This is a genomic window from Mesorhizobium sp. M0048 (assembly GCF_040323405.1).
GTDB lineage: Bacteria > Pseudomonadota > Alphaproteobacteria > Rhizobiales > Rhizobiaceae > Mesorhizobium.
In genome coordinates this window covers 1-54,120 of record NZ_JAMYUV010000038.1, presented here as the reverse complement: position 1 = coordinate 54,120, position 54,120 = coordinate 1, and the positions used below count along the sequence as shown (strand labels likewise).

Annotated in this window: 50 protein-coding genes and 1 pseudogene; 24 read left to right on the top strand and 27 right to left on the bottom strand. The window is 63.0% G+C overall.

From position 1 onward, the window contains the following. Nucleotides 1-603: 603 nt before the first annotated feature. Nucleotides 604-2,601, bottom strand: coding sequence for a transcriptional regulator (locus tag NKJ84_RS24690; protein ID WP_352508627.1), 1,998 nt, complete (start codon nucleotides 2,599-2,601; stop codon nucleotides 604-606). Between the two features lie 247 nt (nucleotides 2,602-2,848). On the opposite strand from NKJ84_RS24690, the gene NKJ84_RS24685 reads away from it, so the two are divergent. Both NKJ84_RS24685 and NKJ84_RS24680 read left to right on the top strand, forming a co-directional pair. Further along, nucleotides 2,849-3,934 carry a PLP-dependent cysteine synthase family protein gene (locus tag NKJ84_RS24685; RefSeq protein ID WP_352508625.1) on the top strand — a complete coding sequence of 362 codons (1,086 nt, stop codon included), beginning with the start codon at nucleotides 2,849-2,851 and terminating at the stop codon, nucleotides 3,932-3,934. Nucleotides 3,935-3,959: 25 nt separating this feature from the next. Then, nucleotides 3,960-5,447: a pyridoxal phosphate-dependent decarboxylase family protein gene (locus NKJ84_RS24680; protein WP_352508624.1), complete on the top strand. Its 1,488-nt coding sequence runs from the start codon at nucleotides 3,960-3,962 to the stop codon at nucleotides 5,445-5,447. A gap of 49 nt (nucleotides 5,448-5,496) precedes the next feature. On the opposite strand, the gene NKJ84_RS24675 is transcribed toward NKJ84_RS24680, so the two are convergent. The 4 genes from NKJ84_RS24675 to NKJ84_RS24660 all read right to left on the bottom strand — a co-directional run bounded on the left by NKJ84_RS24675 (nucleotide 5,497) and on the right by NKJ84_RS24660 (nucleotide 10,370). Next, complete coding sequence (locus tag NKJ84_RS24675; protein WP_352508623.1) at nucleotides 5,497-7,137, bottom strand: ABC transporter substrate-binding protein; 1,641 nt, start codon at nucleotides 7,135-7,137, stop codon at nucleotides 5,497-5,499. Between the two features lie 212 nt (nucleotides 7,138-7,349). Next, nucleotides 7,350-8,351, bottom strand: a complete 1,002-nt coding sequence (locus NKJ84_RS24670) for an alpha/beta hydrolase (RefSeq protein WP_352508622.1) — start codon at nucleotides 8,349-8,351, stop codon at nucleotides 7,350-7,352. Between the two features lie 16 nt (nucleotides 8,352-8,367). Further along, the gene (locus NKJ84_RS24665; RefSeq protein ID WP_352508621.1) at nucleotides 8,368-9,045 is read right to left on the bottom strand and encodes an isochorismatase family protein; all 678 of its coding nucleotides are present in this window, start codon (nucleotides 9,043-9,045) and stop codon (nucleotides 8,368-8,370) included. Between the two features lie 20 nt (nucleotides 9,046-9,065). Continuing rightward, nucleotides 9,066-10,370, bottom strand: a complete 1,305-nt coding sequence (locus NKJ84_RS24660; protein WP_352508620.1) for a M24 family metallopeptidase — start codon at nucleotides 10,368-10,370, stop codon at nucleotides 9,066-9,068. Nucleotides 10,371-10,637: 267 nt separating this feature from the next. Here NKJ84_RS24660 and NKJ84_RS24655 point away from each other — a divergent pair. Then, nucleotides 10,638-10,925 (top strand): annotated as a pseudogene (locus NKJ84_RS24655) (GIY-YIG nuclease family protein). Between the two features lie 151 nt (nucleotides 10,926-11,076). Here NKJ84_RS24655 and NKJ84_RS24650 read toward each other — a convergent pair. From NKJ84_RS24650 to NKJ84_RS24605, 10 genes are all read right to left on the bottom strand, one after another. Further along, complete coding sequence (locus NKJ84_RS24650; protein WP_352508619.1) at nucleotides 11,077-12,048, bottom strand: GlxA family transcriptional regulator; 972 nt, start codon at nucleotides 12,046-12,048, stop codon at nucleotides 11,077-11,079. Between the two features lie 535 nt (nucleotides 12,049-12,583). Continuing rightward, nucleotides 12,584-13,321, bottom strand: coding sequence for a hypothetical protein (locus tag NKJ84_RS24645; protein ID WP_352508618.1), 738 nt, complete (start codon nucleotides 13,319-13,321; stop codon nucleotides 12,584-12,586). Nucleotides 13,322-13,468: 147 nt separating this feature from the next. Next, complete coding sequence (locus tag NKJ84_RS24640; protein ID WP_352508617.1) at nucleotides 13,469-14,071, bottom strand: hypothetical protein; 603 nt, start codon at nucleotides 14,069-14,071, stop codon at nucleotides 13,469-13,471. 80 nt (nucleotides 14,072-14,151) lie between these two features. Then, nucleotides 14,152-14,964 (bottom strand): GmrSD restriction endonuclease domain-containing protein, encoded by an 813-nt coding sequence (locus tag NKJ84_RS24635; protein WP_352508616.1) that lies wholly within the window; start codon nucleotides 14,962-14,964, stop codon nucleotides 14,152-14,154. 312 nt (nucleotides 14,965-15,276) lie between these two features. Further along, nucleotides 15,277-16,458, bottom strand: coding sequence for a cystathionine gamma-synthase (locus NKJ84_RS24630; RefSeq protein ID WP_352508615.1), 1,182 nt, complete (start codon nucleotides 16,456-16,458; stop codon nucleotides 15,277-15,279). Beyond that, the gene (locus NKJ84_RS24625; protein WP_352508614.1) at nucleotides 16,455-17,879 is read right to left on the bottom strand and encodes a pyridoxal-phosphate dependent enzyme; all 1,425 of its coding nucleotides are present in this window, start codon (nucleotides 17,877-17,879) and stop codon (nucleotides 16,455-16,457) included. Before NKJ84_RS24625 ends, NKJ84_RS24630 begins: the two co-directional genes overlap by 4 nt. Nucleotides 17,880-18,198: 319 nt before the next feature. Then, nucleotides 18,199-18,405 (bottom strand): winged helix-turn-helix transcriptional regulator, encoded by a 207-nt coding sequence (locus NKJ84_RS24620; protein ID WP_352508613.1) that lies wholly within the window; start codon nucleotides 18,403-18,405, stop codon nucleotides 18,199-18,201. Between the two features lie 333 nt (nucleotides 18,406-18,738). Next, nucleotides 18,739-20,085, bottom strand: coding sequence for an FAD/NAD(P)-binding protein (locus NKJ84_RS24615; protein WP_352508612.1), 1,347 nt, complete (start codon nucleotides 20,083-20,085; stop codon nucleotides 18,739-18,741). 49 nt (nucleotides 20,086-20,134) lie between these two features. Then, entirely contained in the window at nucleotides 20,135-20,587 is a 453-nt protein-coding gene (locus tag NKJ84_RS24610; RefSeq protein ID WP_352476864.1) for an RrF2 family transcriptional regulator, read from the bottom strand. A gap of 147 nt (nucleotides 20,588-20,734) precedes the next feature. Next, nucleotides 20,735-21,094, bottom strand: a complete 360-nt coding sequence (locus NKJ84_RS24605; RefSeq protein ID WP_352508611.1) for a hypothetical protein — start codon at nucleotides 21,092-21,094, stop codon at nucleotides 20,735-20,737. A 177-nt stretch (nucleotides 21,095-21,271) separates the two neighbouring features. Between NKJ84_RS24605 and tauA the strand changes: the two genes are divergently transcribed. From tauA to NKJ84_RS24585, 4 genes are all read left to right on the top strand, one after another. After that, nucleotides 21,272-22,285: a taurine ABC transporter substrate-binding protein gene (gene tauA / locus NKJ84_RS24600; protein ID WP_352508610.1), complete on the top strand. Its 1,014-nt coding sequence runs from the start codon at nucleotides 21,272-21,274 to the stop codon at nucleotides 22,283-22,285. Between the two features lie 111 nt (nucleotides 22,286-22,396). Beyond that, nucleotides 22,397-23,170, top strand: coding sequence for a taurine ABC transporter ATP-binding protein (locus NKJ84_RS24595; RefSeq protein ID WP_352508609.1), 774 nt, complete (start codon nucleotides 22,397-22,399; stop codon nucleotides 23,168-23,170). Continuing rightward, the gene (locus NKJ84_RS24590; protein WP_352508608.1) at nucleotides 23,167-24,033 is read left to right on the top strand and encodes an ABC transporter permease subunit; all 867 of its coding nucleotides are present in this window, start codon (nucleotides 23,167-23,169) and stop codon (nucleotides 24,031-24,033) included. The genes NKJ84_RS24595 and NKJ84_RS24590 overlap by 4 nt, the downstream gene beginning before the upstream one ends. Nucleotides 24,034-24,039: 6 nt before the next feature. Continuing rightward, on the top strand, nucleotides 24,040-24,222 hold the full coding sequence (locus NKJ84_RS24585; protein WP_254817964.1) for a hypothetical protein: 183 nt from the start codon (nucleotides 24,040-24,042) through the stop codon (nucleotides 24,220-24,222). Nucleotides 24,223-24,280: 58 nt separating this feature from the next. On the opposite strand, the gene NKJ84_RS24580 is transcribed toward NKJ84_RS24585, so the two are convergent. Further along, a complete protein-coding gene (locus NKJ84_RS24580; protein ID WP_352476807.1) occupies nucleotides 24,281-24,466 on the bottom strand; it encodes a hypothetical protein in 186 nt (61 codons plus the stop codon). Nucleotides 24,467-24,769: 303 nt separating this feature from the next. Between NKJ84_RS24580 and NKJ84_RS24575 the strand changes: the two genes are divergently transcribed. The 3 genes from NKJ84_RS24575 to NKJ84_RS24565 all read left to right on the top strand — a co-directional run bounded on the left by NKJ84_RS24575 (nucleotide 24,770) and on the right by NKJ84_RS24565 (nucleotide 27,494). Then, nucleotides 24,770-25,129 (top strand): septal ring lytic transglycosylase RlpA family protein, encoded by a 360-nt coding sequence (locus tag NKJ84_RS24575; protein ID WP_254817962.1) that lies wholly within the window; start codon nucleotides 24,770-24,772, stop codon nucleotides 25,127-25,129. Between the two features lie 258 nt (nucleotides 25,130-25,387). Continuing rightward, nucleotides 25,388-26,665, top strand: coding sequence for a polyhydroxyalkanoate depolymerase (locus tag NKJ84_RS24570; RefSeq protein WP_352508607.1), 1,278 nt, complete (start codon nucleotides 25,388-25,390; stop codon nucleotides 26,663-26,665). A 211-nt stretch (nucleotides 26,666-26,876) separates the two neighbouring features. Then, nucleotides 26,877-27,494, top strand: coding sequence for a transglutaminase-like cysteine peptidase (locus tag NKJ84_RS24565; RefSeq protein ID WP_254817960.1), 618 nt, complete (start codon nucleotides 26,877-26,879; stop codon nucleotides 27,492-27,494). A 9-nt stretch (nucleotides 27,495-27,503) separates the two neighbouring features. Here NKJ84_RS24565 and NKJ84_RS24560 read toward each other — a convergent pair whose 3' ends face one another. Genes NKJ84_RS24560 through NKJ84_RS24545 form a run of 4 tightly spaced genes read right to left on the bottom strand, consistent with a single transcriptional unit; the run spans nucleotide 27,504 to nucleotide 30,297 of the window. After that, nucleotides 27,504-27,872: a helix-turn-helix domain-containing protein gene (locus tag NKJ84_RS24560; RefSeq protein ID WP_352508606.1), complete on the bottom strand. Its 369-nt coding sequence runs from the start codon at nucleotides 27,870-27,872 to the stop codon at nucleotides 27,504-27,506. A gap of 53 nt (nucleotides 27,873-27,925) precedes the next feature. Beyond that, complete coding sequence (locus NKJ84_RS24555; RefSeq protein ID WP_352508605.1) at nucleotides 27,926-28,462, bottom strand: Smr/MutS family protein; 537 nt, start codon at nucleotides 28,460-28,462, stop codon at nucleotides 27,926-27,928. A 12-nt stretch (nucleotides 28,463-28,474) separates the two neighbouring features. After that, nucleotides 28,475-29,566: a murein transglycosylase A gene (gene mltA, locus NKJ84_RS24550; protein ID WP_352508604.1), complete on the bottom strand. Its 1,092-nt coding sequence runs from the start codon at nucleotides 29,564-29,566 to the stop codon at nucleotides 28,475-28,477. A gap of 23 nt (nucleotides 29,567-29,589) precedes the next feature. Beyond that, nucleotides 29,590-30,297 (bottom strand): Tim44/TimA family putative adaptor protein, encoded by a 708-nt coding sequence (locus NKJ84_RS24545; RefSeq protein WP_254817956.1) that lies wholly within the window; start codon nucleotides 30,295-30,297, stop codon nucleotides 29,590-29,592. A gap of 198 nt (nucleotides 30,298-30,495) precedes the next feature. On the opposite strand from NKJ84_RS24545, the gene NKJ84_RS24540 reads away from it, so the two are divergent. Both NKJ84_RS24540 and secB read left to right on the top strand, forming a co-directional pair. Continuing rightward, nucleotides 30,496-30,987 (top strand): FxsA family protein, encoded by a 492-nt coding sequence (locus NKJ84_RS24540; protein ID WP_254817955.1) that lies wholly within the window; start codon nucleotides 30,496-30,498, stop codon nucleotides 30,985-30,987. A 113-nt stretch (nucleotides 30,988-31,100) separates the two neighbouring features. Continuing rightward, the gene (gene secB / locus NKJ84_RS24535; RefSeq protein ID WP_254817954.1) at nucleotides 31,101-31,601 is read left to right on the top strand and encodes a protein-export chaperone SecB; all 501 of its coding nucleotides are present in this window, start codon (nucleotides 31,101-31,103) and stop codon (nucleotides 31,599-31,601) included. A gap of 328 nt (nucleotides 31,602-31,929) precedes the next feature. Here secB and dnaQ read toward each other — a convergent pair whose 3' ends face one another. From dnaQ to NKJ84_RS24510, 5 genes are all read right to left on the bottom strand, one after another. Next, nucleotides 31,930-32,649 carry a DNA polymerase III subunit epsilon gene (gene dnaQ / locus NKJ84_RS24530; RefSeq protein WP_352508603.1) on the bottom strand — a complete coding sequence of 240 codons (720 nt, stop codon included), beginning with the start codon at nucleotides 32,647-32,649 and terminating at the stop codon, nucleotides 31,930-31,932. An 86-nt stretch (nucleotides 32,650-32,735) separates the two neighbouring features. Continuing rightward, complete coding sequence (coaE, locus tag NKJ84_RS24525; RefSeq protein ID WP_352508602.1) at nucleotides 32,736-33,338, bottom strand: dephospho-CoA kinase; 603 nt, start codon at nucleotides 33,336-33,338, stop codon at nucleotides 32,736-32,738. Beyond that, complete coding sequence (locus NKJ84_RS24520) at nucleotides 33,335-34,177, bottom strand: shikimate dehydrogenase (protein WP_352508601.1); 843 nt, start codon at nucleotides 34,175-34,177, stop codon at nucleotides 33,335-33,337. Before NKJ84_RS24520 ends, coaE begins: the two co-directional genes overlap by 4 nt. Beyond that, on the bottom strand, nucleotides 34,170-34,769 hold the full coding sequence (locus tag NKJ84_RS24515) for a Maf-like protein (RefSeq protein WP_352508600.1): 600 nt from the start codon (nucleotides 34,767-34,769) through the stop codon (nucleotides 34,170-34,172). The genes NKJ84_RS24520 and NKJ84_RS24515 overlap by 8 nt, the downstream gene beginning before the upstream one ends. 171 nt (nucleotides 34,770-34,940) lie before the next feature. Continuing rightward, the gene (locus NKJ84_RS24510; RefSeq protein WP_254817949.1) at nucleotides 34,941-35,759 is read right to left on the bottom strand and encodes a pyruvate, water dikinase regulatory protein; all 819 of its coding nucleotides are present in this window, start codon (nucleotides 35,757-35,759) and stop codon (nucleotides 34,941-34,943) included. A gap of 401 nt (nucleotides 35,760-36,160) precedes the next feature. Here NKJ84_RS24510 and hemE point away from each other — a divergent pair, with 401 nt between their 5' ends. The 3 genes from hemE to rho all read left to right on the top strand — a co-directional run bounded on the left by hemE (nucleotide 36,161) and on the right by rho (nucleotide 39,160). Further along, nucleotides 36,161-37,189 (top strand): uroporphyrinogen decarboxylase, encoded by a 1,029-nt coding sequence (gene hemE / locus NKJ84_RS24505; protein ID WP_352508599.1) that lies wholly within the window; start codon nucleotides 36,161-36,163, stop codon nucleotides 37,187-37,189. A 2-nt stretch (nucleotides 37,190-37,191) separates the two neighbouring features. Next, a complete protein-coding gene (gene hemJ / locus NKJ84_RS24500; RefSeq protein WP_352508626.1) occupies nucleotides 37,192-37,728 on the top strand; it encodes a protoporphyrinogen oxidase HemJ in 537 nt (178 codons plus the stop codon). A 166-nt stretch (nucleotides 37,729-37,894) separates the two neighbouring features. Next, nucleotides 37,895-39,160, top strand: coding sequence for a transcription termination factor Rho (gene rho, locus NKJ84_RS24495; protein WP_023675925.1), 1,266 nt, complete (start codon nucleotides 37,895-37,897; stop codon nucleotides 39,158-39,160). A 178-nt stretch (nucleotides 39,161-39,338) separates the two neighbouring features. Here rho and NKJ84_RS24490 read toward each other — a convergent pair whose 3' ends face one another. Beyond that, nucleotides 39,339-41,354, bottom strand: coding sequence for a thioredoxin domain-containing protein (locus NKJ84_RS24490; RefSeq protein WP_352508598.1), 2,016 nt, complete (start codon nucleotides 41,352-41,354; stop codon nucleotides 39,339-39,341). A 59-nt stretch (nucleotides 41,355-41,413) separates the two neighbouring features. On the opposite strand from NKJ84_RS24490, the gene mnmE reads away from it, so the two are divergent. From mnmE to NKJ84_RS24465, 5 genes are all read left to right on the top strand, one after another. Further along, nucleotides 41,414-42,742, top strand: coding sequence for a tRNA uridine-5-carboxymethylaminomethyl(34) synthesis GTPase MnmE (gene mnmE / locus NKJ84_RS24485; RefSeq protein ID WP_352508597.1), 1,329 nt, complete (start codon nucleotides 41,414-41,416; stop codon nucleotides 42,740-42,742). Nucleotides 42,743-42,960: 218 nt separating this feature from the next. Further along, nucleotides 42,961-44,835 (top strand): tRNA uridine-5-carboxymethylaminomethyl(34) synthesis enzyme MnmG, encoded by a 1,875-nt coding sequence (gene mnmG, locus NKJ84_RS24480; protein WP_352508596.1) that lies wholly within the window; start codon nucleotides 42,961-42,963, stop codon nucleotides 44,833-44,835. Continuing rightward, nucleotides 44,832-45,473, top strand: a complete 642-nt coding sequence (gene rsmG, locus NKJ84_RS24475; protein WP_352508595.1) for a 16S rRNA (guanine(527)-N(7))-methyltransferase RsmG — start codon at nucleotides 44,832-44,834, stop codon at nucleotides 45,471-45,473. The genes mnmG and rsmG overlap by 4 nt, the downstream gene beginning before the upstream one ends. A 47-nt stretch (nucleotides 45,474-45,520) precedes the next feature. Next, on the top strand, nucleotides 45,521-46,321 hold the full coding sequence (locus NKJ84_RS24470; protein WP_084642633.1) for a ParA family protein: 801 nt from the start codon (nucleotides 45,521-45,523) through the stop codon (nucleotides 46,319-46,321). A 40-nt stretch (nucleotides 46,322-46,361) separates the two neighbouring features. Continuing rightward, a complete protein-coding gene (locus NKJ84_RS24465) occupies nucleotides 46,362-47,243 on the top strand; it encodes a ParB/RepB/Spo0J family partition protein (protein WP_352508594.1) in 882 nt (293 codons plus the stop codon). Between the two features lie 153 nt (nucleotides 47,244-47,396). Here NKJ84_RS24465 and holA read toward each other — a convergent pair whose 3' ends face one another. Next, on the bottom strand, nucleotides 47,397-48,443 hold the full coding sequence (gene holA, locus NKJ84_RS24460; protein ID WP_352508593.1) for a DNA polymerase III subunit delta: 1,047 nt from the start codon (nucleotides 48,441-48,443) through the stop codon (nucleotides 47,397-47,399). A gap of 346 nt (nucleotides 48,444-48,789) precedes the next feature. Here holA and NKJ84_RS24455 point away from each other — a divergent pair, with 346 nt between their 5' ends. The 4 genes from NKJ84_RS24455 to lpdA all read left to right on the top strand — a co-directional run bounded on the left by NKJ84_RS24455 (nucleotide 48,790) and on the right by lpdA (nucleotide 53,993). After that, on the top strand, nucleotides 48,790-50,022 hold the full coding sequence (locus NKJ84_RS24455; protein ID WP_254817940.1) for a 3-methyl-2-oxobutanoate dehydrogenase (2-methylpropanoyl-transferring) subunit alpha: 1,233 nt from the start codon (nucleotides 48,790-48,792) through the stop codon (nucleotides 50,020-50,022). A gap of 2 nt (nucleotides 50,023-50,024) precedes the next feature. Continuing rightward, nucleotides 50,025-51,038 (top strand): alpha-ketoacid dehydrogenase subunit beta, encoded by a 1,014-nt coding sequence (locus tag NKJ84_RS24450; RefSeq protein ID WP_352508592.1) that lies wholly within the window; start codon nucleotides 50,025-50,027, stop codon nucleotides 51,036-51,038. 12 nt (nucleotides 51,039-51,050) lie between these two features. Further along, on the top strand, nucleotides 51,051-52,424 hold the full coding sequence (locus NKJ84_RS24445) for a dihydrolipoamide acetyltransferase family protein (RefSeq protein ID WP_352508591.1): 1,374 nt from the start codon (nucleotides 51,051-51,053) through the stop codon (nucleotides 52,422-52,424). A gap of 174 nt (nucleotides 52,425-52,598) precedes the next feature. Next, nucleotides 52,599-53,993, top strand: a complete 1,395-nt coding sequence (gene lpdA, locus NKJ84_RS24440; protein ID WP_352508590.1) for a dihydrolipoyl dehydrogenase — start codon at nucleotides 52,599-52,601, stop codon at nucleotides 53,991-53,993. Nucleotides 53,994-54,120: the final 127 nt, after the last annotated feature.

Below are 54,120 nucleotides of genomic sequence, written 5' to 3'. Positions count from 1 at the left end.
ATCAGCCCCAACGACCGAAATCCAGCCCCCGCCGCGCGTCAGGCTGTTCGCAACCTCATTGTCGCACCACCCACTCTGGAAATGCCGGTAGTTCGAGGTGTCCAATCCGCTGACGCGGCTGTGCTTCCAAGAAATTGCATTCGAATCCGCCTGTGACAAGGACAGATCCCAATATCGCAGGATTGAATTTGGCAAATGCTTAATATTTCGGAATCAGAACCGGTTATCTTAGCAGACACTGAAACATGCATCTCCAGCAAGATTACGGAACGTTCCATTAGCTTTGTTTCTCGTTGATACAAATAATACTCCATATCGTTGTGACTTTTCGCCTGCTCTACGAAAAAACGCGACGAAACCGTTTCTTATAAGATCGCCCTAATCGTGATCTATTGTGGTATTTTTTCGAACCCAGCCCAACCCGTTGCGAGGGCCGAAAGAAACGCCGCCCCTTTGCCGACTTTTCGTACTGGCCGTCGGGCCAAGCGACGGCAAACATCCTCAAGGTCAGCCTGACGATGCGCCTTGGCTGCGGACATGACGATGTTTCGTGGCGCCAGCCGCGATGAGCGGTTTAGAGAGCCGGACGAACCACGCCTTGTCTCACCGCAGCCCGATCCGCTTGGCGCCTTGCCGGAACAGCGCCTCGGCGCCCGGCTCGAAGCGGAAGGTGCCGATGAAATCGTCGGCGCAGTAGTTCGGCAGCATCTTGCGCAGCGCAGCGGCGAAACTTCGTGCCTCCTCGAGCCGCCCCGCCAGCGCAAGGCAATGCGCGGCAATCGCCAGGATGATGGCGTGGGCGTTGGGAGGCGCGGCTGCTTTCAGCGCCCATTCGGCGGCCTCGTCGAACTGGCCAAGCCGGACATGCGACATCGCCCTGGCGCCCAACATGCCGAACAGCAGCGGATCGAAGGGACTCAGATGCCTGGAATGATCGGACGAGCCGATCGCAGCTTGCGGGTCGCCCGACTGCGAATGGACGAAAGACAACGCATAGTGACCGAGCGCGAAATTCGGGCTGAGGTCGACGGCGCGTACGAGCTCGATGAGGGAGCCGTCCTGCTCGCCGCGCAGCCACAGCGCCCGCCCCATGGCCCAGTGCGCGGCCGGATTGTGATCGTCGACGAGCAGGCTCTGGCCGGCTGCCTCGAAGGCCAGGGCGCTTTCCTGGTCGCGGTCGCCCCAACGCTGGAAGGCATTTTGCCAATGGGTGAAGGAGAGCCCGGCATAGGCGCGGGCGAAGGTCGGATCGAGCTTCAAGGCTATGTCGAAGAAATGCCGGGCCTGTTCGTTTTCCGTGCGGGTGAAGCGATACATGTGCCAGAGGCCCCGGTGGTAGGCTTCCCAGGCGTTCAGCGAATTGGGCGCCTTCAGCATGGCGCGATTGCGCTCGACCGTCTCGATCTCGGCCGAGATCGACGAGACGATGCTGTTGCCGATGTCGTCGAGCACGGCAAAGATGTCGTCCGGCTTGCGCTCGAACGTCTCGGCCCAGACGATCCTGGCGGTGCGCACTTCGACCAGCTCGACCGCGACGGTGACGCGGCCGGCCTGGCAGCGCACGGTGCCGGTGGCGACATAGTCGACGTTGAGCCGCCGGCCGGCATCTTCGGGCGCGATGTTTTTCTCCGCCAAGGCAAACACCGAGCCGCGCGCGATGACGAAGAAATCCCTGAGCTTGGCCAGGCGGGTGATGATGTCGTGGGTGAGGCCATCGGCTATGCCTCCGCGTGGGCCCCCGCCAGCCGCCTCTTCGGCAAACGGCATCACGGCGAGCGAAGCCTTCTGCGATGCAGCAGTATCGGAACGGGGAGGCACAATTGACGCGTGGGGGGCCGCGGGTACGAGTGAAGGTCGCGCCCAGAGCGCTGCTGCAGGTCGTTCGCCGCGGATCGTCCGCCATGCCTCCCGAACGGCTCCGAAATCCAGATCCTCTGAAGCAAACAGCCGCGCCGCGGAAGCGAGATGTTCCTCGCCCGCGCCAAACTGGCCGCGCTGCGCCAGCCTTTTCAGAAGAGCCACATGCGCGCGCCCGTCGAACGGAGCGAGGTCCAGCCATTTGTCCAGATGGAAGGACATTTCGTCGGCATCCGCCGGAAGCTTGTTGACGAGGTGTTCCAGGATTGCGGCGTGCCAGGAGCTGAAGCGGCGGCGCTGAGCGATCAGCCAACCGTTGAAATGCGGGCTGCGGTCGATCTCCAGCCCATCGAGAAAATCGCCGGCGAACATTCCGGAAAGGGCCTGCAGCCGCTCCAGACCGAGCGTCTCAACACCCTTGGCGGCGGCCGAGGCTATGTCGACAGCGTCGACGGAAGCACCTTTCAGATCAAGCGCGATCGTGTCGCCTGGTGTCTCGACCCTGCGATGGTGCGGTTCATCGAGGATGCCTCTAAGCTTGCTCAGGCACCAGCGAAGCTCGCCGCGCGGGTCGTTCGGCACATCCCACAAAAGCTCGCAGAGGCGGCTGCGGCCGACCGGATGCGGCGCCAGCGCCAGATAGGCGAGCAGCGCACGCAGCTTGCGCGATTTTGGGAGCTGGATGATGATGCCGTTGCGTGCGATCGTCAGCGGTCCGAGCAGACGCACGGAAAGACCGGCCATCTCGCCGCCGAGGCTCGATCGGGCGGATTCCACGTAAGTTTCCACGCCTGCTCCCACGCTGGCCAGTCGGCCTTTGTTTTATCACCAAACGTGACACGGTGCATCCGGCAGCGAATTCCCGCGCCGGATGCTGGCATTGCCGGGAGGCAGATGTAGCGTGGCAAGGTCTCGAAACCTCGCCGCCCAAGCCACCGGTCTGTAACCGGCCCGTGACGACAAGAGACAACGACAACGCGAGGAGATCGACATGTTGCATCAACAGAAAATCAGAACCACCGCCGGGCGCGGCCGTCTGTTCGACAGCATTCTCGACACGGTCGGCGATACGCCGGTGATCCGCATCAATAATCTCGGACCGGACCATGCCACGATCTATGTGAAGGCCGAGTTCTTCAATCCCGCCGCCTCGGTAAAGGACAGGCTGGCACTCAACATCATCGAGGAGGGCGAGCGCAGCGGCGCCTTGAAGCCGGGCCAGACCGTGGTCGAGGCGACCAGCGGCAACACCGGCATCGGCCTTGCCATGGTTTGCGCCCAGAAGGGCTATCCGCTGGTGGTGACGATGGCCGACAGTTTTTCCATCGAACGCCGCAAGCTGATGCGCATGCTGGGCGCCAAGGTGGTGCTGACGCCGCGCGCCCAGAAGGGTTTTGGCATGTACACGAAGGCGGTGGAGCTCGCCGAGGCCAATGGCTGGTTCCTTGCCCGCCAGTTCGAGACCAAGGCCAATGCCGCCATTCACGAAGCGACCACGGCGCGCGAGATCATCAACGATTTCGCCGGCTCGCGGCTCGACTGTTTCGTCACCGGCTATGGCACGGGCGGCACCGTCGCCGGCGTCGGACGCGTGCTGCGCCGCGAGCGGCCGGAGACCCGGATCGTGCTCGCCGAACCGGCCAATGCGCAGCTTATCGGCAGCGGCAAGCCGCAGCAGCGCGGGGCCGGCGGCGCGCCTGCCGCCAGCCATCCAGCGTTCGAGCCGCATCCGATCCAGGGCTGGACGCCCGACTTCATTCCGGACGTGCTGCAGGAGGCGATCGATACAAGCCTCTACGACGACGTGGTGCCGATTGCCGGGCCCGAGGGCATGAAATGGGCCAAGGCGCTGGCGCAGAAGGAAGGGATTTTCACCGGCATCTCCGGCGGGGCGACCTTCGCGGTGGCGCGGCAGATCGCGGAAAAGGCGCTACCCGGCTCGGTGATCCTGTGCATGCTTCCCGACACCGGCGAGCGTTACATGACCACGCCGCTGTTCGACGGCATCGAAGCGGAGATGGACGCCGAGGAGACCGCGCTTTCGCAGTCGACGCCCGGCTGCCAGTTTCCGGCGTGACGGCGGCACATCGGGAGCGGCCTGCATGGACACGAAACCTGGATTGGCCGTCACGGCCAGCGAGGAAACGCTTGACCCCTCGAACTGGGCCGATGTGCAGGTCCTGTCGCATCGGATCGTCGACGATGCCGTCGCTTACCTGCGCGATGTCAGAGAGCGTCCGGTGTGGCAGGAGATGCCGGTTGATGTGAGGACCTTCTTCACATCGCCGCTGCCGCGTTCGCCGGCGCCGCTGGCAGAAATCTATGGCGACGTCACCAGGAGCCTGATGCCCTATCCGATGGGCAATATCCATCCGCGCTTCTGGTCCTGGTATATGGGTTCGAGCAATTTCACCGGCGCGCTCGGCGATTTCCTGGCGGCGATCCAGGGCTCCAACCTCGGCGGCGGCAATCATGCCGCCGCGCTGATGGACAACCAGGTCGTCGACTGGTGCAAGGAAATGATGGGCTTTCCGCAATCGGCCAGCGGCACACTGGTCAGCGGCGGCTCGATGGCCAACATCATCGGTCTGACCGTGGCGCGCAACGCCAAGGCCGGCATCGACATACGCGAGCACGGCGTTGCCGGCATCGACAAGCCACTGCGTTTCTACGGCTCCGACCAGCTTCACTCCTGCCATCGCAAGGCGATGGAGGCGCTCGGCCTCGGCAACCGGGCGCTGCGCCGCATCCCGAGCGATGCCGGGCTGCGGATCGACATCGCTGCGTTGCGGGCGGCGATCGCCGAGGACCGTGACGCCGGTTTCAAGCCGGCCTGCGTAATCGGTACGGCCGGCACGGTGAACACCGGCGCAATCGACGATCTGCAAGCGCTGGCCGACCTGGCGGCAAAAGAGGATCTGTGGTTTCACGTCGATGGCTGCATCGGCGCCTTGCTTGCGATTGCGCCGGACAATTCGCATCGCGTTGCCGGCATCGAGCACGCCCACTCAATCGCGCTCGATCCGCATAAATGGCTGCACGCGCCCTTCGAGGTCGGCTGCGCGCTGATCCGGGATGCCTCCGCGCATCGCAGCACGTTCGCGGTGACGCCGGAATATCTGGAATCGACGCCGCGCGGCCTGGCCTCCGGCCAATGGCTGCACGACTACGGCTTGCAGACGTCACGCGGCTTCCGGGCGCTGAAGGTGTGGATGGCGCTGAGAGAACATGGCATCGAAAAGTTCGGCGGGCTGATCGACCAGAACATCGCGCAAGGGCATTATCTCGGTCAGCTGATCGAGGCCGAACCGGCGCTCGAGCTGGTGGCGCCGGTGAACATCAACATCGTCTGCTTTGGTTATCGCGCCGATGGGTTGGACGCTGAGCGCCTGAAAGCGCTCAATACCGAGATCATGCTGAGGCTGCAGGAAGAAGGCATCGCCGCCATTTCCGACACGACGGTGCATGGCCAACATTGCCTCAGGGTCGCCATCAACAACCACCGTACCCGGCGCGACGATCTGGACCTGCTGGTGCGGGAAACGGTGCGCCTCGGGCGGGAGATTTCAAGGGCGGGCACCGCCGGGTGACGCTGGCTTCCGCTGCCTTGCGCGCCGGCCTTCCGTCGGGCGGCACGAGTCACGCCTCGAGCCAGACCTTCTCGAAATGCTGCTCGAGCGACTGGTGCTGCTCGCAGCCATGGACGCCCTTGCGGTAGGTGCGGTAGACCGAGCGCCAGTAGGGCTGGATGATGATGCCGGAATCGCGGAGATTCTGCTCGATCTTCGCCATGATCTCCTTGCGGGCACCGGCATCGGGCATCGCCAGCGCCTTGTCGAGTAGGCTGTCGAATTCCGGATTGGCGTAAGCGCTCTCGTTCCAGGCGGCGCCCGATTTGTAGGCCAGCGCCAGCACCTGGATGCCCAGCGGCCGGCCGAGCCATTCGGTGCAGGAGAACGGATATTTGCTCCAGTCGTTCCAGAAGGTGGCGGCCGGCAGCACCGTGCGCTTGATCTTCAGCCCAGCCTCGCGCATCTGCGCTGCGATGGCGTCGCCGGTGGTCTTTTGCCAGTCGACGTCGACCGAAATGAGCTCGTATTCGTGATCGGCCTTGCCGGCCTCGGCGAGCAGGGCCTTGGCTTGATCGATGTTGCGCACGGCTGGGCCGATATCGGCATATTCGGGATGCATCGGCCCGACATGATGGTTCTCGGCCGGCTTGCCGCGGTTGTCCATGCCGATCTTCAGCACAGCGGCGTTGTCGACGGCGAGCTGGGCGGCGCGGCGCACCTTGATGTCGTCATAGGGCGGATTGGCGACATTGAAACGCGCGACGATCGTCGAGCCGGTGGCGATCTCGGAATTGCTCAGGCCCATCGAGTCGGTCTGCGCAACCGTGTCGGAGGCGGTTTCGTGGTCGGTGTCGATCTCGCCCGATTCGAAGGCCGACAGCATGGCGTTGGGGTCGGAGCCGTAGTCGACCCATTTGATGCCGTCGAGGTAGAACTCGCCCTTCCACCATGGCTTGTCTTTGCGGCGGACTTCGGCGCCGACCTCGGCGTCCCATGCCACGAGTTCGCACGGCCCGGTGGTGATCGCCAATGCCTTCAGCGGGTCGCCGTCGCCTTCATAGCTGCGGTGCATGATCAGTGCCGGATAGTCGGCCATGCCGGCAATCAGTGAAATGTCGGGCTTGGGCAAATTGAGCCGCACGGTGAAGTCGTCGACGCGTTCGATGCCGCCGTCGACGGCTTTCTTGGTGTCCGCGTTGACCAGCGCGCCCATCCGCGCGGCGACAGAATTGCCGGCGACGGACGCATCGCACCAGCGCGTCAGATTGTGAATGACATCGTCGGCGTTGAAGGTGTCGCCATTCGACCAGTTGACGCCTTTGCGGACATGCAGCGTCAGCACGCGGGCATCGTCGCTGGTCTCCCAGCTCTCGAGCAGCCATGGCTCGAAGGTGAAGTCGCGGTTCCAGCGCACCAGATATTCATTACACTGGCGGGCGACGTTGGACATCTCGACGCCGTCGAAGGTGCGCGGATCCTTCCAGCCCTTGACGTTCATGGCAACGCGCAAGACGCCACCGCGCTTCGCCTCCTCGGCCCTGGCCGGTGACGGAGCAAGCCCGCCAAGCGCCAGCGCGCCGGCAGCGCTGACACCAAACGCGGCCATGGTGGCGAGATATTCGCGCCGGTTCATCTGGCCCTTCTTGAAGCCGTCGGCGACGGGCGCGGCCTGCGGATGCAATTTCCGATCGGTCAGCATGAACTTCATCGTCGTTCCCTCTTTGTTGGGCGCCTCCGACCGACCGCGCCGCGGGGGTGGATGCGTTTCGCAGGGGCGCCTTACGTGAGGTGATGATAATGCTGGCCTGAGCGGGCAAGTGTTCAGGTTCCCGCAGTTGTTGTGCGCTGTTCCGCAGTGGGGAGCTTGAGGAGAGAGGATTTCTGCGCTTGCCTGGCCGGCATGAGAGCCGCACTCCGCCGTCACTCCGGCCACTTGCCCCCGCCCAGCGCGGCTATAGCCGCGACGATGCGATCAAAGGCCTCGCTGGCGCGCGGCACGGTCTTGCGGGCGCGCAGGAAACTGTGCACGAGGCGCGGCTCCTCGCGCCACCATGCCTTACCGCCGGCGGCAAGGATGCGGTCGCGATAGGTCTGGCCGTCCGATGACAGCGGATCGCATTGCGCGGTGACGATTACCGTCGGCGGCAGGCCGGAGAAGTCGCTATCGCCAAGTGGCGAAAATGTCGGGTCGTCCGGCGACTGCCCCTTCGCTGCCCGGATATGGCGATAGAATTCGACGTCCCGCAACGTCAGCAGCGGCGCTTCGGCGTGCTCGATATAGGAGCCGGTGCGCGCTTTGCGGTCCAGCTCTGGGCCGTCTAGCTCGTCACCGCCGAGCTCGGGATAGATCAGCACCTGGCCGATCGCGCGGCGAGGATGAGTGCGTGTCGCCTGCGCCACTGCTGCGGCCAGGTTGCCGCCGGCGCTCTCGCCGCAGAGCACGATCGGCAAGCCGGTCGTCGCCGCAGCCCATTCGAACACCGCCAGCGCATCCTCGAAGGCCGCCGGATGCAGATGTTCCGGCGCCAGCCGGTAGTCGGCGGACAGAACCGCAAAGCCGGTGCCGGCGCAGATCTCGGCGCAGATGTCGTCATGGCTGTCGAGCCCGCCAAGCACGAAACCGCCGCCGTGATAATAGACGACCATCGCCTGCGGCGCCGTTCCCGCCATATGGTAACGCCGGACCGGGATCGCACGGTCGCCGACGCTGCTGTCGCTGGCCTTGACGCCGGGTGGATAGGGCTCGCGAAACGCCCGGCACATGGCGTCATAGACCGCCCGCTGCCTGTCGATCGGCATGTAGACGATTTCGGGCGGATACCACTCGTTGACCCGATCGATATAGGCCCACAGCTCCGGATCGAGCAGCGTCAGGTATTTTCCGCGGTCTGTCGTTTCGGGTCGCTCGGCTTCGGTGACCATCGCGGCGCGATCCCGCTCAGAGCTCGGCGTAGAGCCGGGCGGCGTTTTCGTAGCTGAAACGCAGCGGCACCGAGCCCTCGACCTGCCAGGCATCGACCGTCTCGCCGGCCAGCAGCCGGCAGGCGGCCTCGGTGGTGGTGACGGCACCGCCATAGAGCCGGTTGGCGAGGTTGAGGATGGCCGTCTGGTGCATCGCCGTGCTGCCGCTGCCGCAGGCATCCTTGACCAGCAGCACGCGAAACCCGAGCGCCACCGCATCTTTGACGGTGGCATCGATGCAGGCCTCGGTCCAGACGCCGGCAACGACGAGCCATTCGATGCCGTCGGCCTTGAGCCGCCCGGCGGCAGGCCCTCCACCAAAGGCGCTGGCCTGCGTCTTGACCAGCATCGTCTCGCCGGCTGCAGGCGCCACTTCCGGACAGATCGCCGTCAGCGGATCGTCCTTGTCGGAGAAAGCCGACTTGCCGTTGGCCTCGACCGGATGGAACGGCCGTGCCGCGGCGAGATCGACGACATAGGCCCAGTGATACAAAGGCACATGATTGGCTCGTGCTGCTGCCTGCAGGCGCTGTACGTTGGCGAGGATGTCGCCATAGCCTTCGACCAAATAGCGCTTGTCCCGCCGATGCTCCTCCTGGAGATCGATGAACACCGCCGCCGCCTTGCCGGGCTTGATCGAGATGGGGCTTTTCATGCAAAACTGCCTGTCAGCACTCAAACGTGCGTGTCAAGAAAATCGTCCTCGTAGGGGAAGCGCGACAGAAGTTCGGTGCCGGTCTCGGTGATCAGGATCTCGTCCTCCAGCTTGACGCCCTCGCGGCCGCCCTTCTCGCCGATATAGCTTTCGACGCTGACCACCATGCCGGGCACGATGACACCGTCGCGACCATAGGTTTCGTAATCCATGGCGTGCGCGATGAACGGCGTCTCGCCATGCATGCCGACGCCGTGCATGACCGAGGTATAGCGCTGGTCGACGAAGCGGTCCGGGATCTTCCAGGCCTTTTCGGCAATCTGGCGAAACGCCATGCCGGGCTTGACGACCCCGATATTGTGCTGAACCTGGTCGTGCGCCATCTTGTAGAGCGACTTCTGGTAATCCGTCGGCCTGCCCGGGCCGCAGCGGAAGGTGCGCGAGAAATCCGAATAATAGCCGTAGCAGCCGATCGTGTCGGTATCGAGCGCCAAGAGTTCGCCCGGCCTGATCTTGCGGCCGCTCGCTTCGTTGAACCAAGGATTGGTGCGCTGGCCCGAGGTCAGCAAACGGGTTTCGATGAACTCGCCGCCCTGCCGGATCACCTCGCCATACATGATGGCGAACAGCTCGTTTTCGGAAACGCCGGGCTTGATCGCCTCGCGCACGGCATAGACGGCGGCCTCGGCGCCGGCCATCGACACCTGCAGGCATCTTACTTCCTCGGGTGTCTTGACCGCACGCACCGCCAAAATCTCGCCCTGGCAATCGCGGACGTCGCAGCCGCGCTTTTCGAGCGCCAGCGCCTGCAGATGGCTGCAGCGGTCGAGGCCGAGCTTCATCGAGCCGCCGCCATGCGCCTTGAGCAAATCGGCGATCTCGTCGGCGAAGGGACCCGCGGTTTCGTCGTCGCGGCCCGACACCGAAGACCATACCAGCTTGGACGGACGCGCCTCGTCGATCGTGTCGAGCACCATCGAGACATGGTAGCTCTGCGGATATTCGAACAGCACGATCGGCCCTTCGGTGGGGATGAAGAAGTAGCGCGTCGAGTTGCGCAGGAAATAGCCGAACATGTTGCGCGAACCGGTGGCGTAACGTTGGTTGTAGGGGTCGAACAAAACGACGCCGCCATAGCCGGCCTCACGCATCCAGGCACGCAGCCTGGCAAGGCGCCCCTTGCGCAGCGCGTCGGCGTCGATGAAGGACGGCTCGGTATCGGACAGCCACATGCCGCCGGCCGGATCGGCCGCCGCCGGATGGCGCATGCGGTCCTTGAAGTCGACGTCCTCGGTGCTGTCGGGGTCAAAAACGACAATGCTCATGGGTGCCTCCTGGAAGCGGCGACGATGAGCCATGCGTTGCGCAGAGGCTGTGCCGAATCCCGCAGGTGTTGTGCCGTATGCCGCTAGGCGGCAGCCCCCTTCAATTACCTCGGCGATTGACTGTGAGCCCGAACGTTTTCGTCATCCTAGGGCGGAGCAAGGAGCGAAGCGACGCAGCGCAGACCCTAGGATCCATGCCGTGACATTGGTCGTAGAATGCGGCGGAATGGCGCTTGTGCGCGCATCGATGCTCGCTACCCTGAAACCATGACGGGCTACGTTTACATGACCGCAAGCCAGAAGCGCGGCACGATCTATATCGGAGTTACGAATGATCTCGGCCGCCGCATGCCGGAGCACAAATCCGGCGAGGGCTCGCGGTTCACCAGCCGCTACGGTGTGCAGCGTCTGGTCTGGTATGAGGAACATTTCGACATTGTCGACGCCATCCAGCGCGAGAAGTCGCTGAAGCGCTGGCCACGCCAATAGAAGATCGAGCTGATCGAGAAGACCAATCCGGAATGGTTCGAGCTTTTTCGCGGGACGGGGTGGTAGCATTCGGTTCTGGTCCGCAGGAGCACTGCCGCGAGGTAACGGCATGGATCCCAGGGTCTGCGCCGCGTCGCTTCGCTCCTTGCTCCGCCCTGGGATGACGAACGGAGGGGTGGTTCGGCTAATCTCCGACGTTTGCGGCTTGCAGAGGCCCCTAATGCCTGCGCATCACCTTCGGCGCATGCCCATGCTCTTCCCTGAAGGCGCGGGCAAAGCTCGACATTGAGGCAAAGCCGCAGGCGAGCGCCACGTCGCGCACCATCAGCGTCGAATGCGCCAAAAGATCGGCGGCACGCTTCAGCCGCAGCCGGCGGTAGTAGCCGTTGGGCGAAATGCTGAGCTCGGAGCGAAAATTGCGTTCGAGCTTGTCGGAGGAGACGCCAAGCCTATTCGCCAACTCCGCCATGCCGAGCCGTTCCTCCACTGCATCCTCCATGATGGCGATTGCCGAGAGCACCAGTTCGTTCTGCACGCCGGTGCGTAAGCGTAGCGGCATCAGCTTGCGGTCGACACTGGAGCGCAGCGGGCTGTGCACGAACCATTCGGCGACGCCGGCCGACAGCTCGGCGCCATAATCGCGGGTGATGATCTCCAGCATCATGTCGAGGCTGCCGACACCGCCGGCCGAGGTGAAGCGCTTGCGGTCGATGACATAGAGATCGCGCCTCAGCTCGATGTCGGGAAAGGCCTCGGTGAAGGCCGCCTGGCTGGTCCAGTGCAAGGTGCAGGCATGGCCGTCGAGCAGGCCCGCGCGGGCAAGGAAGAACGCCGCATCCGCCACAGCACCGATATGGGCGCCACCGCGCAGGCTCTTGCGGATCCAGCTCACGGCATCGTATGCGACGAGATGATCGGCATCGCCGCCTGAGCAGACGACGATGCGATCGACCTTCGGCGCGTCACGGGCGGAAAAACCGGGCTGGATGACGACGCCGTTCGAGGCCTCCACCGGGCCTTCGGCGGCGCCGACTATGATCCAGCGATAGCAGTCCCGCTTCGCCAGAACGTTGGCGGCGCGGAGCGGCTCGATGACCGAACTGAACGCCATCATCGGAAAGCCGGGGAAGACCAGGATGGCGAAGGTGAGCGGGGCGTCGGTGGGTGGTTCGCGCAAACGGGTGTTCATGGGTGCTCGTCGGCCACTGGATGAAGCGCACAATTCTGCCGAATGCGGTCGAGGTCAACTGGTGCGGCGCTACTCACCATAGTTTCGGGCTGTTCAAGAGTCCCACGACACCGAGAAACGCCGCAAAACACACTGAGAGCGGCAATCGAAAAACGAGGATCGCAGGAAGCTTGTCGACGAAGTTATAGGGGAGAAATTGGACCAGCACATGATGTGCACAGAGCATCAATTTGATCCGAAGCCGTGCCCGGAGCAAACGATGAAGGTCAACAACAGAGCCAAAGAGGCGCCAATCAATTTCGCTGCCAACTTTGATGATTTTTGGGCAGGCGCCTCACGATTTCGGCTTTCTCTTCCCTTCTCCGATGGCGAGCCCTGACCCAAGCAGAAACTCGGATCGCGGCGGCTAGTCTAGATGACCGAATATTGGCGCCAATCGGTCCGGGAAGGACCGTCGTGAACCAAAGCTGCTTTCAGCCGAGTCTCGAAAAACCAAAGACATGATTGCAGCAGCGTGCTGAACTGGCCAGCTTTATCAAGCCGCGTACCGTGACGCCTTCTTTGCGGCCTTCGCAGAAGGTTTCGCGGGTGCCACGACCGGTTTCTTCTTGAGCTTGGATTTATCAGGTATCTTTCCGTCCTTCAGAAAGCCACGGATGCCTTCGGTGAAGGGCTTCATCCGCCGAAAGGCGAGATGCGAGCTGTCCAGTTCATAGTTGATTTGGTTCTTGATCGCGCTCTCAAGGTGAATGCCGTTTCGGAGCTTGTAAAACGATTTGATGTCCTCGCCGACCTCCTTGTCGATGAATCCGATGGCCACGGCAGCCCCAACTTTGTCATCAAACCTTATCGATATCGGATTGGTCTTTTCCGTGATTTGGACGCAGAGGTGGACTTCCTCTCCCCCCGTCGTTGCGAAATGAAGCGTTGAAGGAAGGGAGGCCACTTTCCTGTAGACTTTGTGAAATTGGATGTCAGTCACTGCCGGGTGATCGGAATATTTCGACCAAAGCAGGTAGACGATGATCGCTTCATAGATCGCAGCATATTGCACGATCTGGAATTTGACGTGACCGTAAAGGCGCGTGTCTGCGACATTGAGAGCCTCGCCAAGCTTGTAGATGTAACGCGCTGAGTGAAATTCGGCTTCGATGCGATCCCGAAGATCCAGATCGTCCACGAAATCGAACATAGCAGTCACGTCGGCTGCCACAGGCAGATCACGGTCGCAATAATTTAGGACCTGATCGCGCAAGCCTTGCTCCAACGGCATGTTATCTCCTATGTCATTCTCAGCCGCGATTGCGCTTCGGCTTCTGATCAGGTGGTAGACAGGCCGGACATCAACACAGCCAAGATCGAGGGCTGCGCAGGTGCTGCAGGGAAGGGCTTCAGTCAGAACGTTCACACCATTGATAGGCTAAAGCAGCGACTTCGCAAGACTGTTAAGGTCGGAGGCTACCGCCGCCAGTATGTTGACCTGGATTAGCACGAACTGAGCGGGATCGACGGCATCGGGCGAATGTGAGCCGGAATAGGATCGGAACACCGCCGCCAGCTCCTGCCGCTTCCTTGCCGCCTTGCCTGACCTACCATGGTCTACGTCGTGTTGGAGTGCCGTCCTGAGATCATTGATGTGAATGAAGGACGCTGGCAGATTGCCGTCTAGCCTCTGACCGGTGCCTTCCCGAAAGACGAAGTAGAGGTGCTCGATGAACTTTTTGTATTCGTCGAGCGAAGTCAGCGGCGACCCAATCGCCGTTAGCGCGGTGACCGTTTTGTTGGTCGGTTTAAACAGGTCGTGGCCGTGCTTGGCCGCGTACTTTTCGTTTATGGACGAGACTAGTTCTCTGACGTTTTTCGAAAGTGCTGCCCTTTCAGTCTTTATGCCATCCGCGATGCCCGAAGTATGGCTCAGGACCGAGAAGAACTCGGGAAACTTGCGGAATAGCTGGCGCAGAAGGATCGCCTGTCGGGTCTTGGCACCAGCTTTAACGTTGGCGTTCACAGTGCGCTGGAACACGAGAAAGTCAGGCTCTGTCGCCTTTTGGCCAAGCTCCACCTGCCTGCGCAGCTCAGCGAGGAAAAGCTCAATGAACTCCTTCAGAAGCGGCTCCTGTTCCGTCTTGATGCCGGCCGTCTGTAGATGGCAACCAGCGTCACGATCGATTGAATGATGGTCCGATTCCGAAAAAGCGTTTGGGATTCGGGGAAGCTCTGGTGCAGGTATCTAAGCGCTTGGTTGACACGTTTCGCAGCGGCGGACTGTACTGAAAAACCGCTGTTCGTCTCGAAGACCTTCTTGACGTCATCGAAGCGTAGTCCGGCATCAAGTCCTTCGATTTCAATGGTGACCACCTTTGCCACGATGTCGAAATGGGAATGGCGCTTGTCGGAAATCGCCGTGGTTTCGGAGAAGAACGGGTGCTTCGCCGCTGTCACGCAGTAGTCGCGAAGGTTGCTGTGGACGGAGTTCAGTTTCTCGCTGCTGGTGAGCGGAAGTCCTCCCTGCAAGCGCTGGAAAAACTCCTTCACCTCCGCGTCGGTTGCGTTGGTGATCTCGTCGTATTCGATCTCGTAGTCATCGAAAGCGTCAGACAACGCTTCGGGAAGGCTATCATAGTCGGAACCTCCAAACTGAGCGGCCTGCTCCGATGTTAGCGTGAGTTCGCCACCCAGGAATTCCCATATGGCAGTGAGCCTTTGCTGCCCGTCGACGACGTCAAACTCCTCGGGATTTTCCTGGGTCTTCTGGAAATAGAATTTCGGCAGCTTCCAGCCCTGTAGGATCGTGTCGATTAGACGCCTCTTCTGCTCGACGGACCATACTTTGCTTCGCTGCCAATCCGGGATCTCGTATCTGTCTCTGCGTTTGTAGATCTTGTCGAGAGCTCGACGTTCCGCCCGCATTTCCATTTGTTCTTTCCCCGACTCGCCCGAAAGGTGACAGTATAGAGCATTCGCTCACGGCGTAAGCGACCGGGCTTGCAGCTTTTCTTCTCAAGTGACCGTCTGCCCCCCATTCGCCCGGCGTCCTTGTGATCGATGAAAACCGCATCCACGCCGCTATCATCGAGGTTAGCCTGCGCGAGGTGATTGGCGAAAGCATCAGCGAAGGCTGTCCTTCTCCCCGCCACTATATGGGGAGAAGTGCCCGGCAGGCTGATGAGGGACAGTGCCGACATCGCCGATCCATCATCTCAAGCGATTCCCCCAGAAGGTTCCCTTTCAGCTCGCTAGCGCCCGATCCAGATCCGCGATCAGATCGTCGCCATCCTCGATCCCGGCAGACAAGCGCACCAGCGAATCGGATATCCCGATCTCGGCGCGCTTTTTCGCGGGGATCGAGCCGTGCGTCATCAGCGCCGGGTGCTCGATCAGGCTTTCGACGCCGCCGAGGCTTTCGGCCAGCGTGAACAGTTGCGTGTGTTCGAGGAAGCGCTTTGTCCCCGCAAGGTCGCGGTCGAGCTCGACCGTGATCATGCCGCCGAAGGCGTGCATCTGCCGCCTGGCGATGGCGTGCTGCGGATGGCTGGGCAGGCCGGGATAGATGACACGACGGATGTCGGGGCGGCTTTCCAGCCAGTGCGCGATCTTCTGGCCGTTGGACGAATGGCGCTCCATCCTGAGCGCCAGCGTCTTCAAGCCGCGCAGCGCCAGGAAACTGTCGAACGGCCCGGAAATGGCACCGATGGCGTTCTGCAGGAATTTCAGCCGCTCAGTGAGATCCTTGTTGTCGCCGACCACGGCGACGCCGCCGACCATGTCGGAATGGCCATTGAGGTATTTGGTCGTCGAATGGACTGATATGTCGATGCCGAGCTCCAGCGGCCGCTGCAGATAGGGGCTGCAGAAGGTGTTGTCGGCGACCGAAAGCACGCCTTTGCGCCTGGCCAGTGCCGCGACCGCCTCCAAATCGACGACACGCAGGAGCGGATTGGTCGGCGTCTCGACCCAGAGCAGCTTGGTCTCAGGGCGGATCGCCGCCTCGACGGCGGCAAGATCGGTGAAGTCGACGAAGTCGACCTGCAAATTGGCCGAGCGCTTGCGCACCCGCTCGAGCAATCGGAACGTGCCGCCATAAATGTCGTCGGTGGCGACGATATGCGCGCCTGAATCAAGCAATTCAAACACCGTGGCGATCGCCGCCAGACCGGAAGCGAAGGCGAAGGCAGCGGTGCCGCTTTCGAGATCGGCTACGGCGCGCTCGAAGGCAAAGCGCGTCGGGTTCTGGCTGCGGGCATATTCAAAGCCCTTGTGCACGCCCGGGCTCTGCTGGCCATAGGTCGAGGTGGCGTAGATCGGTACCATCACCGCGCCGGTCGTCGGATCGTGGCTCTGACCGCCATGGATGGTGCGTGTCGAGAAGGCGAGGCGGTTTTTGCCCGATACAGTGGCTTTTATGGTCATCGGGCGCGCCTCAGATGGTTGATCAGGTCGATGCGGGTTATCAGGCCAATAAATTCGTCGCCGTCGAAGACGATGGCGACCTCGTTGCGGTCGAACACCGGCAACAGCGCGTCCAGCGTCTGGCTGGCCTGCAGCGTATGCAGATTGGAGGTCATCGCCGTACGAACCGGGGCCTTGAAGCGGTCCCAGCGGCTGTCATAGGGGCCTTCGACCTTGGCCAGGATATCGCTTTCGTCGATGATGCCGACGAGCTTGCCCTCGTCCAGCACCGGCAGTTGCGAGACATCCGAGCGGCGCATGCGGCCATAGGCGTTGAGCAGGCTTTCGTCGGGGCCGACGGACACGACATCGCCGGTGCGGAGCGTGCGCATCACCAGGTCGCGCAGGTCGCCATGCTGCTCGTGCTCGGCAAGGCCCTGCTCGGCCAGCCAGAAATCGTCGAAGACTTTCGACAGGTACTTGTTGCCGCTGTCGCAGACGAACGTGACGACGCGCTTCGGCACGGTCTGCTCGCGGCAATAGCGGAGTGCTGCCGAAAGCAGCGTGCCGGACGACGAGCCGGCGAGAATGCCTTCCTTCGAAAGCAGGTCGCGCACCGCAAGCATGCTCTGCTTGTCGGGGATGGAATAGGCCTTCCTGACCAGCGACAGATCGGCATTGGGCGGCACGAAATCCTCGCCGATGCCTTCGACGGTCCAGCTTCCGGCCTCTACCATCTTGCCGGTCTTGATCAACGGCGCCAGCACCGAGCCAACCGGATCGGCGAGCACCATCTCGGTTTTCGGCGAGACTTTCGCAAAGTAGCGGCCGAGCCCGGTCAGCGTGCCGCCGGAGCCGACGCCGACGACAACCGCATCGACATCGCCTTCGAGCTGCTGAAAGATTTCCGGCCCGGTCGTGGTCTCGTGGGCATGCGGATTGGCCGGGTTGGCAAACTGGTTGGCGTAGAAGGCGCCGGGCAACTCGGCGGCGATCTTTTCGGCCATGTCCTGATAGTATTCGGCATGGCCCTTGCCGACATCGGAACGCGTCATGCGCACTTCGGCGCCGAGCGCCCGCAAATGCTGGATCTTTTCGCGCGACATCTTGTCAGGCACGACAAGGATGATGTGGTAACCCTTGGGGATGCCGACCTGGGCGAGACCAAGACCGGTGTTGCCGGCGGTCGCCTCCACGATCGTCCCGCCGCGTTTCAGTTTGCCCTGTTTTTCGGCGGCGGCAATCATCGACAGCGCGATGCGGTCCTTGATCGAGCCGCCGGGATTCTGGCTTTCGAGCTTGATGAACAGCCGGCACTTGCCGATGTCGAATTTGGTCAGCTCGACGACCGGCGTCTGACCGATCAGGTCGAGAACCGAGGCATAGGGCGGGCGCAGGCGGGACGATGCATCGTCCGGTGCCACGATCTTGTGCTTGCTCATGTCAGATGCTCCGTTGCCAGAATGAGCAACCGCCCTGGAAGACGGCAACCTACCGTCTTTTCCAGCCGTTTGCAGTTGGAAAGAAGATAGATCGTGCCAATCCGGCCGCCAGCAGGGGAATGGAATTTCGCGAAAGCTTCGCTGGCCTCCAGGCAGGGCAAAAGATTTGCAGAACCTGCTTGGGGTTCAGGCGATCGCCGCCTGGGCTTCGATCTCGATCAGAAAATCCGGATTACCGAGGCCGGCGACGCGCTCACCTTGATGATCGGCGGCGCGCCACGGTTTGCCCAGAAGGCCATCCAGGCGCCGAAGGCCGGCCCTATATCCAGGTCGCCGGCGATATAGACCGAGAGGCTGACGAGATCTTCAGCATCTTGTCGGAAAGCGAAGGGATCAGCCGGCGCAGGTCGGAATAGCGCATCGGCTGTTCCTTGATGCGCGCCAGGATCACCGTCTTCCATTTGCCGCCGAGCGCGTCGAGCGCGAACTCGACCGGACAGCCGTAGAGTCTTCCGCGTTGGGTCATGCCCCATGGTAGGCAAGGCACGGCGACGACGAAAGCAGAATTTGCCCGGTCATCTGACCAGGGTCGCGGCTCGCGGCCGCGCCGGCGACAAAATCCATGGAGGAGAACGAAGACGAGCGTGCGCGACACCAATCCGGTCAATGCGAGACGGCCGAAACCTGTGGCGATCGTCATCGCCTGGCTGTATCGACCACGACGGGCTGGCTGGTCGGCTCTGGTGGAGCGAGCTCCCGCACCCCTGGTTCGCCTTCAGCGAACGCGGCTATGCCGTCGAGGTCTTTTCACCCGACGGCGGCGGTCTTGCATCCGAATTGCGTCAAGACGAAGGGAGCCTCATCCGAGTAAGCGCTTGCTCAGCCGCGCGCACTGCACACGAATATCGGGAATGGCGTCGATTTCGAAGAAGGTGCCGCGCGTCAGTGGCCCGACGGCGAGGATCTTGGCGGATACCGTGCCGTCGCCGGCGATGACCTCGCAGTTCGCGGTCACGTCGAGGCCGAGGCGCAGCGGATCCGGCCGTGCCAGTCCACGCTCGACCAGTGACCGCACCACGCTGTTCGAGGTGGTCGAGATGTCCCTGGCGATGCCGGTGCAATCATAGATGCGGGTGACGTCGAACCTTTCGAGCTGCTGCGTATGGCGCGACTGGACCTGTACGCTGAAGCCGTCGCCGGCGGCGATCTCGACGACGCGCCCGGCGACAAGGCGGATGCGGCCCGCTTGCACCGCCTCGGCAACGCGGGTGTAGACTTCCGGCGCCATGCGATGGCGGTGGATATCCCACCAGGCCTTGGTGTGCTCGACGAAGCGGCGCTTGGCCGAGGACGGCCAGTTCTGCCAGATCTTCTGGTTGAAGGGTCTCAGACCGTCGACGACGTCGCGCCAGTCGATACCGGCCTTCTGGTTTTCCCGGATCAGGTCGCGGAACCAGCCGACGAAATAGGAAAGCTGGGTGCCGAGCGGAATGTCGGCGACGTCGAGCTTGATCGGATTGCCCTTGCGATGCGGCGAAGGCAGCAGGCCGCGCCGCGACACCGCTACGATCGCGCCGCGGTGGCCGCGCTGCTCGAGCGACAGGAAGGCATCGACCATGCTCAAGCCGGTGCCCAGCACCAGGATTTGGGCTTCGGGGTCGAGCGCAGTGTCCGCCTCGGATCCCATCCTGATCGCATGCCCCTGCCCCGCCCCCGGCTCTTCGTCATGCCCGGTGGCGAGCACGGCAAGATGCGCGACCACGCTGGTGCCGTTGGCCAGCGCCACCTCAACGCCGGAGGCGGTCGGCGAGATCGACAGGCTCTCCTCGCGGATCAGGCGCAGCCGGCCCGTCTGCTGCTCACGCGCCTCGAGCTCGTCGAGCAGCTCCTTGAGATAGCGGGCGTAGACGCTGCGCGGCGCATAGACTGGCGCCTGTTCCGGCGTCGCTATGCCGCGTTCAAGCAGCCAGCGCGAGAAATTGCCGGGATCGTCGGCATAGGCGCTCATGCCCGACGCGCTGACATTCAGCACATGCGCCGACAGCAGCGTTGAATAGGCCATGCCTTGCCCAAAATGCGGGCGTTTTTCGATCAGGCTGACGCGGAGATCGGGATTGGGCGACTTCAGCAGATGCGCCGCAAGCACGACGCCGCTGGCGCCGCCACCGACAATGATGATCGAATTTGGCGTAGCGCGCCCGGTCATACGCACACCAGCTGTGCTGGCGATCGTCGCCGGCTCAGGAGAGATTGGTTCAGGCCTGGATTTTCAACGCCGCCGAAAAGTCTTCGTCGCCGACGATGTCGCGCATTTCGGCGAGGCTGCGCTGATCCAGCACCTCGGCGATGGCTTGCCGGACCTCCAGCATCAGGTGTCGGACTTGGCATGTCGCCTCGTTGCAGTCTTCGCAGCGCTGATACTGGGTGCGGCTGGCGCAAGGAATGGGGGCAAGCGGTCCGTCGAGCACGCGCACGACGTGGCCGACCTTGATCTCGTCCGCCGGGCGCGCCAGCCGATAGCCGCCGTCCTTGCCCTTGCGGCTCTGGACGAACCCGGCATTGCGCAATTCGCCAAGAATGGCATCAAGGAACTTCTTCGGAATATTGTTTCCTGTGGCGATGTCGTTGACGAAGGCGAGCTGTCCAACCGGCAGGCGCGCCAGATGGACGAGCGCCTTGAGGCCATATTTACCTTTTTTCGTGAGCATAACCCGAACGTTTCTCTGTCATGCGATGGCGCAAGGCCACCGGTTGCGAAACGCCTGGCGTGCCTCCCCGCCGCGTCCAAGCTGTCACTACAGATAAATTCTAGCGACATGATATACAAGCTCAGAAACGTTGATTTTGCTTCGTTTTCAAGCCGCAATGGCCATTTTGGCCGGGGCTTGTGCCCTTGCGAGCACAGGAGCCGCCGCGAATGGCACACCGGCAAACTGGCCGGTGGCAGGAATGTCCCGATCGGCGAGAATACCGACGGCAGCTTCTGCCCCTGAATTTGAAGGCCAAAGCATGCCGCGCACGGCAATAAGGAGGGTAGCGTCAATCATCGTCCTCTCCAATCCTTCAATGTCGATAAGGATACTAGACTTAACCGCGAACACAGGGAACTTGTTTCCAATTTCTTGCCTATTCACAGCACGGGTTTGCCGATGCAGGGCGAAAACGGGAAAATCCTTGTTGTGGGCATGGACGGCGTGGAAGGGGTTCCCGGGCAAGGACGATGGTTTTCACCCGGGCCATCACCCAGAAGCGTGCGAATGGGCAACTGCCCTAGCCAGACGACTTTTTCTAACAAGGCCGAGCCGATTGGAAGGATTTAACTCTACAAGAACGATAGAGTTAGATGACTATGAAACGCAATCCGGGTTTTTCTCGTTTCCAAGGAGCCTTTCATGTCCACCATTTCGCGACGTATCGTTCTCTTGTCCTCGGCGGCTCTGGCAGGTGCCGTCTTTCTCGGCCCAGCCGATGCGCAGGACCTCAAGATCACTATCGGCTACCAGACAGTCGTCGAACCCTCGAAGGTGCCGCAGGCCGACGGCGCCTATGAGAGCGCGACCAAGGCGGCAATCGACTGGCGGAAATTCGATTCCGGCGCCGACGTGATCGCCGCCATCGCTTCCGGTTCGGTCGACATCGGTTATGTCGGCTCGAGCCCGCTGGCGGCGGCGGCGAGCCGCGAGCTTCCCATCCAGACAATCTTCATTGTCGGGCTGATCGGCGAATCCGAGGCCCTTGTCGCCCGCAACGGCGCCGGCATCGAGAAGGCCGCCGACCTTGCCGGCAAGAAGGTGGCGGTGCCCTTCGTTTCGACGACGCATTACAGCCTGCTTGCCGCGCTGAAGCATGAGGGTATCGACCCGAAGTCGGTCGATATTCTCAATCTGCGGCCACCGGAGATCGCGGCGGCATGGGCGCGCGGCGACATCGACGCCGCCTATGTCTGGGATCCGGCACTCGGCCAGATCAAGACGACGGGCAAGGTCGTGCTGGATTCCTCGCAGGTCGCCGCCTGGGGCGCGCCAACCTTCGACGCCTGGATCGTGCGCACCGACTTCGCCGAAAGGAACCCGGAAGCGGTGCGCGACTTCGTCAAAGTAACGGGCGCTGCCTATGCCGACTTCCTGGCCAAGCCGGATCAATGGTCGGTGTCCTCGCCGCAAGCGGCCAAGATCGCCAGGATCACCGGGGCCAAGCTCGAAGACGTGCCGCAACTGCTGAGGGGCTATGTCTTCCCGACGCTCGAGGAGCAAGCCTCGGAAAAGTTCCTCGGTGGCGGCACTGTCAAGGCGGTCGAGGCGACATCGGCCTTCCTCAAGGAGCAGGGCAAGATCGACGCCGTGTTGCCGGATTATTCGAAATACGTGTCGTCGAAATATGTCGGCGAGGCGCTGGCCTCGAATTAGCGGCGGCTCAATACCGCGCGTCCTCCCTTCCCTGACGCGCGTTGCCTGCCCCGGAGCCGCTGACGAGGAACGGCTTCGGGGCAGGCAGGTTCAGAATATCGGCGACCCCACATGACGCATCTCGTGCTCGACCAAGTCTCGGTTCACTATGACGGCCAGCCGGCGCCGGCCGTCGAACGCGTGTCGATTGACATCGCTAAGGACGACTTCGTTGTCCTGGTCGGCCGTTCCGGCTGCGGCAAGACCTCGTTGCTCAACGTCGCCGCGGGCCTGGTCGAGCCTGTGCGCGGACGCGCCACGATTGGCGGCAGGCCGATCACGGCGCCAGGCTCGGACCGCGCCGTCGTGTTCCAGAACGACGCATTGTTTCCGTGGCTGACCGCGCGGGAAAATGTCGCCTTTGCTCTCAGGCTGCGCGGTGTCAGGGCCGCCGAACGGGCGCGGACTGCCGACGACCTTCTGGCGCTGGTGAAGCTCGACGGCGACGGCGACAAGCGCATCTGGGAGCTTTCCGGCGGCATGCGCCAGCGCGTCGGCCTGGCCAGGGCGCTGGCAGCCGAGCCGCAATTCCTGCTGCTCGACGAACCGCTGGGCGCACTCGATGCGCTGACACGGGAACGCATGCAGACAACGCTGCTCCATCTGTGGACGGCAAGCCAGGTCGGCGTGCTGATGGTCACGCACGGCATCGACGAAGCGCTGGTGCTCGCCACTCGCATCATTGTGCTCGCTCCCGGCCCTGGCCGGGTGGTGCGGAGTTTCGAGGCCGGTTTCAGCCGGCGCTATGCAGCCGGCGAGGCCATTCGTAGCATCAAGGCCGATCCCGCCTTCGCCGCGGCGCGCGGCGAGCTGACCGACGCGATCTTCGAAGGGGAGGCAGCATGACCGTTACCTCCTATACCGCGCGGCCGCAGCGCTCCAAAGTCGACGACGGAGCCGACGCGCTGTCGGTGCCATGGTCGCGGCCGCGGCCGAGACGCAGCCGCGTTTCGGCCCGCGTGGTCAGCGCGATCACCATTCTGATGGTGGTGGCGGTGTGGACGGCATCGGCCCGCCTGCAATTGGTGTCGCCGGTTTTCCTGCCGTCGCCTGTGGCAGTCTGGAACAAATTTGTCGTCGTCGCCGGTGACGGCTTTGTCGACGCGACGCTGCTCCAGCATATCGCCGCCAGTCTGTGGCGGGTGTTTGCAGCGCTGATCGTGGCCCTTGTCATCGGCGTTCCCATCGGGCTGGCTATCGGCATCAGCACGATCGGGCGCGGCATCTTCGATCCGCTGCTCGAATTCCTGCGGCCGATCCCGCCGCTGGCCTATCTGCCGCTGATCATTATCTGGTTCGGCATTGGCGAGCCGTCCAAGATCCTGGTGATTGCCATTGCCATGCTGGCTCCGGTTGCGCTGTCGACGGCATCGGGTGTTCGCGGCGTCTCGCAGGAACGCATCAATGCAGCGCGCTCGCTTGGCGCCACGCAGCGCCAAGTGATCAGGCACGTCACCCTGCCCAGCGCGCTGCCCTCGATCCTGACCGGTCTGCGCATCGCGCTTGGCGCCGGTTGGTCGACGCTGGTCGCCGCCGAGCTGGTGGCCGCGACGCGCGGGCTCGGTTTCATGATCCAGTCCGCTGCCCAGTTCCTCGTCACCGACGTGGTGGTGATGGGCATACTGGTGATCGCGGCCATTGCCTTCGTGCTCGAATTCATCATCCGCAGGATCGAGCGGGTGCTCGTCCCGTGGGCAGGGCGGGAATGACCGACAATGCCCCATTCCATCGCTGTATTGTTCGCGCATTTCGGCCATTGGCTCCGCCTGATCAAGGCCGGGGACAAACAGCCGCCTGACGGCGAACGCAAAACGCCGGTGCATCTGGACGCGGAGCGCAACCGCTTACCGCCGCGCGACGAAAGTTTCTACTGGGGCTGGCAGTACTGGTCGCGGTGACCGGCCGCCAGGGTCCGCTGTGCGCTGCTCTCAAGGGAGCTTGAGCATGGACGCCCGTTCAAACGCGCGAACGGTTCGCCCAGGCCAGGCCGGCCAGGCCGACCAGCGCGGTGACGATGCCGACATAGAGCCATTGCGACTGGCCGGTCATGAAGCTGCCGCCGATAACGCCGATGCCTTGCAACGTCCACAGCACGCCGATGGCGAGCACAATCAAGGCCAGCAGATTTTTGATCAATCTCATCGCTAGAACTCCGTTCCAAGTCGATCATAAACCGCGTTCCGGCCGGAATGAAACAGCGAGAAGACGCTGCTCGATTACACCAACTTCTACTTGGATGCTAATCTCTGATCTTGTGCAAGACGCCCGGAGATCGGCGCAGACATCATCAAAGAAGCTGCGCCTCGCTGCAGAAAGTCTCTGACAAATTGTTTCGCGCCGACTCCAAACGTGTAACATTGCCATGGAACCGACAGATCATTGCCGCATTTGCTGCCTTGTTCGGCACCTAACGGCTTGGGTCTGTCAACGGAGCTAACCCCAAGCATGAAGAAAAGCTATCAGGCCGCGCTCGTCGCGGCCACGATCGCGGCCGGCCTGACGGTCGGCGCATCCGCCACCAACGCCGCCGCTCAGTGCGGTCGTGCCTCCTGGTACTCACTGCATTCCAGAACCGCTTCCGGCGAGCGCATGAACCCGTCGGCGCTGACCGCCGCGCATCGCAGCCTGCCGTTCGGCACCAAGCTGAAGGTGACCAATCGCAACAATGGCCGCAGCGTCGTCGTGCGCATCAACGACCGCGGCCCCTTTATCAGGGGCCGGATGCTCGATCTGTCGAAGGGCGCAGCCAGTCAGCTCGGCTTCATCAGTTCGGGCCATACCGCTGTCTGCATGGCACGGGTCTAACGGTCCGGCCGCCACGGCCGGACGCCGCCTCCAACGATTGTCCCAATAGCCGTGCCCTTGCCTGGCCTTCGCAGGTGCACATTGAGCCGGCTGTTGCCCTTCCAGGCGGATTCTCAATGCCTTGGACGAAAGAACGAGCATAAATCACGCAGATTGACGTATTGCATCGCAGCAGATTGTTGCTAACTTCCCCGCAAAGCATTCAAGGCTCGGCGCTGCTCGTCGGCCCTTCAATCGCAGTCGGCAGCGGGGTTCTCGATGTTCTACCAGCTCTACGAACTGAACCACGCCGCCTTGCAGCCGGCGCGCCTCTATGCCGATGCGGTGCGCCTGTTCTACTCCAATCCGCTCAATCCGGTCTCACACACGTCCTGGGGCCGCTCGGTTGCGGCAACGGCCGAACTGTTCGAGCGCACGACGCGCCGCTACGGCAAGCCGCAATTCGGCCTGACCAAGACCGTGGTCGACTGGAAAAACGTCGAGGTCAGCGAACGCACCGTCTGGTCGCGGCCGTTCTGCAACCTGGTTCGTTTCGAGCGGGCGGTTCCTGCAGGGCGCCGGCCGGATCCGAAGCTGTTGATCGTCGCGCCGATGTCGGGCCACTACGCGACGCTGCTGCGCGGCACGGTGGAGGCGATGCTGCCCTATGCCGACGTGCATATCACCGACTGGGTCGACGCCCGCATGGTGCCGCTGGCCGACGGCAGCTTCGATCTTGACGACTATATCGACTACATCGTCGACATGCTGCATGCGCTAGGCCCCGACACCCATGTGATGGCGGTGTGCCAGCCTTCGGTGCCGGTGCTGGCGGCGGCGGCACTGATGGAAGCCAAGGGTGATCCGTTCGTGCCCTCGACGATGACGCTGATGGGCGGGCCGATCGACACGCGCCGCAATCCGACAGCGGTCAATCTGCTGGCGCAGGAAAAGGGGATCGACTGGTTCCGCGACAATGTCATCATGCGCGCGCCCTGGCCTGTGCCGGGCTTCGGCCGCGAGGTCTATCCCGGCTTCCTGCAGCTTTCGGGTTTCATGAGCATGAACCTCGACCGCCACATCACCGCCCACAAGGACTTCTTCATGCATCTGGTGAAGCATGACGGTGACAATGCCGAGAAGCACCGCGAGTTCTACGACGAATATCTGGCGGTGATGGATCTGACGGCGGAATTCTACCTGCAGACCGTCGACACCGTGTTTGTCCGCCAGGCCCTGCCCAAGGGCAAAATGACGCATCGCGGTATCGCGGTCGACCCTTCGGCGATCCGCAATGTCGCCCTGTTCACGGTCGAGGGCGAGAACGACGACATCTCCGGACTCGGCCAGACCAAGGCCGCGCACGACCTGTGCATCAACATCCCGGCCGACAGGCACGCCCATTACATGCAGCCTGCGGTCGGCCATTATGGTGTGTTCAACGGCTCGCGCTTCCGTTCCGAAATCGTGCCGCGCATCGTCGACTTCATCACCAGCTACGGCCGTCAGAACCGTGTTGCGGTGAAGCCCAAGCTGGTCAGGACCGGCAAGAAATAGGCGACCAGTGATGATGCCCGTCAATCCGCATCAGGTCGGTCTATGCCAAAATCATCGGTTGGCGCGGCCGTGCGGCGGGTCGACCTGTTGCACAATAGTCGCGTTGGCGCCACGCGGGTAACCATGCCGCAAAATCAATCCATCCTCATAATTGACACGGACTGTAAATACCCCTTAACGTTTCGTTAATAACAAGGGACAAGCGGGGACAATGATTTCCTCACCAATGGCGAGAACGCTGCGCCTGTGCGCGCTGGCCGGACTTACTGTGGCGGCAGGTTGGGCCAGTTCGGCCTCGGCGGCCGGCCCGATGATAACAGGTGGCCCGACCTCACAGCCGATCGGCCATTATGATTTCTGCAAGAGCTACGCCTCCGAATGCTCGATCCGCCCGAAGGATCTGTCGCCCGCCAGCCTGACCGGCTCGCTGTGGCGCAAGCTGCTCAGCGTCACGGCAAAGGTCAACGCCGCCGTCAAGCCGGAGAGCGACTTCGACATCTACGGCAAGGATGAGGTCTGGGCCTATCCCGACAAGGGCGTTGGCGATTGCGAGGACTATGTCCTGGAAAAGCGCCGTGAGCTGAACCGGCTGGGCGTCTCGTTTGCCGATCTGCTGATGACCGTCGTGCGCAAGCCGGATGGCGAAGGCCACGCGGTGCTGACGGTGCGCACCGACAAGGGCGACTACATCCTTGACAATCTGACCGACCAGGTCCGTTCCTGGGACCAGACCGGCTATCGTTTCCTCAAGCGGCAGGCGATCGACAATACCGGCCGGTGGGTCTCCATCCGCGGCGGCCAGCAGGTTCTGGTCGGCTCGGTCCAGTAACAAGGCAACTCATTTCGGCCGTGCCAGCGCGGCGCGGATCGACGCAGTGATGCGGCGAAGCTCGGCTTCGTCGAGCTTTTCAATATTGTCGGCCAGGAGATTGGCAAGTTCGGTCGCCGCCGGGCTAAGGCCCGACGTGTCGAGCTTGACGCGCGGATGCGAGGTTTCGGCCAGCCGCGCCAGTTCCTCGGCGTCGTCCCAAATGATGTTGAAATAGCCGATGATCTTCTGGATCAGCGTCCAGCTCGGCGCACCGCGGCGGCCGTGTTCCAGCGCCGAGAGATAGGCTGCGCTGACGCCGATCGCCTTGGCCATGTCCTTCTGGCTGACGCCGCGCTCGTTTCGCAGCACGCGAAGCTTTTCGCCGAACGGGGTCACAAGCGCACCTTCATGGATGCATCCTCATAGGTGCGTCCCTCATCGGCATGCCCTCATGAGCGTGCCCGCCGCAAGCGGACATAGAGCGCACCCGAGCCGCCATGTTTGCGGGCGGCATGGTCGTGGCTGGAGACGAGGGGCCGGAAGGCGGGTGTCGACAGCCATGACGGCACGGCGCGCCGCAAGACGCCATCACCGCCCGACGAAGAGCCCTTGCCGGTGATCACCAGGACGTAGCGGATGCCGCCGGCATGCGCCCGGCACAGGAAGGAAAACAGCAGTGAATAGGCTTGGTCCTGGGTCAGGCCATGCAGGTCGACGCGGCCCTCGATCGGCAGCCGGCCGTTCGACAGCTTGTCCAGCGTCGGTTCGTCGAGTGCATGGGAGACATGCTGCGCCTTCGGCTTTGCGGCCGCGGCAGGATTGCCCGCGACCTGTTCCGGGGGCGGCGCCTGCCTGGTCTCGTCGATCTCCGGCCCAACGTGTGGAATTTCGACGGCGGTTCTGCCCTTCAGCGGTTTTGCCGTGCGCGCCACCAGGTTCCACAGCACCCGGTCGTCCTCGCTCAGCCTGTCGATGCGCCGGGTCATCGGCCTGCTCCTCTAAACCAGCGACCGGGGGATCAGCGCATAAAAATCGGCGGCGTTGCGGATAACGCCGGCGATCTCGCCGGCCGCTTCGCCCGACCCGGCAAACAAATCACCGCGGGCCGGGCCGGTGATCGCCGAACCGGTGTCCTGCGCGATCATCAACCGCCGAAACGGTTTTCCGTCGAAGGCGGTCAGGGACGGCGCGTCGATATGGAAGGGCGTGCCGAACGTGTGCAGCAGCCGGTCGACGGCGATCGAGCGGCCGGGTGTCAGCGGCACCTTGGCGGCAGCAATCGGGCCGAGCTCCCGGTCGTCGACGCCCATCTCGCGGAAGAAGATATAGGAGCGGTTGCGCCACAGGGTCTCGTCGACGCGCTCCGGATGCGCCTTGAACCAGGCACGGATCGACTGCATCGTCACCTTCTCCAGCGGGATCTCGCCTTGCTCGCTCAGGATCTTGCCCGGTCCGGTAAAGCGCTGGCCGGATTTGGCGGCATAGGTGATGCGGCGAAGCCTGCCATCGGTCATGTTGAGCCGTGCCGCGCCCTGCACGTGAATGAAGAAGGCGTCGACCTTGTCGGCGAGCCAGGCGATTTCCAGCCCTTTTCCGGCAAGCGCGCCGCGTTCGATCTCGCCGCGGTCGAAATATTCGACCGGGCCGTTCGGCGCCGCACGAGCGAAGGCGAGATAAGGATCCAAGCCGGAAGGACGATTGCCGTCGTCGATGTCGACCAGGTCGGCAGGGCGCGCCAGCAACGGTACCGAAAATCGTTCCGTGCGCACCGGCGAGGCTTCGACCTCCGGCTCATAAAAGCCGGTTACCAGGCCGGGACCACCATCTTCGGCATCGATACGGGTCGGAACGAAATGGCGCTCGAAAAAGCTTCGGGCCTGCAACCGATTCGCCGACGAAACGGTACGCGCTTCGGCATAGGCATCGGCAAAGCCATTGTAGTCGACGCCGAGCGCGCCGGAGCGGTAGGGTTTGGTCAGGATATGAAAGGCCGAGCGGCGAAAGGCGTCAAAGGCAGGGAGATGGTCGTCCTCGCCCCAGCCCGGCAATTGGCCAAAGGATTTTTCGCTGAAGGCTCGAGAAAGCGACACGACAGCCTCCGCCGCCGTCCAGTTCAGTCTTCTTCTTCGGTGGCGACGAGCTTCCAGTTCGGATCGCGCGAGCGCGTGTCGCGGGCGAAGGTCCAGACATCCTTGACCTCGGCGACGGTCTCGGGATCGCCGTCGATGACAGCGCCGGCCTTGTCGCGGGTCGCCGAAATCAGCTCGCTGACAATGCGCAGCGTGATGTGCGCCTCGCTGCCCTTCATCTCGGCCGAAACGATGTCGGCCTTGTCGATGCCGACGAAGGAGGACTGGATCTTTTCGGCTTTCGCCTCACGGTCGCCGATGGCCGCGACGAAGCCGTCATAGACCTCGCGCGACAAAAGGTTCTTCAAGGTTTTGCGGTCGCCATCCGCGTAGGCCATGACGATCATCTCATAAGCCATCTTTGCGCCGTCGACGAAGGTCTTCGGGTCGAACGTCGGATCATTGTCCTTGATCGCCCGCAGGCCCCGGTTGAGATCGGTGTCGGGCTTGGCAAAGGCATCGATCGCCGCATAGGTGTCGGCCGCCGGCTCTCCTGTCAGGCGCTTGCGCGGCAGCGAAACCACGTTCTCGGGTTTCTGGGCGGCATCCTTGTCGTTTTTGCGCGCTGCCGTATATGGATCGAAGGGCGGGCGCTCGTTGCCCGTGCGTCGGCCAAGCACGTTGCGCAGCTGGAAGAAGATCACCACCGCCGCAATCAGAAAGAAAATCGTGCCGAAGTCGAAGAAGCCCATATCTTGCGCCAATCAATCCCTGCTTTGGCCGGACCAGCGGCCAAGCAGGGGCCGCGATCACATAGCGTTCGGTATCCAAAGCATATAGAACGCATGGCGCAATCATTCAAATCAAAGGCAGCCATACCTATCTAACAGCTCTGGTGCCAGCGGCGATTGCTCGCCGGCCGGCAAAACATCGAAACGATCGGTCAAGATTTGCGTATCTCGCTGTTTCCCCTGTTCATTCTCGCGCTTCCGCTGCTGGAGATAGCCGGTTTCGTCATTGTCGGCCGCCAGATCGGCGCGCTGGCGACGGTCGGGCTGGTGCTGGCCTCGAGCGTCGCCGGCGCCTTGCTCCTTCGACACCAGGGTTTTGGCGTCATGGCCAGGGTACGTGCCGAAATGGACGCCGGGCGTGATCCGAGCGGCCAGCTTGCGCATGGCGCCATGATCGTGCTGGCCGCGATCCTTTTGATTATCCCCGGCTTCATCTCGGATATTTTCGGCATTCTGCTGTTCCTGCCGCCAGTGCGCGATCTTGCCTGGCGGATGCTGAAAGGCCGCATCGTGCTGGCCACCGATTTCAGCAGTGGTTTGCGGGCAAGGCAACGCGGCAAGATCATCGATCTCGACGACGGCGACTATTCGCGTGCCGACGACCATACGCGCGGACCGGATTCTCCCTGGCGCCGCCTCAAGGACGAGTAGCCGCAAAGCAACCAGCGTCTTTTGCAAACTTGTCTTGTCGGGCCGGCCATGATAGCGAACGCCCGAATTTCAATCCGGTCAGCAACGCTGCCCAGGCAAAAGGACCACAGCTTATGGCCAGCAACGACGACGCGCCGACCGGCGCAGCCAACGGTAATGGAAATGCGGCGCAGCCTTCGCTCAACGTGCTTGCGCAATATGTGAAGGACCTGTCCTTCGAAAGCCCCGGTGCACCGAACTCGCTGCGCGGTCGCGACAAGGCACCCGGCATCGCCATCAACGTCAACGTCAACGCCAATCCGCTTTCGGACAAGCAGTTCGACGTCAATTTGACGCTGAACGCCAAAGCGTCGTTCGACCAGGAAGTGCTGTTCAATGTCGAACTGGTCTATGGCGGCGTCTTCGCCATCAGCGGCTTCCCGCAGGAGCACATGCTGCCGATCCTGTTCATCGAATGCCCGCGGCTGCTGTTCCCGTTCGCGCGGCAGATCATTGCCGAGGCAACACGCAACGGCGGCTTCCCGCCGCTGATGCTGGACCCGATCGATTTCGCGCAGATGTTCCAGCAGAAGCTGGCAGAGGACCAGGCTGCCGCCAAGGTCAAGGTGAGCTGAGCGCGGCTGTCTCGCCAGTGTTTGACAAACCCGGCCTTGCGCCGGGTTTTTTATAACGATGTCCCGCCCGACAGGCTGAAGGCCGATCGGACGCAAGCGTCGATGGTTCCCATCAGCCACAATCCGCTATGTCTGGAAGACAACTGCCAATCTGCGACATCTGCGATTGGCCTTAGCCACTATGCCTTCGTCATCCTAGGGTCTGCGCCGCGTCGCTGCGCTCCTTGCTCCGCCCTGGGATCACGAAGGAGGGTGTTTCAGCTAATCTCGAAACTTTGCGATTTGCCACTGAACAGAACTATCGACGTTCGCTGCCGATCGGCCCCAACTATGCCGCGGAACTCGCTTCCTGGGCGACGCGCAGCCAGAGCGCCTTTTCGCCCAATGTGCCAACCATGCCCGCGTGCGCGGTGCGCTCGGCGTCGGTCAGGCGCGACGGCAAGGCGATCGGCCTGACGCCGATCGAAATATCGATGTCTTCGACATTCTGCCTGCCGCCCGCCGGAGTCAGGATGCTGTCGAGGATAAGGCTTGCCTGCTTGCCGCCGATGAGCTCGATATAGACCTCGGCCAGCAATTCCGAATCGAGCAGCGCGCCGTGCTTGGTGCGGCGGCCGTTGTCGATGCCGTAGCGGCGGCAGAGCGCGTCGAGCGAATTGGGGCCCATCGGATGCTTGCGGCGCGCCAGCGCCAGCGTGTCGACGATCCGTCCCGGATCGATGGCCGGATGACCAAGCCGGCCGAATTCGAGATTGAGGAAGCCGATGTCGAAGCCGGCATTGTGCGCGACCAGTTTGGCGCCGTCGATGAAGGCCAGAAACTCCTCGGCGATCTCCATGAAAGTCGGCTTGCCGACGAGATCGGCGGCGCTGATGCCGTGCACGGCCTGCGCCTCGTGATGGATCTGGCGGCCTTGCGGGTTGATATATTTGTGGAAGGTTCGGCCGGTCGGGAAACGGTTGACCAACTCGACGCCGCCAAGCTCGATGACGCGGTCCTCGCGCGTGTCGAGGCCGGTGGTTTCCGTATCGAAGATGATCTCACGCATCGAATCAGTCCACTGGTGCCGGCATCATTCTAGCCGAATCACACCAGGAACAAAATGGCAACAAGTAATGTGGGTCTGCAAGCCTCTTAACCAGGCCTGGCTGCCTTATCCACGACTAGTTCGGCGATGATGGCCTTGACGGCCGCGCGAGCGGCGTCAAAGCCCTGACCAGTGTCGATGACAAAGTCGGCGCGCCGGCGCTTTTCGGTGTCGGGAACCTGCCTGGCCAGGATCGACGCCAGTTTCTCCTCGTTCATGCCCGGCCGCGCCAGCACGCGGGCGCGCTGAACTTCAGGCGGCGCGGTGACGACCACGACCTTGTCGACGCGGTTCCCGCCGCCGGTCTCGAACAGCAGCGGTATATCGAGCACGGCAAGCGGCGCGCCGGCGGCACGATTTTCAGCCAGGAACGTATCGGCATCGGCACGGACCAGCGGATGGATGATCGCTTCCAGCCGTTTCAGCGCGGGGGCGTCGCCGAGCACCCGCTCCGCCAGTGCCGCGCGGTCGACCGCACCGGATCTGGTGGTGCCGGGAAAGGCTGCCTCGACCAAGGGCGCGGCCTTGCCGGCATAGAGGCGATGCACAGCCTCGTCGGAATCATGGACCGGCACGCCGGCTTCGGCAAACATCTTGGCCGTCGTCGATTTGCCCATGCCGATCGATCCGGTGAGGCCGAGCACGATCATTTTATCGCGCCGATATCGGCAATAATCATTTGCCGCAGTTCGGCGGTGACTCGTGGCCTGATGCCGAACCAGCGTTCGAAGCCGGGCACCGCCTGGTGCAGCAGCATGCCGAGCCCATCGACGGTTCTCAGGCCGCGCGCTTTGGCGGTGGCAAGCAGCGGCGTCTCCAGCGGCACGTAGACGATGTCGGTGACGATGGCGCGGTCCGGCAGTCTGCCCGGATCCGCGGACAGGCCTTCATTGCCATGCATGCCGAGCGCTGTCGTGTTGACCAGCAGGCCGGCATCTTCGAGGAATTCGCCGGTCGCCACCATGCCATAGGCCGAGACGCCGGCACCGAAGCGGTCGCGCAGTTCCTGCGCCCTTGCAAGCGTCCGGTTGACGATGCGGATATCGTTGATGCCGCGCTGCTTCAGCGCATGGATGACCGCGCGAGCGGCGCCGCCGGCACCGAGCACCACGGCGGGGCCGTTGGCCGCCCAGCCCGGTGCATATTCGTCCAGATTGGCGGCAAAGCCATGGGCATCGGTGTTGCCGCCCCACAATTCGCCATTCTCGAACCACAGCGTATTGACCGCACCGATCTGTTCGGCGTCGGCGTCACGCCGCTTGGCCAAAGCGAAGGCGGCTTCCTTGTGCGGGATGGTGACGTTGCCGCCGCGATAGCCTTGTGCCCGCAGCGTCTGCAGGAATTTGGCAAAGGCCTCCGGTGCAACGTCAATGGCCTCGTAGACGCCGTCTATGCCGTATTTCGCCAGCCAGTGGCCGTGGATCTTCGGAGACCTGGAATGGGCGATCGGGTGGCCGGTGACGAAGGCTTTTTTCGAGGCTTCAGCCATCGATCGCCCCGAACTCACGCAGCTGGGCCAGCACCGGCAAAAGTGGCAGACCGACAATGGTAAAATAGTCGCCTTCGATTTTTTCGAATAGCTGGATGCCTTCGCCTTCGATCTGGTAGGCGCCGACGCTGGACAACGCCTTGGCGCCGACTCGCGCCAGATGGCGGCCGATGAAGGCCGGATCGAGTTTGCGCATGGTCAGACTGGCGATGCCGACATGCCGCCACAGAACCTGGCCGTCACGGGCGAGCACGACGGCGCTGTTGAGATGATGCGTCTTGCCCGACAGCGCCAGCAGATGACGGCGCGCCCCTTCCATGTCGGCGGGCTTGTGGAACAGCTCGTCGCCGAGCGACAGCGTCTGGTCGCAGCCGAGCACCAGGGCGCCGGGCCTGCGCTCGCTGACTTCGGTGGCCTTGGCTTCGGCGAGCACCAGGGCGACGTCCTCCGGCGACACGCCACTATTCTGCAGCGGCGCCTCCAGCGCGCGCTCATCGACAGAAGCCGGAACCGCTTCGACAGTGATGCCGGCATTGACGAGCAGCGCCTTGCGGAACGGGCTGCCCGAGGCAAGGATGATTTTTTCCGCCATTTTTTTCGCCCGTTTCCTGGCGCTCACTAGGGTGTGTCGAGATTCAGGCCAGGCCGCGTCGAGAATGGTGGGTTCCGAGAACCGGAACGGAGCGGACATTTGGGTCCGTGAGTACCGGAAGCGCAGGAAACCGCCGTTCACAGGCCGGCATCACCTGAATATCGACATGCCCTACCGCGTCTTGCCGCGCAGGGCAACGATGGCCGCCGCCGTCTCCTCGATTGAACGGCGGCTGACGTCGATCATCGGCCAGCCATGCCGCGTGCATATCTGGCGGGCATAGGCGAGCTCTTCGGCGATCGCGGCACGGTCGACATAGTCGGTCGGTTCGTAGGCGCTGGTGCCGAGAATGCGGTTCTGCCGGACCTGCGAGATCCGTTCGGCGGTGGCGACCAGGCCGACGATCAGCGGCCGCGTGGCATTGACCAGGCTTTCGGGCACCGGCACGCCGAGCACGATCGGGATGTTGGCGGTCTTGATGCCGCGATTGGCGAGATAGATGCTGGTCGGCGTCTTCGAGGTGCGGGAGATGCCGACGAGCACGATGTCGGCATCATCCATATTGGCCGGCAGCTGGCCATCGTCATGCTCCATGGTGAAGTTGAGCGCGTCGATGCGGCGGAAATATTCGGCGTCCAGCACATGCTGGGCACCGACGCGTCGGCCGGCAGGCGTGCCGAGATAGGACTGGAACACCGTCAGCACCGGTTCCAGCACCGAGACGCAAGGCAGGCCCATCGCCGCGCAGCGTTCGTCAATGCCGCGGGCAAGCTTCTGGTCGACCACCGTGTAGAGGATGATGCCTGGCTCCTCTTCGATGTCCTCGAACACCTTCGTCACCTGCTTTTCGGTGCGAATGAGCGGATAGATATGTTCGATGGCGCGCGCATCCTTGTATTGCGCAGAAGCCGCGCGGCCGGCAGCCAGCAGCGTTTCGCCGGTCGCGTCGGAAATCAGGTGAAGATGAAAGAAGCTTTGCGGTTTGTTCACAGGATACATTCCAGGCTGTGGGCCGATGTGGATAAGCCGGGCGGAAAACTCGGCCACCGCAAAGCGACTGTATCAGATGCCGGTTTGTCCACAATTCGATCTGCTGTCGGCTTCTCCGCGCGGTTGGGGACAAGTCCGGGGACGGAGCTTTTTGCCTTCGCTTCATCCACAGGGGCAATTTCCCTGGCGTGGCGGCAACGCATTGACTCCAGTCGTAAATTCGCGGTTTTCCACAAAGTCCTGCAATCCCGCTGGAGATGCGCGCGACAATATGCTGGCTGGTCTTTTCCAGGGCAAAGCGGGACAGGAGACAACCACCACAACCAACAGACTCTTAGAATCATAAGATTCCTAAACATAGAATATTTAATTATAGGGAAGCCTGGAAAGGCTAGCGCTCAATGCCTCAAGACCGGATCGTGCTGGACGTGTTGAGAGGCAAGACGGCGTTTCCGCCACCGGTCTGGATGATGCGCCAGGCCGGCCGCTATCTGCCGGAATACCGGGAGACGAGGAGGCGGGCCGGATCCTTCCTCGATCTTTGCTACGACCCGGATCTCGCCGTTGAAGTGACGCTGCAGCCGATCGAACGCTTCGGCTTCGATGCATCGATCCTGTTTTCCGACATCCTTGTCGTTCCGCATGCGCTCGGCCGCGACGTGCGCTTCGAGGAAGGACGCGGCCCGCTGCTGACGCCGATCACGGCTGTGGAGATCGAGGCTCTCGACGGCGAAACGTTTCACGTGAATCTCGAGCCGGTCTACGAGACGGTGCGGCGATTGCGCGCCAGACTGCCCGATGAAACGACGCTGATCGGCTTCTGCGGTGCGCCCTGGACAGTGGCGACCTACATGATTGCCGGCCACGGAACGCCCGACCAGGCGCCGGCCAGGCTGTTCGCCTATCGCGAGCCGGCGGCCTTTCTTCGGTTGCTGAAGGTGCTCGCCGATCATTCGGCTGCCTATCTGATCCGCCAGATCGAAGCCGGCGCCGATGTCGTGCAGATCTTCGATTCGTGGTCAGGCGTGCTCGACGAAGCGTCTTTCGGATTGTTCTGCGTCGAGCCGGTGGCCGAGATCGTCCGGCAAGTGAATGCTGTCCATCCCAACGTTCCGATCATCGGCTTTCCCAAGGGCGCGGGAGACCACTATCGAAGCTATCGCCAGCAGACCGGCGTGACCGGGTTGGGCCTCGACTGGACTGTGCCCTTGTCGACGGCGAAGGAATTGCAGCGCGACGGCGCCGTGCAGGGCAATCTCGATCCGCTGAGGCTTGTAGCCGGCGGCAAGGCGCTTGCCGACGGCGTAGCGGCGATCCTGAAGGCGCTGGGCGACGGACCACTGATCTTCAACCTCGGCCACGGCATCACGCCGGAGACGCCGCTGGCGCATGTCGAGCAGATGGTGAAACTGGTGCGGAGCGCATCGTGACGATGATGGGCGCAGACAACGCGAACAGCGGTCGAGGGGCGATGCACCGCGCGGCAATTGCGATCGCCATCTTCCTGGTGCTGGCCGGGCTGCTGTTTTTCTTCGGGCCCGATGATTTCTATCCGTGGGCGAAGGCGATCCATGTGATTGCCGTCATCTCCTGGATGGCGGGCATCCTCTATCTGCCGCGCTTGCTGGTCTATCATGCCGATGCCGAAAAAGGCTCCGTCCAGTCGGAGACCTTCAAGGTGATGGAGCGCCGCCTGCTGCGCGGCATCATCAATCCGGCAATGGTGATTACCTGGGCATTCGGCCTGTGGCTCGCCTGGAAAGGCTTTGGTTTTCAGGGCGGCTGGCTGCATGCCAAGATCGCTGCGGTGGTTGGTCTGTCGGCCGCGCATGGCTATCTCGCCGGCGCCGTCCGCAAATTTGCCGAAGACCGCAATGAAAAATCGGCAAGGCACTGGCGGATCGTCAATGAGATCCCTACATTGCTGATGATCGTCATCGTCGTCCTGGTTATCGTAAAACCGTTCTGACGTCCTCGGTTGCCCGCAAAAGGCGGCTTGCTCTTTCAACCGACCGACGATAAAAGACGGGTCTTCCTTCCCGTCATGCGCCGCCCATTTATCGCTTCGGCCGCGCCCGGCATTTGTCGCATCCCGCCGATATTTTTCCCAAAGCTTACTCAGAGTCCGTCTAATGATGCAAGAAATGAAGCTCACAGAGTTCAAGAACAAGAAACCACCAGAGCTGATCGCTTATGCGGAATCGCTCGAGGTCGAGAACGCCAGCGTCATGCGCAAGCAGGAGCTGATGTTCGCGATCCTGAAGAGACTGGCGACCCAGGATATCGAGATCATCGGCGACGGCGTCGTCGAAGTGCTGCAGGACGGTTTTGGCTTCCTGCGCTCCGCCAACGCCAACTATTTGCCAGGTCCCGACGACATCTATATTTCACCCTCGCAGATCCGGCGATTCTCACTGAAGACCGGCGATACGGTCGAAGGGCCGATCCGCAGCCCGAAAGAGGGCGAGCGCTATTTTGCGCTGCTCAAGGTCAACACGATCAATTTCGACGACCCTGAAAAAATCCGCCACAAGATCCATTTCGACAATCTGACGCCGCTTTATCCGACCTCGCGGCTGAAGATGGAGATGGAGGTTCCGACCTCCAAGGATATTTCGGCGCGCGTCATCGACCTGGTGGCGCCGCTCGGCAAGGGCCAGCGCGCCCTGATCGTGGCGCAGCCGCGCACCGGCAAGACGGTGCTGTTGCAGAACATCGCCCATTCGATCACTACCAACCACCCGGAATGCTACCTGATCGTGCTTCTGATCGACGAGCGGCCGGAGGAAGTCACCGACATGCAGCGCTCGGTGAAGGGCGAGGTCGTCTCCTCGACCTTCGACGAGCCGGCGGTTCGCCACGTCCAGGTTGCCGAAATGGTCATCGAGAAGGCCAAGCGCCTCGTCGAGCACGGCCGCGACGTCGTCATCCTGCTGGATTCGATCACCCGCCTCGGCCGCGCCTACAACACCGTCGTGCCGTCATCCGGCAAGGTGCTGACCGGCGGTGTCGACGCCAACGCGCTGCAGCGGCCGAAGCGCTTCTTCGGTGCTGCCCGCAATATCGAGGAAGGCGGTTCGCTGACCATCATCGCCACCGCGCTGATAGACACCGGCAGCCGCATGGACGAAGTCATCTTCGAAGAGTTCAAGGGCACCGGCAATTCGGAAATCGTGCTCGACCGCAAGGTCGCGGACAAGCGTATCTACCCGGCCATGGACATCCTCAAGTCCGGCACCCGCAAGGAGGACCTTCTGGTTCCGCGCCAGGACCTGCAGAAGATCTTCGTGCTGCGCCGCATCCTGGCGCCGATGGGAACAACCGACGCTATCGAGTTCCTGATCGACAAGCTCAAGCAGACCAAGACCAATGCGGATTTCTTCGATTCGATGAATACGTAGGGTTGCGGGCCTTCCCTTCTCCCGTGTGGGAGCAGCAGGTGGCGAGCGAAGCTCGGTCGGATGACGGGTGCTCCAGCTTGGCAACGACGGCACTCCGTCCAACACCCCTCATCCGTCTCGGCGCTGCGCGCCAATCCACCTTCTCCCACAAGGGAGAAGGGACGGAGCGCCAGGTCCATCACCGCCGCAGCATCCGTTCCAGCTCCTCAGCTTCCGTTATCACCGGCAGGCAGACCTGCCCGGTGCACAGCCAGGCGCCGGGCTTTTCGGTTGGTGGCAGGACGCCGCCTGGCAGCGTCGGCAGGTTTGTCGCCGAGCCGACAGGCACCACGATGTCCACCCGGCGCGGGTCCGGATTTCGATTCGCAACCGGAACAAGCCTTGGATTCTCAGATCTCTCCACGATCACCAACTTCAACGGCTCGAACGCCAAGGTACAGGCATTGACTGTACCCGCTTGGCCATAGCCCTGGTGCTCAGCCCGCCCGGCCGCATGCTCGGCGACCGTCCAGGCTTTTTCCCAGAGATCGAGATCGCCCAAAAGCGACGACAATCGGACCAGGGCTTCTATGATCTGGCCGGTAGCGGAAGGAATGGCTTCGTCGACATCGCCGCGGATGCGGATCGGCACATCCGCGCTGTCCGACGCGGTCAGATAGTAGCCGGTCTTGTCGCTGTCCCGGTGCCAGAGATCGAGTTGCTCAATGAAGTTCCCGGCGCGATCGATATAGTCGGGATTGCCGGTCGCCTCGAGCAGTGAGATGGCGGCATTGGCCATGGCGGCATAGTCGCTCGACAGCGCGGGAAACAATTTCTTCTCCCCGAGCATGGAATGCGGCAGACGGGCGTCGCGGGCGGCGCCCGCAATGGCGGCAAAGGCCGCTTCCGCCGCTTCGATCCAGTCGGATCGGCCAAGCGATCGTCCGGCCTCGGCAAGGGCTGCGATCGTCAAGCCGTTCCAGTCGGTCAGGGCCTTGCCGTCACGCCCGGGCCGAACGCGCTGTTCCCTCGCTGCCAGCAGCCTTTGCTTGAGCGGAACCAGGAGGTCACGATCGACGACGCTTTGTATTTGCTGGGCTTCGGTTTGGTGGATGATCGGCTTGCCTTCCCAGCCATGCGGATCGGCAAGTGTGAAGTATTTGAAAAACAAGGCTGATTCGTAGCCAAGGACGGTCTCGATTTCATCCCTGCTCCAGGTGTAGAACAACCCCTCCTCGCCCTCGCTATCGGCATCGAGGCTGGCGGCAAAGGCACCGTCCTCGACCCGCATTTCGCGCAACAGCCAGGCAATCGTCTCTTCGATTCGCAGCCGGAATAATTCCTTGCCGGTTGACGCATAGGCCCAGTTGCACAAGCGGATGAGCTGGGCATTGTCGTAGAGCATCTTTTCGAAATGCGGCACCAGCCATTCGGCGTCGGTCGAGTAGCGGCTGAGGCCGCCGCCAATATGGTCGTAGATGCCGCCGGCCAGCATCTTTTCGAGGCTGAGGAGAACGGCGTCGCGGTGGGATGCGGTGCCGTCGCGCAGCCAGCACAACCAGAGGCTCTGCATGAACGGCGCGTTGGGGAATTTCGGCGCGCCGCGCAGGCCGCCCAGCTCGCGGTCGATCATGCCGTCAATGCCGTTGGCGAACTTTGCCAGCATGCCGCGGTCGAGCACGGCCTTGGCATGGCTGCCCGCCAGCCGCGTCTCGACATGCGTGCTCAAGCCGTCGGCACTTTGGTTAACGCTTTCTTTCTTCTCCCGCCAAGCCTTGTCAACCGCCTCCAGCACCTGGACAAAGCCCGGCCGGCCGTAGCGGGCCTCGCGCGGAAAGTAAGTGCCGCCCCAGAACGGCTTGCCATCCGGGGTCAGGAACATGGTCAGCGGCCAGCCGCCTTGCTCGCCCATCGAGGACAATGCCGCCATATAGATCTGGTCGATGTCGGGGCGCTCCTCGCGGTCGACCTTGATATTGACGAAGAGACGGTTCATGACGGCGGCGACGTCGTCGTTCTCGAAGCTCTCATGCGCCATGACGTGGCACCAATGGCACGCGGCGTAGCCGACAGAGAGCAGGATCGGGCGCTGCAGCGCCTTTGCTTCGGCCAGAGCGGCGGGCGACCATGGCCGCCAGTGCACCGGATTGCCGCTGTGCTGCTGCAGATAGGGGCTGGCCTCTTCGGCAAGCAAGTTTTGTGCAGGCAAGGTCACGGCGCTACTCGAAGGCGGATTGAACAGGCATAGCTAGGGCGCTTCGGCAGAGCGGGCAAATGATTTTGAAAGACTCCATTGTAGCGCTGTCGAGCGGGCGCCTGCCGGCCGGCATTGCGGTGATTCGGATTTCCGGGCCGCAGAGTCGATTCGTTGTCGAAACGATTTCCGGATCGACCGTGCCGAACCGCGTGGCCGCCTATCGCAAGCTCCGGGCGCCCGACGGATCGGTGCTGGACAGCGGCCTGGTCGTCTTCTTTGCCGGGCCCGACAGTTTCACCGGCGAGGACGTCGCCGAGTTCCATGTGCATGGCGGACGCGCCGTCGTGGCGAGGATGCTGGAAACCATCGCCTCCTTCGACGGCGTCAGGCACGCCGAGCCTGGTGAATTCACCCGCCGTGCCTTTCTCAGCGGCAAGCTCGATCTGGTCGAGACCGAGGCGCTGGCCGATCTCATCAACGCCGAGACCGAAGCGCAGCGGCGCTTTGCCGTTCACAACGCTCAGGGCGTGCAGAGCGAACTCTATCTGGGCTGGCGCCGACGGCTGATCCACGCTCGGGCGATGATCGAGGCCGAGATCGATTTTGCCGACGAGGACGACGTGCCGGGTTCGGTCGCCGATACGGTCTGGTCCGATGTTCAGGCCATGATCGACGAAATCGAGCGCCATGTCGCCGGCTTTCGTGCCGCCGAAATCATCCGCGACGGATTCGAAGTCGTGATCCTTGGCGCGCCGAATGCCGGCAAGTCCAGCCTGTTCAACGCTTTGGCGCGGCGCGAAGCGGCCATCGTCACCGACGAGCCCGGCACGACCCGCGACCTGCTAGAAGTGGTGCTGGACCTGGAAGGGGTGCGGGTCAGGGTAACCGACACCGCCGGTCTGCGCGAGGCGCCCGGCAAGATCGAGGCGATTGGCATAGAGAAGGCCAGGACCAAGGCGCACAGCGCTGATCTGCTGCTGCTGCTGGAGGATCTGGCGGAGCCAGTCGCGATCGGTATGCGGCCGGGCGACATGCCGGCGCTGAGGGTCGGAACAAAAATTGACCTGTTGGGGGGCAAGTCACCCTCGCCCACGGCGCACTATGATTTCGCCATCTCGACGCGGGACGGCACGGGTCTGGCCGAATTGCTGGACGAGATCGGGCGTCGTGCCGCAGCGCAGATCGGCAAGGCCGGCGATATCCTGCCGTCGCGGCTGCGGCACGTCGAGTTGCTCAACGAGACGAAACGCTTCCTGGTCGCAGCAGTGGTCAGTGGTCATCGCGGGCAGGAGCTACGGGCCGAGGAACTGCGCCTGGCAGCGGATCGGCTTGGACGGATCGTCGGGGCGGTCGATGTCGAGGATATGCTGGACGTTATCTTTTCGCAGTTCTGTATCGGCAAATGACTCACGTGAAACATTGCAAGCATCCGTGACGGAAGGCGAGCGACGGCGCTCCTTCCCCGTCCCGCCGATGTTCTGCGCCACCGAAGGCACCAACGCCGTGACTCACGTGAAACACCAGGCGCTGATACCGCTACATTGTTTCACGTGAAACGAGCAGTGTTCTTGACAGCATGTGGCTGTGGGCACATGTGTCGGCAGATTTGAATCGGAATATACAAATGACCAATCGCTACGATGTGGTTGTGGTGGGCGGCGGCCATGCTGGGTGCGAGGCTGCAAGCGCCGCTGCGCGGGCTGGCGCCAGAACGGCGCTGGTGACGCTGCGCTTCGACACGATCGGCGTGATGTCCTGCAATCCGGCGATCGGCGGCCTCGGCAAGGGCCATCTGGTTCGCGAGATCGACGCCATGGACGGGCTGATGGGGCGCGTTGCCGATGCGGCCGGCATCCAGTTCCGGCTGCTCAACCGCCGCAAAGGGCCGGCGGTGCGTGGTCCGCGAACGCAAGCCGACAGAAAGCTCTATCGCCTCGCCATGCAAGCGGCGATTCGCGAGCAGGCCGGTCTCGATGTGGTCGAGGGCGAGGTTCTCGATTTTGAAATCGACAATGGGCGCATCGCGGCGGTGCTGCTGGCGGATGGACGCCGGCTCGCCTGCGGCGCCGTGGTGCTGACGACCGGCACTTTCTTGCGCGGGCTGATCCATATTGGCGAGAAGAAGATTGTCGCCGGCCGCATGAACGAGCAGGCGAGCGTCGGCCTCTCGGCGACGATGAGCCGCGCCGGCTTCAAGCTCGGGCGGCTGAAGACCGGCACGCCGCCGCGGCTGGACGGCAGGACGATCGATTGGGCGTCGCTGGAGAGCCAGGCGGCGGACGAAGATCCCGTGCCGTTCTCGCTGCTCACCGAGCGCATCGAAAACCCGCAGATCCACTGCGGCATCACCCGAACGACCCACGCCACGCATGAGCTGATTCGCGCCAATCTCGGCCGGTCGGCCATGTATTCGGGGTCAATCGAAGGCGTCGGGCCGCGTTATTGCCCGTCGATCGAAGACAAGATCGTCAAGTTCGGCGACCGCGAAGGCCACCAGATCTTTCTGGAGCCGGAAGGGCTGGACGACGACACGGTGTATCCGAACGGCATTTCGACCTCGCTGCCCGAGGACGTGCAGCTCGACATGCTGAAGACCATTCCGGGGCTGGAGCGGGCAACCATGCTGCAGCCGGGCTATGCCATCGAGTATGACCATGTCGACCCGCGCGAGCTCAAGCCAACGCTGGAGACAAAGCGGATCGGCGGGCTTTTCCTCGCCGGCCAGATCAACGGCACCACCGGCTACGAGGAGGCCGGCGCGCAAGGACTGCTCGCCGGCCTCAACGCGGCGCGCAAGGCCTCGGCGAGCGATGAAATCGTGCTCAGCCGCACCGAAGCCTATATCGGGGTGATGGTCGACGATTTGACCAGCCGCGGCATCACCGAACCGTACCGCATGTTCACCTCGCGGGCCGAGTTCCGGCTGTCTTTGCGAGCCGACAACGCCGATGAGCGGCTGACGCCGCTGGCTATGAGACTGGGGATCGCCTCGCCGGAGCGGATGCAGCGGTTCAACAATGTCGTGCAAGACCTTGAGAAAGCGCGACAGCTCGCCCTCGGCACCACCATGACCCCCAATGAGGCGGCGCGCCATGGGCTCGAAATCAACCGGGACGGCGTCCGCCGCTCAGCCTATGAGTTGCTGGCCTATCCTGGCGTCGACATCGCCTGGCTGGCGCGGATCGAGCCGGCTTTCGCGGTGATCGACAGCAAAACGGCCGAACGTCTTGAAACGGAAGCCAGATATTCTGTCTATCTCGACCGCCAGCAGGCTGACGTCTCGCAGATCAGGCATGAGGAGAGCAGGCTGATTCCCGAATCGCTCGACTTTGCCTCTGTTCCCGGCCTGTCCAATGAGTTGAAGCAGAAGATGCTGGCACGCCAGCCGCGCTCCATTGCCGATGCGCAGCGTATGGAGGGCATGACGCCGGCGGCGCTGGCAATCATCGTCGCGCATGTGCGCAATGCCGAGGCGGCTGCGCGAAAGCAGGTCGCGTGAGCACTGCGTCCTGGGCAAACCTGCAAGAGGCAGCAGGCCCGGTTTCACGTGAAACATTCGATCGTCTGGTCGCGTTCGAGGCCGTCTTCCAGAAATGGAACCGCCGGATCAATCTCGCCGCGCAATCGACGCAGGACGATGTCTGGCGCCGCCACATCCTCGACAGCGCGCAGCTGGCGCGAATCAAACCAGAGGCGAAGCGCTGGGTCGATCTCGGCTCGGGCGGCGGGTTTCCCGGCCTCGTGCTGGCATTTTTGCTCGCCGAGCGGGAAGGCGCCAGCATCGATCTTGTTGAAAGCAACCGGAAGAAAGCATCGTTCCTGCAAACGGTCGTCGGACAGTTCAATCTGCCCGCCAAGGTCATCGCGCGCCGCATCGACGATAGCTATCCTCTTGTTCCTGCACCGCAAATCGTCACAGCCAGGGCGCTCGCCTCGCTGCCCGACTTGCTCGACCTGACGGCGCCGTGGCTGACCAAGGGGTCGCATGGCCTGTTTCACAAAGGCCGGGATTACCGCGCCGAAGTGGCAGAAAGCGCTCAACGATGGTCTTTCGATCTGGTAGAACATGCCAGTGCAACCGACGCGCAGGGCGTCATTCTTGAAGTATCCGACTTGCGACCGCATCCTGGCTTGTGACCGGCGACCCCAAATGAATTTCTGGCATGAATTTCTGGCATAGACCCATGATGAAGAACGGCCCCCGAATCATCACCGTCGCCAACCAGAAGGGCGGCGTCGGCAAGACGACGACTGCCATCAATCTGGCCACCGCGCTGGCGGCCATAGGCGAACAGGTGCTGATCGTCGATCTCGACCCGCAGGGCAATGCCAGCACCGGGCTTGGCATCGACCGGCGCGACCGCACCGTCTCGTCCTATGACGTGCTGACCGGCGAACTCGATCTCGAAGCGGCGGCGATCCCGACGGCGGTGCCTGGCCTGTCGATCGTCCCGTCGACGCTCGACCTGCTCGGCATCGAGATGGAAATCGCCTCGGCGCCGGATCGGGTGCTGCGGCTGCGCAACGCGCTACGGGCTTCGGCCGAGCGCTCGGCCAACTTCGGCTATGTGCTGATCGACTGCCCGCCGTCGCTCAACCTGCTGACACTGAATTCGATGGCTGCAGCCGATTCGGTGCTGGTGCCGCTGCAGTGCGAGTTTTTCGCGCTGGAGGGCCTGAGCCAGCTTTTGGAGACGGTCGAGCAGGTGCGCCGCTCGATCAACCCCGACCTGACGATCCAGGGCATCGTGCTGACCATGTTCGACGGGCGCAACAATCTCGCCAACCAGGTGGTGCAGGATGTGCGGGCGCATATGGGCGACAAGGTCTATGAAACCGTCATCCCGCGCAATGTCCGCGTTTCCGAGGCGCCGTCCTATGGCAAGCCGGCGATTCTCTACGACCTCAAATGCTCGGGCAGCCAGGCCTATCTGCAGCTTGCTTCGGAAGTCATCCGCCGCGAGCGCAAATTGCGTGCTGCCTAAACAATAAGCCGATTCGACACCGAAACGATCTGGACGGATGATGAACGAAGACCCTTCGAGGAAAAGACTGGGACGGGGACTGGCGGCCCTGATCGGCGAAATCGATCGTCCGGCGGCACCGGAAAAGCCGGGCCTGGCGGCCGACGGCAAGGTGCCGATCGAGTTCCTCAGCCCCAATCCCAAAAACCCGCGCCGGCATTTTGGCGACGCCGACCTGACCGACCTCGCCCAGTCGATCCGCGAACATGGCGTGGTGCAGCCGGTGGTGGCGCGGCCGTCGAAAACCCAAACGGGCCGTTACGAGATCATCGCAGGCGAGCGTCGTTGGCGCGCGGCGCAACGCGCCGGGCTGACCGAAATCCCGATCATCGTACGCGACGTCAACGATCGCACGGCGCTCGAACTGGCGATCATCGAAAACGTCCAGCGCACCGACCTCAACCCGGTCGAAGAGGCGCTGGGCTACCAGCAGCTGATCGACGACCACGGCTACACACAAGCCGATCTCGGCCAGGTGATCGGCAAGAGCCGCAGCCATGTCGCCAATACGCTGAGGCTGCTCAAGCTGCCCGACGTCATTCGCGACATGCTGGTCGACGGCGCGCTCTCGGCCGGCCACGCCCGCACCCTGGTGACCGCCGAGGACCCGGCCGGGCTTGCCAAGCGGATCATCGACGAGGGGCTTTCGGTGCGCCAGGCCGAGGCGCTGGCGCAGATGCCGGTCGGCGCGCCGGCGGCAAAGCGCCAGCCCGCAGCGCCGCCGCAAAAGGATGCCGACACGCTAGCGCTGGAAAAATTGATGACCAATACGATCGGCATGATCGTCACGATCGAGCACAACCAGCGCGGCGGCGTGATCAGCGTCGCTTACCGGACGCTGGAGCAGCTTGACGAGCTTTGCCGAAGGCTGAAGCGGGAGTAGGTAGGCTGCTGAAAGATCGCGATATTTAGCCGGCAAATGAAGTAGACTAAGTGAGTCAATAAAGGCCAGCCATTGCGTCGGCCGTTTTCTCTTTGAGACATTGGCGGTTGGCGAAATCGCTGAAGCCGTCAATCTCCCCCTCGAGGAGGGAGATCAGGCTCGCTGCGCCAGCCTTGCGCTCTCCACGGCAATGCCGAGCAGGGCCTGTCGTGCCAGCGCGATCGACAGATCCGGCCGCCGGCGTGTCTGCAGGACCGCCGTCTGCAGGCGGTTGAGTGCGCGGCCGAGCGCTTCGCTGCTCCACCGTTCGAGGGCTTTCTCCACCAGCTTGCGCCGGGAGAAAAAAACCGGCGGGCGCGCCGCGGCAACGACCGAAGCGGCATTGCGGCCGCCGGCGTCCATCTGGCCGCGCATGGCCTGGATCGTCTGCAGCTGCCGCATCGCCGATGAAAGCACCAGGAAGGGCTGGCCGCCGGACTGGCAATGGCGGGTAAAGGCGGTGTCGAAGTCGGCGATCCTGCCTTCGAGCAGGGCGTCGACCGCCGTATCGAAGGAGAGGCCTGAGACGTCGCCAGACGTCGCCTTGACGTCGTCAAGGCCGATTTCGGCCTGGCCATGCGCATAAAGCACAAGCTTTTCGATCTCGCCGCGCGAGGCCAGCCGGTCGCCGCCGAGATTGCGGCGCAGCGCCTGCCGGGCCTCCAGCGTCATCGACATGCCGGCCTTGCGCAGTTCGTCGTCGATGACCGTATCGATATCCCTGGCTTCATCGGCATAGCAAGGCAATGCCATGGCATTATCCGCCGCCTCCACCACGGCGCGCAGGCCGACGCCCTTCTTCAGGTCGCCGGCCTCGATAAGGATGATGGCGTCCCGCGCGGGCTCCGACGTCAGCGCCTTGACGTCGTCGGCAAGCGCCTTCTGGGCCCCGGCATTGCGCACCCATAGCAGGCGCCGCTCCGAAAACATCGGCACGGTGCGGGCCTCGTCGAGCAGGCGGCCCTCGTCGCGGTCGACTTCCGATCCGTCCAGCCTGACCACTGAAAACGGATCGTCAAGCGGCAGGCCGGTCTTGCCGGCAAAGGCCTTTGCCCGCTCGGCAACCAGCCCGCGATCGGGACCGTAAAGCAGCACGATCGAGACGCGCGGATCCGGCTTCGCGAGCCATGCATCGACTTCGTATGCTTTCTTCTGTGACATGGGCACTGATTACCATGACGCGCGCGCGGGGTGAACGGAGGGATTGGCGGGATTGTATCGAGACGAGACGCCTATGGGACAGCGCCCCCCTCTGTCCTATACGGCGGGAAGGAACTCGACAGAGGGATCTTGCCAGCAGGAATCCCTTCTCATGCGCCAGATCGGGCCGGACCATTCGCCAAATTGCGCATGGCGGCGGAAGATCGACAAGAAATTTCGCGGACATATCTTCATCTTGACGAGTGCTGGCCGGCGCGGTCGTTGGCCCGAAGCCGCGCCCGGCGAATTGGCACTGGTCCGGCGGTGTGCAAATATCCTGGCCGGGCAACAGTGGAGGACCGAGATCATGGCCGATGCCGGAATGTTGCGCTTCCATGTTCCGGAACCGGAAGTGCGGCCGGGCGGGACGCCGGATTTCTCCAATGTGAGCATTCCAAAAGCTGGCTCGGTGCCGCGCCCGAAGATCGACGTCGACCCGCGCGACATCCGCGATCTGGCCTTCTCGATCATCCGCGTGCTCAACCGCGCTGGCGAGGCGGTCGGGCCGTGGGCAGGGCTGCTTTCGGACGACGAGTTGCTGGAGGGGCTGCGCCATATGATGACGCTGCGCAGCTTCGATGCGCGCATGCAGATGGCGCAGCGCCAGGGCAAGACCTCTTTCTACATGCAGCATCTCGGCGAAGAGGCAGTGAGCTGCGCCTTTCGCAAGGCGCTGTCGCGGGGCGACATGAATTTTCCGACCTATCGGCAGGCCGGCCTGCTCATCGCCGACGGTTACCCGATGGTCACGATGATGAACCAGATCTATTCGAACGAGGCCGATCCGCTGAAAGGGCGGCAATTGCCGATCATGTATTCGTCGAAGGAGCACGGCTTCTTCTCGATCTCCGGCAATCTGGCGACGCAGTACATCCAGGCGGTCGGCTGGGCGATGGCCTCGGCAATCAGCAATGATTCAAAGATCGCCGCCGCCTGGATCGGCGACGGCTCGACCGCCGAGTCCGACTTCCATTCGGCGCTGGTGTTCGCCTCGACCTACAAGGCGCCGGTCGTGCTTAACGTCGTCAACAACCAATGGGCGATTTCGACCTTCCAGGGCATCGCCCGCGGCGGCTCCGGTACTTTTGCCGCCCGTGGCCTCGGCTTCGGCATCCCGTCACTGCGCGTCGACGGCAACGACTATCTCGCCGTCCATGCGGTGGCCAAATGGGCGGCGGAACGGGCGCGTAGCAATCTCGGGCCGACGCTGGTCGAATACGTCACCTACCGCGTCGGCGCGCATTCGAGCTCCGACGACCCGTCGGCCTACAGGCCGAAGGCCGAGTCCGACGCCTGGCCGCTCGGCGACCCGATCGTCAGGCTGAAGAACCACCTCATCCAGCGCGGCGTCTGGTCTGACGAACGCCACGCCCAGGCCGAGGCGGAAATTCTCGACACGGTGATTTCAGCGCAGCGGGAGGCCGAGCGCCACGGCACGCTGCATGCCGGCGGCAAGCCTTCGGCGCGCGATATGTTCGAGGGCGTCTATGCCGAGATGCCGCCGCATCTCAGGCGCCAGCGCCAACAGGCCGGGGTCTGACCATGCCGCGGCGGACCATGATCGAGGCGATCCGCGACGCCATGGACGTGTCGATGGCGCGCGACGAACGCGTCATCGTGTTCGGCGAGGATGTCGGCTTCTTCGGCGGCGTCTTCCGCTGCACGCAAGGCCTGCAGGCGAAATACGGCAAGAGCCGCTGCTTCGATGCGCCGATCAGCGAATCCGGGATTGTCGGCGCGGCCATCGGCATGGCGGCCTACGGGCTGAAGCCTTGCGTCGAGGTGCAGTTTGCCGACTATGTTTATCCGGCCTATGACCAGATCGTCTCGGAAGCGGCGCGGCTGCGCTACCGCTCGAACGGCGATTTCACCTGCCCGATCGTCGTGAGAATGCCGACCGGCGGCGGCATTTTCGGCGGCCAGACCCACAGCCAGAGCCCGGAGGCGCTGTTCACCCATGTCTCCGGCCTGAAGGTCGTGGTTCCGTCCAATCCGCACGACGCCAAGGGCCTGCTGATCGCAGCGATCGAGGATCCCGACCCGGTGATCTTCCTGGAGCCGAAGCGGCTGTATAACGGCCCCTTCGACGGTCATCACGAGCGGCCGGTGACGCCATGGTCGAAGCATCAGCTCGGCGAAGTCGCCGATGGCCACTACACGGTGCCGCTCGGCAAGGCGGTGATCCGCAGACAGGGCTCGGCAGTCACCGTGCTTGCCTACGGCACGATGGTCTATGTTGCCCAGGCGGCAGCCGAGGAGACCGGCATCGATGCCGAGATCATCGATCTGAGGACACTGCTGCCGCTGGATCTCGAGACGATCGTCGCCTCGGTCAACAAGACCGGGCGCTGCGTGATCGTGCACGAGGCGACGCTGACATCCGGCTTCGGCGCCGAACTTTCGGCGCTGGTTCAGGAGAACTGCTTCTACCATCTGGAAGCGCCGGTGGCGCGGGTCACCGGCTGGGACACGCCCTATCCGCATGCGCAGGAGTGGGACTATTTTCCCGGTCCCGCCCGGCTAGGCCGCGCGCTCGTCGAAACGATGGAGGCCTGAGGGGGGAAGACAATGGGCGAATATGTCATCAAGCTGCCCGATGTCGGCGAAGGCGTCGCCGAGGCCGAGCTGGTCGAATGGCAGGTCAAGGTCGGCGATCTCGTGCGCGAGGACGCCGTGCTTGCCGCGGTCATGACCGACAAGGCGACGGTCGAGATCCCTTCGCCCGTCGATGGCGAGATCCTCTGGCTTGGCGCCGAGATCGGCGACACTGTGGCGATCGGCGCGCCAATCGTCAGGTTGAAAGTGGCCGGCGAGGGGAACGTCAAGGTTGGCGCGACGCTTGCAGACGTTACGGCGGAGGGTACCCCTGACGATGCGCGGGCTCGCCCGTCCTCGGGCTTGGAGCCGTCATTACCCAATTTGGCGCCGTCATCCTCGGGCTTGTCCCGAGGATCTGCCGTCCCACACGGATATGACGCGATCAGTTCCGAGAGGTCGGTAGATCCTCGGGACAAGCCCGGGGATGACGGCGCCAGGTCCAAGGTCAACAGCGCGCCGCGTCCGGAAGGCGAAAAACCACTGGCCTCGCCGGCCGTCCGCCTCAGGGCGAAAGAGGCCGGCATCGACCTTCGGCAGGTCCCGGGGAGCGGCCCGGCCGGCCGCATCCGGCATGAGGACATCGACGCGTTCCTGGCACGCGGACCGCAGCTCGCGAAGGCCCCTGGCCTTGCCCGCAACGAGACGGTCGAGGACATCAAGATAGTCGGGCTCAGGCGAAAGATCGCCGAGAAGATGACGCTGGCCAAGTCGCGCATCCCGCACATCACCTATGTCGAGGAGATCGACGTCACCGCACTCGAGGATTTGCGCGCCGCGCTCAACAAGGAGAAGCGGCCGGGCGCGGACAGGCCGAAGCTGACGCTGCTGCCGTTCCTGATGCGGGCGATGGTCAAGGCCATTGCCGACCAGCCGAACCTCAATGCGCTGTTCGACGACGAAGCCGGCATCGTCCACCAGCATGGCGGCGTCCATATCGGCATCGCGGCGCAGACGCCTGCGGGGCTGATGGTGCCGGTGGTCAAGCACGCCGAGGCGCGCGACATCTGGGACTGCGCCGCCGAGGTTAACAGGCTCGCCGAGGCGGCCAGGTCGGGCACGGCGACACGCGACGAGCTTTCGGGCTCGACCATCACCATCACTTCGCTCGGCGCCATGGGTGGCGTGGCGACGACGCCGGTGATCAATCATCCGGAAGTGGCGATCGTCGGCGTCAACAAGATGATGGTGCGGCCGGTATGGGACGGCAGCCAGTTCATCCCGCGCAAGATGATGAACCTGTCCTCCAGCTTCGACCATCGCGTCGTCGACGGCTGGGACGCTGCGGTGTTTATCCAGCGCATCAAGACGCTGCTAGAGACGCCCGCGTTGATTTTTGTGGACTGAGGTAATGAGAACGGTCGCAACGGCCCCCTCACCCGGCCTCCGCATCGCTACCCTCTCCCCGAGGGGAGAGGAGGTCGCCAGCGCCGGCGCTAGCCTCTTCTCCCCAGCGGGGAGAAGGTGGCCGCGAAGCGGCCGGATGAGGGGGTCTTTCTTCGCCAACAAGAGCCTATCGCCATGAAGGAAATCTCCTGCAAGCTGCTGGTCATCGGCGCCGGTCCGGGCGGCTATGTCTGCGCGATCCGTGCCGGGCAGCTCGGCATCGATACGGTTATCGTCGAGTTCGGCAGACCGGGCGGCACCTGTCTCAATGTCGGCTGCATCCCGTCCAAGGCGCTGATCCACGCGGCCGAGGAGTTCGAGAAGCTCTCGCACATGGCGGGTGGAAAAAGCCCGCTCGGTATTGCGATCGCCGCACCATCGCTTGATCTCGCCGCCACCATGGCCTGGAAAGACGGGATCGTTAGCCGGCTGAACAACGGTGTTGCCGGCCTGCTGAAGAAAGCTGGCGTGAAGACGGTGCATGGCTGGGCGACGTTTCGCGACGGCAAGACCGTTGCCGTCGACACCGAGATCGGCATCCAGGTGATCCGCGCCGAAACGGTGGTGATTGCGACCGGCTCGGCGCCGGTCGAGTTGCTATCGCTGCCGTTCGGCGGACCGGTTATTTCGTCGACCGAGGTGCTGGCGCTGAGCGAAGTTCCAGAGAGGCTGGCGGTGGTCGGCGGCGGCTATATCGGTCTGGAACTCGGCATCGCCTTTGCCAAGCTGGGGGCCAAGGTGACCGTGGTCGAGGCGTTGCCGCGCGTGCTGGCGCAATATGATGCGGAACTGACCCGGCCGGTGGTTAAGCGGCTGGCCGAACTCGGCATCGAGGTGCTCGTGAACGCCAAGGCCAAGGGGCTGTCCACCAAGCGCGACGCGCTGCTGGTCGAGACGAATGGCGGCAAGAACGGCAAGATCGCTGCCGACAAGGTCCTGGTCACGGTCGGTCGCAAGCCGGTGACCGAAGGCTGGGGGTTGGAGCAGATCGACCTCGACATGGCCGGCTCCTTCATCCGCATCGACGACCAGTGCCGCAGCTCGATGCGCGGTATCTTTGCCATTGGCGACGTCACTGGCGAGCCGATGCTGGCGCACCGGGCGATGGCGCAAGGCGAAATGGTCGCCGAGATCGTCGCCGGCCACAAGCGCAGCTGGGACAGACGAGCGATCCCGGCTGTCTGCTTCACCGACCCGGAGCTGGTCACCGCGGGCCTGTCGCCGGAAGAGGCCAAGGCGCGTGGCGAGATCAAGGTCGGACAGTTTCCCTTCACCGCCAATGGCCGGGCAATGACGAAGTTGGGCGAGGACGGATTCGTGCGGGTCGTTGCCCGCGCCGACAACCATCTGGTGCTGGGCATCCAGGCCGTCGGCCAGGGCGTGTCGGAATTATCTACGGCCTTTGGCCTAGCGCTGGAGATGGGTGCGACGCTGGAGGATATCGCCGGAACGATCCATGCCCATCCAACACAGGGCGAGGGTTTTCAGGAAGCGGCGCTGAAGGCGCTGGGGCGGGCGGTGCATGTTTGAGGGCTCGCGCTCTCCCCCCCTTGAGGGTGTTTGGACCGGGGACATCGCGAACAGGTGTGCGAGGACATCGCGAACAGTTTGGCGCGCTTTGCGCTGGGGGGTTCGGGATGCCATTCGAGGACACGAG

Coding starts and splice junctions, on each gene's coding strand:
- NKJ84_RS24690 (WP_352508627.1), bottom strand. CDS start 2,601: ATGGCCGGTCTTTCCGTGCGTCTGCTCGGACCGCTGACGATCGCACGC.
- NKJ84_RS24685 (WP_352508625.1), top strand. CDS start 2,849: ATGTTGCATCAACAGAAAATCAGAACCACCGCCGGGCGCGGCCGTCTG.
- NKJ84_RS24680 (WP_352508624.1), top strand. CDS start 3,960: ATGGACACGAAACCTGGATTGGCCGTCACGGCCAGCGAGGAAACGCTT.
- NKJ84_RS24675 (WP_352508623.1), bottom strand. CDS start 7,137: ATGAAGTTCATGCTGACCGATCGGAAATTGCATCCGCAGGCCGCGCCC.
- NKJ84_RS24670 (WP_352508622.1), bottom strand. CDS start 8,351: ATGGTCACCGAAGCCGAGCGACCCGAAACGACAGACCGCGGAAAATAC.
- NKJ84_RS24665 (WP_352508621.1), bottom strand. CDS start 9,045: ATGAAAAGCCCCATCTCGATCAAGCCCGGCAAGGCGGCGGCGGTGTTC.
- NKJ84_RS24660 (WP_352508620.1), bottom strand. CDS start 10,370: ATGAGCATTGTCGTTTTTGACCCCGACAGCACCGAGGACGTCGACTTC.
- NKJ84_RS24650 (WP_352508619.1), bottom strand. CDS start 12,048: ATGAACACCCGTTTGCGCGAACCACCCACCGACGCCCCGCTCACCTTC.
- NKJ84_RS24645 (WP_352508618.1), bottom strand. CDS start 13,321: ATGCCGTTGGAGCAAGGCTTGCGCGATCAGGTCCTAAATTATTGCGAC.
- NKJ84_RS24635 (WP_352508616.1), bottom strand. CDS start 14,964: ATGGAAATGCGGGCGGAACGTCGAGCTCTCGACAAGATCTACAAACGC.
- NKJ84_RS24630 (WP_352508615.1), bottom strand. CDS start 16,458: ATGACCATAAAAGCCACTGTATCGGGCAAAAACCGCCTCGCCTTCTCG.
- NKJ84_RS24625 (WP_352508614.1), bottom strand. CDS start 17,879: ATGAGCAAGCACAAGATCGTGGCACCGGACGATGCATCGTCCCGCCTG.
- NKJ84_RS24620 (WP_352508613.1), bottom strand. CDS start 18,405: ATGACCCAACGCGGAAGACTCTACGGCTGTCCGGTCGAGTTCGCGCTC.
- NKJ84_RS24615 (WP_352508612.1), bottom strand. CDS start 20,085: ATGACCGGGCGCGCTACGCCAAATTCGATCATCATTGTCGGTGGCGGC.
- NKJ84_RS24610 (WP_352476864.1), bottom strand. CDS start 20,587: ATGCTCACGAAAAAAGGTAAATATGGCCTCAAGGCGCTCGTCCATCTG.
- tauA (WP_352508610.1), top strand. CDS start 21,272: ATGTCCACCATTTCGCGACGTATCGTTCTCTTGTCCTCGGCGGCTCTG.
- NKJ84_RS24595 (WP_352508609.1), top strand. CDS start 22,397: ATGACGCATCTCGTGCTCGACCAAGTCTCGGTTCACTATGACGGCCAG.
- NKJ84_RS24590 (WP_352508608.1), top strand. CDS start 23,167: ATGACCGTTACCTCCTATACCGCGCGGCCGCAGCGCTCCAAAGTCGAC.
- NKJ84_RS24585 (WP_254817964.1), top strand. CDS start 24,040: ATGCCCCATTCCATCGCTGTATTGTTCGCGCATTTCGGCCATTGGCTC.
- NKJ84_RS24580 (WP_352476807.1), bottom strand. CDS start 24,466: ATGAGATTGATCAAAAATCTGCTGGCCTTGATTGTGCTCGCCATCGGC.
- NKJ84_RS24575 (WP_254817962.1), top strand. CDS start 24,770: ATGAAGAAAAGCTATCAGGCCGCGCTCGTCGCGGCCACGATCGCGGCC.
- NKJ84_RS24570 (WP_352508607.1), top strand. CDS start 25,388: ATGTTCTACCAGCTCTACGAACTGAACCACGCCGCCTTGCAGCCGGCG.
- NKJ84_RS24565 (WP_254817960.1), top strand. CDS start 26,877: ATGATTTCCTCACCAATGGCGAGAACGCTGCGCCTGTGCGCGCTGGCC.
- NKJ84_RS24555 (WP_352508605.1), bottom strand. CDS start 28,462: ATGACCCGGCGCATCGACAGGCTGAGCGAGGACGACCGGGTGCTGTGG.
- NKJ84_RS24545 (WP_254817956.1), bottom strand. CDS start 30,297: ATGGGCTTCTTCGACTTCGGCACGATTTTCTTTCTGATTGCGGCGGTG.
- secB (WP_254817954.1), top strand. CDS start 31,101: ATGGCCAGCAACGACGACGCGCCGACCGGCGCAGCCAACGGTAATGGA.
- dnaQ (WP_352508603.1), bottom strand. CDS start 32,649: ATGCGTGAGATCATCTTCGATACGGAAACCACCGGCCTCGACACGCGC.
- coaE (WP_352508602.1), bottom strand. CDS start 33,338: ATGATCGTGCTCGGCCTCACCGGATCGATCGGCATGGGCAAATCGACG.
- NKJ84_RS24520 (WP_352508601.1), bottom strand. CDS start 34,177: ATGGCTGAAGCCTCGAAAAAAGCCTTCGTCACCGGCCACCCGATCGCC.
- NKJ84_RS24515 (WP_352508600.1), bottom strand. CDS start 34,769: ATGGCGGAAAAAATCATCCTTGCCTCGGGCAGCCCGTTCCGCAAGGCG.
- hemE (WP_352508599.1), top strand. CDS start 36,161: ATGCCTCAAGACCGGATCGTGCTGGACGTGTTGAGAGGCAAGACGGCG.
- hemJ (WP_352508626.1), top strand. CDS start 37,192: ATGATGGGCGCAGACAACGCGAACAGCGGTCGAGGGGCGATGCACCGC.
- rho (WP_023675925.1), top strand. CDS start 37,895: ATGCAAGAAATGAAGCTCACAGAGTTCAAGAACAAGAAACCACCAGAG.
- mnmE (WP_352508597.1), top strand. CDS start 41,414: ATGATTTTGAAAGACTCCATTGTAGCGCTGTCGAGCGGGCGCCTGCCG.
- mnmG (WP_352508596.1), top strand. CDS start 42,961: ATGACCAATCGCTACGATGTGGTTGTGGTGGGCGGCGGCCATGCTGGG.
- NKJ84_RS24470 (WP_084642633.1), top strand. CDS start 45,521: ATGATGAAGAACGGCCCCCGAATCATCACCGTCGCCAACCAGAAGGGC.
- NKJ84_RS24465 (WP_352508594.1), top strand. CDS start 46,362: ATGAACGAAGACCCTTCGAGGAAAAGACTGGGACGGGGACTGGCGGCC.
- holA (WP_352508593.1), bottom strand. CDS start 48,443: ATGTCACAGAAGAAAGCATACGAAGTCGATGCATGGCTCGCGAAGCCG.
- NKJ84_RS24455 (WP_254817940.1), top strand. CDS start 48,790: ATGGCCGATGCCGGAATGTTGCGCTTCCATGTTCCGGAACCGGAAGTG.
- NKJ84_RS24450 (WP_352508592.1), top strand. CDS start 50,025: ATGCCGCGGCGGACCATGATCGAGGCGATCCGCGACGCCATGGACGTG.
- NKJ84_RS24445 (WP_352508591.1), top strand. CDS start 51,051: ATGGGCGAATATGTCATCAAGCTGCCCGATGTCGGCGAAGGCGTCGCC.
- lpdA (WP_352508590.1), top strand. CDS start 52,599: ATGAAGGAAATCTCCTGCAAGCTGCTGGTCATCGGCGCCGGTCCGGGC.